Below are 44,712 nucleotides of genomic sequence, written 5' to 3' on the forward strand. Positions count from 1 at the left end.
GAGCCAGTGAACCCGGGTAATCCGGCTGTCGAGAACACGGATGCCAGTGTGGGCACAGCCGCAGGGGGCGCGGAGAAGGCGGACACGCTCGCCCTCCTGGAGCGCGGCCGCACGCTGTCCACGCCCGTGCTCCGCGCCGCCGTGGACCGGCTCGCCGCGCCCATGGACACCGTCGCCGCCTACCACTTCGGCTGGATCGACGCCCACGGCAACCCGGCGGACGGCGACGGCGGCAAGGCCGTCCGCCCCGCCCTCGCCCTGCTCTCCGCCGAGGCCGCCGGCGCCGCCGCCGAGGTCGGCATCCCGGGGGCCGTCGCGGTCGAGCTCGTACACAACTTCTCGCTGCTCCACGACGACCTGATGGACGGCGACGAGCAGCGCCGCCACCGCGACACGGTGTGGAAGGTGCACGGACCGGCCCTCGCGATCCTGGTCGGCGACGCCCTCTTCGCCCTCGCCAACGAGGTGCTGCTGGAGCTCGGCACGGTCGAGGCGGGCCGCGCGGCGCGCCGGCTGACCACCGCCAGCCGCAAGCTGATCGACGGCCAGGCGCAGGACATCTCCTACGAGCACCGCGAGCGCGTCAGCGTCGAGGAGTGCCTGGAGATGGAGGGCAACAAGACCGGCGCCCTCCTCGCCTGCGCGGTCTCCATCGGCGCCGTGCTCGGCGGCGCGGACGACCGTACGGCCGACAAGCTGGAGGAGTACGGCTACCACCTCGGCCTCGCCTTCCAGGCCGTGGACGACCTGCTCGGCATCTGGGGCGACCCCGAGGCCACCGGCAAGCAGACCTGGAGCGACCTGCGCCAGCGCAAGAAGTCCCTGCCCGTCGTCGCGGCCCTCGCGGCCGGCGGCCCCGCGTGCGAGGAGCTCGCGGAGCTGCTCGCCGCCGACGCCAAGAGCAACGACTTCGAGAACTTCTCGGAGGAGGAGTTCGCGGCCCGCGCCGCGCTCATCGAGGCGGCCGGCGGCCGCCAGTGGACCGCCGACGAGGCGCGCCGCCAGCACGCGATCGCGATCCGCGCGCTGGACGACGTGAACATGCCGCAGCGGGTGCGTGACCAGCTCGTAGCCCTCGCCGACTTCGTCGTCGTGCGCAAGAGGTGATCGCCACCCGGGCCCGTATATGAATCGCGAGTCGCCGGCCGGCGCCGCCGTCAACTGACGCGCGGCACCGGCCGACGGCAGACCCCAGGACAGCAGAGGACACTGCAGGTAAAGGGGAAGCCATGACAGCGACGACCGACGGCGGCGCGGGCGCGGGTGCGGGTGCCCGCGACGCCGACTCGGATGACAGCGCGGTACGGACCGCGGACGCGGCCTTGGGTCCGCCCGGCCGGGATACGGCCGGGGCGCCCCCGGCCCCCGGCCTGCTGGCGGGGGCGCGGGAGGCCGCCGCGCGGGCCACGCGGCATCTGCTCGGCCGGCAGGACCCGGCCGGGTGGTGGAAGGGCGACCTGGAGACCAACGTCACCATGGACGCCGAAGACCTGCTGCTGAGGCAGTTCCTCGGGATCAGGGACGAGGCCACCACACGGGCCGCCGCCCTGTTCATCCGCGGCGAGCAGCAGAGCGACGGAACCTGGGCCACCTTCCACGGCGGCCCCTGCGACCTGTCCGCCACCATCGAGGCGTACGTCGCCCTGCGCCTGGCGGGCGACGCCCCCGACGCCCCGCACATGGTCCGCGCCTCCGCCTGGATCAGGGCCCGCGGGGGGATCGCCGCCGCCCGGGTGTTCACCCGGATCTGGCTGGCGCTGTTCGGCTGGTGGAGCTGGGACCACCTGCCCGAACTCCCGCCCGAGCTGGTCTTCCTGCCGCCGTGGGTGCCCCTCAACATCTACGACTTCGGCTGCTGGGCCCGGCAGACCATCGTCCCGCTCACCGTGGTCTCCGCGCTGCGGCCGGTCCGCCCGGCCCCCTTCGCACTGGACGAGCTGCACACCGACGCCCGGCTGCCGAACCCGGTCAAACCCCTTGCTCCCGTGACCAGTTGGGACGGCGCCTTCCAGCGGATGGACAAGGCCCTGCACGTGTACCGGCGCTTCGCCCCGCGCCGGCTGCGCAAGGCCGCGATGGCGACGGCGGGCCGCTGGATCGTCGAGCGGCAGGAGAACGACGGCTGCTGGGGCGGGATCCAGCCGCCCGCGGTGTACTCGATCATCGCCCTGCACCTGCTCGGTTACGACCTGAAGCACCCGGTGATGCGGGCCGGACTGGAATCCCTGGACCGGTTCGCCGTGTGGCGCTCCGACGGCGCCCGCATGGTCGAGGCCTGCCAGTCCCCGGTCTGGGACACCTGCCTGGCCGCCATCGCGCTGGCCGACGCGGGGGTGCGCCCCGATCACCCGGCCCTGGTGAAGGCCGCCGACTGGATGCTCGGCGAGGAGATCGTGCGCAGTGGCGACTGGGCCGTGCGCAGGCCCCAACTGGCCCCGGGAGGCTGGGCGTTCGAGTTCCACAACGACAACTACCCCGATATCGACGACACCGCCGAAGTGGTCCTCGCGCTGCGCCGGATCAAGCACCCCGAGCCGGCTCGCGTCGAGGCCGCCATCGCCCGCGGGGTGTCCTGGAACCTCGGGATGCAGTCGAAGAACGGCGCCTGGGGCGCCTTCGACGCCGACAACACCAGCCCCTTCCCGAACAGGCTGCCCTTCTGCGACTTCGGCGAGGTCATCGACCCTCCCTCCGCCGACGTCACCGCCCACGTCGTGGAGATGCTCGCCGTCGAGGGCCGGGCCGGCGATGCGCGGACCCGCCGCGGCATCGCCTGGCTGCTCGCCGAACAGGAGTCCTGTGGCGGCTGGTTCGGCCGCTGGGGCACCAACTACGTGTACGGGACCGGGTCCGTGGTGCCGGCGCTCACGGCCGCGGGCATCGCTCCGGCGCATCCCGCGATCCGGCGGGCCGTGGGCTGGCTGGAGTCCGTACAGAACGAGGACGGCGGCTGGGGCGAGGACCAGCGGTCGTACAAGGACCCGTCCTGGGCCGGCAGGGGCGCCTCCACCGCCTCGCAGACCGCGTGGGCGCTGATGGCCCTGCTGTCCGCGGGCGAGCGGGACGCCGCGTCCGTCGAGCGGGGGATCGCCTACCTCGTCGACACGCAGCGCGAGGACGGCTCCTGGGACGAGCCGCACTTCACCGGAACCGGCTTCCCCTGGGACTTCTCCATCAACTACCACCTGTACCGGCAGGTGTTCCCGCTCACCGCGCTCGGCCGCTACCTGTACGGGGAACCGTTCGGCCCCGAAGGGTGGCACGGCGCGCACCCGGCCCGCGAGGTCGTCTCCGCCCGGGCCGAGGAGGCCTGATGGGCGCCGCCGGGAGCGGGCCCGCCGCCCCGCTGCTGGTCGCCTGCGCGCTGCGCATCGAGCAGGCGGCCCTGCGCAGCGGCGCCCGCGGCGCACGAGGGGCCGCGCCGCCGGGGTACGCCGTCCTGCGCACCGGAATGGGCCCGCGCGCGGCCGAGCGGGCCGTCGGCCGGGCGCTCGGCGAGCCGGGGCTGCGCGGTGCGGCCGTCCTGGCCACGGGGTTCTGCGCCGGACTGATGCCCGGCATGAGCCCCGGTGACCTGATCGTCGCCGAGGAGACCCGGGACCCGCGCGGCACCGTCGCCTGCGCCGGGACCGCCCTGCTCGCCGAGGCGCTGGCCCGGGCGGCACCCGGCCGGACCGTACACGTCGGCGCACTGACCGGATCCGACCATGTCGTACGGGGCCAGGAGCGCGCGCAGCTACGTGCCACCGGCGCCATCGGGGTCGACATGGAGTCCGCGGCCACCCTCTGGACCGCGACCCGCGGCAGCGCCGCGGCAGGCGCGGGCCGTCCGGTTGCGGCCGTCCGGGTGATCGTGGACGCTCCGGAGCACGAGCTCGTCCGTATCGGCACGGTGCGCGGTGGAATATCGGCCTTCCGCGTACTGCGTGCCGTACTGCCCGCGTTTTATGACTGGCACCGTTCTTTGCTGCTCCCCAGGAGGTGAGCCAGATGGCCATGCCGCTGCGCCAGACCATCAGGGTCGGGACCTATCTTCTCGAACAGAAGCTCCGCAAGCGTGAGAAGTTCCCGCTGATCGTCGAGCTCGAACCGCTCTACGCCTGCAACCTGGCCTGTGAGGGGTGCGGAAAGATCCAGCACCCGGCCGGGGTGCTCAAGCAGCGCATGCCGGTGGCCCAGGCGGTCGGCGCCGTGCTGGAGTCCGGTGCGCCGATGGTGTCCATCGCGGGCGGCGAGCCCTTGATGCATCCGCAGATCCACGAGATCGTGCGCCAGTTGGTGGCCAAACGGAAGTATGTCTTCCTTTGCACCAATGCCATGCTGCTCCGCAAGAAGATCGAGAACTTCACCCCTTCCCCCTATTTCGCTTTCGCCGTGCACATCGACGGTCTGCGCGAACGCCACGACGAGTCGGTGGCCAAGGAGGGCGTGTTCGACGAGGCGGTCGCGGCCATCAAGGAGGCGAAGAAGCGCGGGTTCCGGGTGACCACGAACTCCACCTTCTTCAACACCGACACCCCGCAGACCATCATCGAGGTGCTCAACTACCTCAATGACGACCTCCAGGTGGACGAGATGATGATCTCGCCGGCCTACGCGTACGAAAAGGCACCGGACCAGGAGCACTTCCTCGGCGTCGAACAGACCCGCGAACTCTTCAAGAAGGCTTTCGCGGGCGGCAACCGCCGGCGCTGGCGGCTCAACCACTCCCCGCTCTTCCTGGACTTCCTGGAAGGCAAGGCCGATTTCCCCTGCACCGCCTGGGCCATTCCGAATTACTCCCTCTTCGGCTGGCAGCGCCCCTGCTATCTGATGAGCGACGGGTACGTGCCGACGTACCGGGAACTGATCCACGACACCGACTGGAGCAAGTACGGCCGCGGAAAGGACCCGCGCTGCGCGAACTGCATGGCGCACTGCGGCTACGAGCCGACCGCCGTCCTCGCCACCATGGGCTCCCTCAAGGAGTCCCTGCGCGCGGCCCGGGAGACGATCGGCGGCAACCGGGACACCTCGGCATGAGCACGGGCCACGCGGGGGAGGGCGGCCGGGGCAAGGGCTTCGACCTCGGCGCCCTGCTGGCCGAGCGCGGCGGGGAGCGGTACGAGCTGCACGCCCGCCACCTCAACCACCAGCTGCCCCGGATGCTGCACACCATCGGCTTCGACAAGGTCTACGAGCGGGCCGAAGGCGCCCACTTCTGGGACGCCGAGGGCAACGACTACCTCGACATGCTGGCCGGCTTCGGGGTGATGGGCCTGGGCCGGCACCACCCGGTGGTCCGCCGCGCCCTGCACGACGTCCTGGACGCCCAGCTCGCCGACCTGACCCGCTTCGACTGCCAGCCGCTGCCCGGGCTGCTGGCCGAGAAGCTGCTCTCGTACAGTCCGCACCTGGACCGGGTCTTCTTCGGGAACAGCGGTACCGAGGCGGTGGAGACGGCCCTGAAGTTCGCCCGGTACGCCACCGGGCGGCCCAGGATCCTCTACTGCGACCACGCCTTCCACGGGCTCACCACGGGCTCGCTCTCGGTCAACGGGGAGGGCGGCTTCCGGGACGGCTTCGCGCCGCTGCTGCCCGACACGAAGATCGCGCTCGGCGACCTGGCCGCCCTGGAGCGGGAGCTGAAGCGCGGCGACGTGGCCGCCTTCGTCGTCGAGCCGATCCAGGGCAAGGGCGTGCTCTGCGCCCCGCCCGGCTTCCTGCTCGCCGCGCAGGAACTGCTGCACCGGCGGGGTGCGCTGCTGATCGCGGACGAGGTGCAGACCGGCCTCGGGCGTACCGGCGACTTCTACGCGTACCAGCACGAGCCGGGTGTGGAGCCGGACCTGGTCTGCGTGGCGAAGGCGCTGTCGGGCGGCTACGTGCCGGTCGGGGCGACCCTCGGCAAGGACTGGATCTTCAAGAAGGTCTACTCGTCCATGGACCGGGTGCTCGTGCACTCCGCCAGCTTCGGCTCCAACGCGCAGGCGATGGCGGCCGGTCTGGCGGTGCTCTGCGTCATGGAGGACGAGGAGGTGGTGGCGAACGCCCGCACGATGGGCGACCTGCTGCGCGGGCGGCTCGCGGCGCTGGTGGACGAGTACGAGCTGCTGCACGAGGTGCGGGGACGCGGTCTGATGGTCGGCATCGAGTTCGGGCGCCCGTCCTCGCTGGGGCTGCGCAGCCGGTGGACGATGCTGCAGGCGGCCCGCAAGGGGCTGTTCGCGCAGATGGTTGTCGTGCCGCTGCTCCAGAAGCACCGGATCCTCACGCAGGTCTCCGGTGACCATCTGGAAGTGATCAAGCTCATCCCGCCGCTGATCGTGGACGAGGCGGACGTCGACCGGTTCGTGCGCGCCTTCCGGGACGTCATGGACGAGGCGCACGCCGGTGGCGGGCTGATGTGGGACTTCGGCAAGACGCTGGTGAAGCAGGCGGTCGGCAACCGCTGACCGCCCGCTCCGTCCGCCCGTCCGCCCGTCCGTCCACCTGGCCGACCTCAGTCGAGCAGGCGGTCCCGGAGCCGGTCGAGGGTCTCGGGCGTGAGCCCGAGGCCCTCGGCGAGGTAACGGTCCAGACCGCCCCAGTGGCCGTCGATGGTCTCGAAGGCCGCCGTCAGGTACTCGGCGCGGGCGTCGAAGAGCGGCGCGAGCAGTTCCATCACCTCGGGGGAGCGGGCCTCGGCGGACTGGCTGCCGCGGCGGACCCGGTAGCGGTTGTGGGGGGCGTTCGACTCCAGGTAGTCCGCCACGACCGCCTCGCGCTCGACCCCCAGGGCGAGCAGGGTGACGGCGATCGACAGGCCGGCCCGGTCCTTGCCGGCGGCGCAGTGCATGAGGGCCGGGACGCTGTCCTCGGCGAGGGCGTGGACCACCCGGCCGTGCTCGGCGGTGCGGTTCTTGATCATTCCGCGGTACGAGTTCGCCATCCGCGCGGCGGCCTTGCCGTCGCCCAGGACCGTGCGGAGTTCTTCGAGGCCGCCTTCGCGGACCATCTTCCAGAATTCCGTGCCGTCCGCCGGGTCCGAGAGCGGAATGTTGACATTGCGCACGCCGGGCAGCTCCACGTCCTGCCCCTCCAGCGCGTGGTCGGCGCCGTTGCGGAAGTCGAAGATGGTGTGCAGTCCGAGAGCGGCGAGGAACTCTGCATCGGTTTCGGTGGCATGGGCGAGATGTCCGCTACGGAACAGTCGTCCCGTCTTGACCCTTCGGCCGTCGGCGGTCGGCAGCCCGCCCACGTCACGGAAGTTGCGTACTCCGGCCAGTCCCGGTTCCGTGGACGGGCTCTGGGGTATCTGCTGGGTCACGGCGGCTCCTCTGCCTGGTCGTGGGGATGTCCGAATTACACTACTTGGCGACAACTTGCCATGAGTGGAAGCGAGATCGGGCACGTCCCCGTGAGCCAGATCATACGGTGACCGTGAGTGCCTGATCGTCAAAGGTGAATTGCCCTGCCGGGGCGGCTGTTGCCGCCATTGAATGGACACAGGGTGACCGGAATTCCGTCGGACCAGCACCCTTGAGATTCCGTCAGGAAATTCACGGCTTGTTCGGTGTGCCACCACTCGATTACCTTCGCGATCGATCCGGATGGACCGCCGAATCCTGCCACCGTCCGGAAACCGCACCCGACTATTCACGCGCGCGGCAGGAGCGGGGGAACCAGGTAAGCCGCTGTTCCGGATCTTTATGCCGGGACGGCTCGGGGTGAAGTCGTCCATGTGCTGTTCATGTACGACCGGACATCTCCAGTCCGAACCCGACAGCTCACCTCGCAGGCGACGGAGAGGAATTCGCCATGCCTGCAAAGGGTAAGCACCGCCGTCCCAAGTCCCCCTCGATATCCCGCGGTTTCGCCATGGCCGGTACCGGCGGCGCGGCCCTCGCGCTCCCGCTGTTCGGAGCCGCCGGCGCCCACGCGGCTCCCGCCGCCGCCCCGGCGACGGCCCCCGTCCTGGCCGCTCAGGTCCCCGCGGCGCTGAAGGCCGCTCCCGCCGCCCGGGTGCTGGCGGCCGCGCCGGCCGTGTACACGGTCGTCCCGGGTGACTACCTCTCCAAGATCGCCGAGCAGCGGCACCTCGGCGGCGGCTGGCAGCAGCTCTACGCCGACAACCGCGCGGCCGTCGGCGCCGACCCCTCGCTGATCCACCCCGGGCTGAAGCTGGCGCTCGGCGCCGAGGGCGACGCCGCGCCCGCCGTCGAGTCCGCCCCGGCCCGGACCCAGGCCCCCGCCGAGCAGTCCTCCGCCGATGTCCCTGCCGACTCCTCCGCGGACGAGGGCCCGGCCGACTCCGCGGAGGGAACCTCGGACGAGGGCGCCGCCGGCGAAGGCTCCCCGGACGAGGGCGCCGCCCCCGAGGCCGAGGCCCCGGCCGCACCCGCCGCCCCGGCCGAGCAGCAGCAGGCCGCGCCCTCCTCCGGTTTCGTCGCCCCCGTCGGCGGCGGCGTCTCCACCGCGTACAAGACCGCCGGCGCCATGTGGTCCAGCGGCTACCACACCGGTGTCGACTTCATCGCGAGCAGCGGCACCACCGTCAAGGCGGTCGGCGCGGGCACCGTCGTCTCCGCGGGCTGGGGCGGCGCGTACGGCAACGAGGTCGTCATCCGGCACGCCGACGGCAAGTACTCCCAGTACGGCCACCTCTCCCAGCTGTCGGTCTCGGTCGGCCAGAGCGTCACCGCCGGGCAGCGTATCGGCCTCTCCGGCGCCACCGGCAACGTGACCGGCCCGCACCTCCACTTCGAGATCCGCACCGGTCCGTCCTACGGCTCCGACGTCGACCCGCTGGCCTACCTCCGCTCCAAGGGCGTCAGCATCTGACGACCCCCAACCGGTCCGCTGTCGGACGCCGGACCCGCGTGAGGCCGGGGCCCGAGGGGGGCCGGCCTCACGCGCTGTTATTCCTCACCTGCCGGTGGTATAAATCACGGTCCGTCAACCCCTGCCTACGGTGGCGTAGGTCACGTGACGGGGTGAAGTATGTGGTCCCGTGGCAGCGACGACGACACTCAAGACCATCGGCTCGTACGCGGCGATCGGGGACAGCTTCACCGAGGGCGTGGGGGACCCGGGACCCGGGGAAACGTTTCTCGGCTGGGCGGACCGGCTGGCCGTGCTCCTGGCCGATCAGCGCGAAGAACACGACTTCCGGTACGCGAACCTGGCCGTCCGCGGGCGGCTCCTCGACCAGATCGTGGCGGAGCAGGTCCCGCGGGCCAAGGAGCTCGCGCCCGACCTGGTGACCTTCTGCGCGGGCGGCAACGACATCATCCGTCCCGGCAGCGACCCGGACCACGTGGCCGAGCGGTTCGAGGCGGCCGTCGCCGAGCTCACCGGGGCCGTCGGCCAGGTCATGATCACCACCGGCTTCGACACCCGGGGCGTACCGGTCCTCAAGCACCTGCGCGGCAAGGTCGCGACGTACAGCGCGCACGTGCGCGCGATCGCCGACCGGTACGACTGCCCGGTGCTCGACCTCTGGTCCCTGAAGTCCGTACAGGACCGGCGGGCCTGGGACGACGACCGGCTGCACCTCTCGCCCGAGGGGCACACCCGGGTCGCGCTGCGCGCCGCGCAGGTGCTGGGCATGGGGGTGCCGGCCGATCCGGACCAGCCGTGGCCTCCGCAGCAGCCGCGCGGCTCGGTGGACGTGACCCGGGACAACATCCAGTGGGCCCGCGAGTACCTGGTGCCGTGGATCGGCCGCCGGCTGCGCGGGGAGTCCTCCGGGGACCACGTCGAGGCGAAGCGGCCGGACCTGCTGCCCCTGTAGCCGGACCTGCTGCCGCCACAGAAGGAGTGGAGCGGCGCATGATGTCAGGGGCCGGGTCGGAATCCTTCGGGCCCGGTGCGCGTTGGGATGGTCGTAAGCCGTCCGCCCATCCCGCCCCCACCCTCTCAGGAGGCGCCTTGACCGGCTCCCGTTCCTTGCGTCCACGGCTGCGTGCCATGCGGCCCGAAGCCTTCGGCGCGGACCCGTCCGGTGCGCGGCTTGAGCGGATCCTGCGCTCGCCGAACTTCGCCGACGGAGTCTTCCAGAACCCGGTCGGGGCCAGGACCAGGCCGTCCGGGTCGATGCTGGAATTCGCCAAGATCTACTTCCACAAGGAGCAGCGGGTCCGGCGCAACCCCGGCGCGCCCGTCCCCGTCTATCCGACCACCCTGGCCGAGCTGGCGAAGCCGCCGGCCAGCGGCTTGCGGCTCACCTGGATGGGGCACTCCAGCGTGCTCGCGGAGATCGACGGGCGGCGGGTGCTGTTCGACCCGGTGTGGGGCGAGCGCTGCTCCCCCTTCCCCTTCGCCGGACCCAAGCGGCTGCATCCGGTACCGGTGCCCCTGGCCGCGCTCGGCCCGGTCGACGTCGTGGTGATCTCCCACGACCACTACGACCACCTCGACCTCCCGACCATCAAGGAACTGGCCGGCACGGACACGGTCTTCGCCGTCCCGCTGGGCGTCGGCGCGCACCTGGAGCGCTGGGGAGTCCCGGCCGACCGGCTGCGCGAGCTCGACTGGAACGAGAGCACCAAGATCGCCGGGCTCACTCTGACGGCGACCCCGGCCCGGCACTTCTGCGGCCGCGGGCTGCGCAACCAGCAGTTCACCCTGTGGGCCTCCTGGGTCGTAGCGGGCGACGCGCACCGGATCTACCACAGCGGGGACACCGGCTACTTCCCCGGCTTCGAGGAGATCGGCGCCGAGCACGGCCCCTTCGACGCCACGATGATCCAGATCGGCGCCTACTCCGAGTACTGGCCCGACATCCACATGACCCCCGAAGAGGGGATGCGCGCCCACCTCGACCTCCAGGGCGGTGCGCCGCACGGTGCGATGCTGCCGATCCACTGGGGCACCTTCAACCTGGCCCCGCATCCGTGGGACGAGCCCGGCGAGGGCACGGTGGCCGCGGCCGAGGGCTCCGGGGCGGCCATCGCCCTGCCGGTGCCGGGCCAGCCCTTCGAGCCGGGAGCCTCCGACGCCCCGCGCGAGCCCTGGTGGCGTCCCTTCGTCGCCGCCGCAACGGCCGCACCGGCCGCGGCGCCGTTGGTGGCTCCGGATGCCTCCTCGCCGGTGACCGCCGCTCCGGCTACGCCCCCGTCAGCGGCTACGCCCCCGTCGGGGCCCTCGGTCGGGCGCGAGGAGTCGGAGGCCGTCGGGTCGTAGACCCCCGGACCGAAGGCGGGGCCCCGGGGTCGGCGCGATCCGTGGGGCCGGCGTGGCCGCCGGGGGTACCGGGACCCGCGGGGCACAGGTGTGCGGACCGGACGGCGCGCGCCCCGGGTCACCAGGGCGTACGCGCTCCCGGCGCATTCGGCCGCCCGTACGAGCGCTCCGTCGGGAGCGGGAACCACCCCGGCGAAGTTCCCCAACTGGCCGTCCGGGGCGGCAGCGCGCGGTCTAGCGTGGGTGTCCGGTGATCAACACGGGGCCCGGAACGCTGAGGCGTCCGGCCCCTCTGACCGAGGACGCCGATGTCCGGACTCCGCGCCGCCCGCCACGCCCCGTCGAGACACGCCGTCACCGGTCCCGGCCGGCAAATAAGGCCCCAGCTGGTACGCGCCGCCGTGCTGCCCACGCTCGCCGCCGGGCTGAGCGGCGCCGCCGCGGTCATCTTCACGCTCCAGCTCGGCGGCGGAGCGGGCGTCCGCGACGACCGGCTGTGGCCGGTGCTCACCGGCTGCGCCCTGCTCGTCCTCGGCGCGCTGGCGGCCGCCCTCCTCGGGGCCCAGCGCGCCGCCAAGACCGTCCGCGACCGCTGCGAGGCACTGCGCCGCTCCAGCGTCCGCGGCCGTCAGGAGCTGCGTACTGCCGCCGAGCGGCTGGAACGGGGCGAGACCCCGGGCCGCCCGGTGCGCGGCGGGCCCACCGGGCCGCCGCCCGGCACCGACCCGGCGGGCGTGGACGAGTTCTGGCTGCTCGCCCAGGAGCTGCGCGGTGCCCGCGAGCAGGCCCACGCCGCGCTGGTCCGGCTGGGCGGGCCGGTCACCCCGTCCGACAGTGACCGCAAGGTCGAGGTCTTCGTCAATCTGGCCCGCCGGCTGCAGTCCCTCGTACACCGCGAGATCTCGCTGCTGGACGACCTGGAGGACACGGTCGAGGACCCGGACCTGCTCAGGGAGCTCTTCCACGTCGACCACCTCGCCACCCGCATCCGCCGCCACGCCGAGAACCTCGCCGTGCTCGGCGGCGCCGCCTCCCGGCGCCAGTGGACGCGGCCCATCGACCTGAGCGAGGTACTGCGCTCCTCCGTCGCGGAAGTCGAGCAGTACACCCGGGTCAAGGTGGTGCCCCCGGCCGGCGGTACCGTCCGCGGGCACGCCGTCGCCGACGTGGTGCACCTGCTGGCCGAACTCGTCGAGAACGCCACGGTGTTCTCCGCCCCCGACACCGATGTGGTGGTGCGCGCCGAGCGGGTCACCGCCGGCATCGCGGTCGAGGTGGAGGACCGGGGACTCGGAATGCCGCCCGAGGAACAGCACCGGATGAACGCCCTGCTCGGCGACCCCGACCAGATCAACGTCCGGCACCTGCTGGCGGACGGGCGGATCGGCCTGTTCGTCGTCTCGGCGCTCGCGCGGCGCCACGGGGTCGCCGTCGAGCTGAAGTCCAACATCTACGGCGGCGTGCTCGCCGTGCTGGTCCTGCCCCAGGAGCTGCTGGGCGCGGAGGCGCCGAGCGCCGCCGATGCGCTGGGGGGCACCCGGGCCACCTCGTGGGGGAGCGCCGAGCCGGTCGACGGGGCCGGGGCGGGGATCGCCGCCAGGGCGCCCCTGGAGCCCGTGCGCGTCGGGCTGCCTCGGCCCGAGCCGTCCGGGATGCCGGCGGCCGTGCCGGCCGTGCCGGCCTGGGCGGTCGAGGCGCCGGGCAGGGTGGCCCGCAGTGCACCGGCGCCCGAGGCGGAGCCGTGGGCCGTGCCCCGATCCGTGCCCGAAGCCATGTCCGAAGCCATGTCCGAACCCGTGCCCGAGGCGATGGCCGCGGCGGAGCCCGCCGGAGCCATCGCGGGCGCGTCGCAGGTGCCGGCCGCCCGGGTGGGCGAGGACCTGCCGCAGCTGCCCAAACGGCGGGCCCAGGAGCACCTCGTACCCCAACTGCGGGACACCCCCGCCCCCCGGCGGGCCGAAGACGGCGAGCGACCCGTGCACGACCCCGGCCTGATGGCCGCCTTCCAGCGGGGCTTCGGTCTCGCCCAGTCGGAGCAGCAGACATGAACCGGACCCCGATCAGCACCAAGGAGCACACCCCCATGAGCGGCGAAGTGGCGACCAGGACCGGCCGGCTCTCGGATCTCGACTGGCTGCTCGGCGGCCTCGTGCAGCGGGTGCCGTACACACGCAGCGCGGTGCTGCTGACCGCTGACGGGCTCGTCACCTGCGTGCACGGGATGGACGCGGACAGCGCCGACCACATGGCCGCCCTGGCCTCCGGGCTGTACTCGCTGGCACGCAGTGCCGGCTCCCGCTTCGGGGACGGCGCCGAGGTCCGGCAGGTGGTGGTCGAGCTCGACACGGCGCTGGTCTTCGTGTCGGCGGCCGGATCGGGGACCTGCCTCGCGGTATTCGCCGACCGGGAGGCCGACGCGGGCGTGCTCGGCTACGAGATGGCGATGCTGGTCAAGAGCGTCCGACCGTACCTGGCGGTCCCGCCGCGGCGGCCCGTCGCCGACCCGGAGCGATGAGGGTCCGGGCCGGGGGGGCAGGGGCATCGGGGGCGCCGCGTGACACGCCGTGGCTGGACGATTCGGCGGGCCGCGTGATGCGCCCGTACACCGCGAGCGGCGGGCGGACCCGGCCGGCGGTCGCGCTCGACCTGCTGTCCCTGGTGACGGCGACCGGCGCACGCCCGCGCGCACCGCTCGGCACGGAACACACCCTCGCGCTGCGGCTGTGCGCGGGCGCGGCGGCCGTCTCGGTCGCCGAGGTGGCCGGACAACTACGGCTCCCGGCGGGGGTGGTGAAGGTGCTGCTGTCCGACCTGATGGAACACGGGGCCGTGACGGCGCAGGCGCCGCGGTTCCCCTTCCCCGGGGGCGTCGGCGGCCCGGCCTTCGCGGCCGACGACCAGTCCCTGCTGCTGGCGGTGCTCGATGGCCTGCGCAAACGCCTGTGAAGGCCCAGCCCGCGAGCTCCCCGCGACCCTGAAGATCCTGGTCGCGGGCGGGTTCGGGGCGGGCAAGACCACCTTCGTGGGCTCGGTGAGCGAGATCGAGCCGCTGAGTACGGAGGAGCTGCTGAGCGGGCTCGGCGAGGCCGCCGATCCGCTGGACGGGGTGGAGGCGAAGACGACGACGACCGTCGCGCTGGACTTCGGGCGGATCACCCTGGACGCCCGCCACGTCCTGTACCTCTTCGGCACGCCCGGGCAGCAGCGCTTCTGGTTCCTGTGGGAGGAGCTGTGCGCGGGCGCGCTCGGGGCGGTGGTGCTCGCCGACACGCGCCGCCTCGCCGACTGCTTCCCCGCCGTGGACTTCTTCGAGCGGCGCGGGATCGGCTTCGTCGTCGCCGTCAACGAGTTCGACGGCGGCCACCGCTACGGGGCCGAGGAGGTCCGCGAGGCGGTGGGGCTGGGACCAGAGGTGCCCGTCGTACGGTGCGACGCGCGGCTGACGAGCTCCGGGACGGGGGCGCTCGTCGCCCTCGTCCAGCATCTGCTGTCCACAGCGAAGTAGTTGAAGCGTAGAAACAACGGGATGTGGGGGAAGCCATGACGTACTACGAATCGACCGGCCACCTGCTGCTCACACCGGTGGACCGGGAGGCACCGGCGCGCAGCGTCCGGCTGCGCGAACTGGGCCTGGGGGAGCGGGCGGACGGGGAGCTCGACGCCTTCGCCCGGCGGGTGGCGGACACCCTGGCCGCGCCGTACGCGGGGGTCAACTTCGTGGGCGGGGAACGGCAGTCCTTCTCGGGCATGTACCACTCGCCCGACGCCCCGGCGAGCGGCTACCCGGCGCGGGTGCTGGCGCGGGACCACGGGTACTGCCCGTACGTCGTGGTGCGGCGCCGGGCGCTGGTCCTGGAGGACGTACGGGACTTCGCGCGCTTCGCGGGCAATGCGGTCGTGGACGAGAGCGGGGTGCGCTCGTACGTGGGCGCACCGCTGACGGACCGGCGCGGGATCGTCCTCGGCACGGTGTGCGCCGTGGACACGGTGCCGCGGCGGTGGGGGACGGAGGGCCTGACGACCGTGAAGGCGCTGGCGGCGGACCTGGTGGCCCTGCTCCACGAGCGGGAGGACCGGCGCGGCTGAGGTGCCGGTCCGGGGCGCATGTCCACTCCCGGCTCCAGGCGGCACCCAAGCGCCTGATCGACGCGCATCCCGAGCCGCTGCCCGTCCCGGACCGAGCGGGCGGCGGCACGGGTGCGGATGCCGACCCGCCGGCGCCGACGGGTCGTGGGGCGGGATCCGAAGGAGCCGGGCCGGCTAGCCCAGGAAGGCGGCGATGCGGGTGCGCAGGGACGCGGGGTCCAGGCCGTGGGCGGCCGTGTGTTCCTCGAGCGTGCCGTAGCGGCGCAGTTCGGCGCGGCCGACGCCGAGTCCGAGGACACGGTGCGGGGTGTCGCAGAGGGCGTGCGCCGCCGGGGCCGCGGAGGTGCCGGCGAGGTAGGGCTCGACCAGGACCACGTCGGCGGCGGCGCGGCCGACGGCCGCGCGCAGCGCCGCGTCGTCGAAGGGCCGCACCGTGGGTGCGTACAGGACCGTCGCGTCCAGGCCCTCGGTCGCCGCCAGCACGTTGTCCAGCAGCGGCCCGACGGCCAGGACCACGCCCGCGCGGCCCTCCCGTACGGTCTGGAAGCCCAGGTCGGCCGCCATCGGGCGGGGCACGGCGTTCGACTGCTCGGAGAGCCGGACGTACACCTTCTCGTCGCCCGCCGCGTACGCGTGGCGCAGCAGCGCCTCGGCCTCGTCCGGGTGCCCGGGGACGTGCACGGTCCAGCCGTCGAGAGTGTCCAGCAGGGCCACGTCGCCCGGCGCCATGTGCGTGAACCCGCCGGCCGGCCAGTCGTGGCTGGCGCCCGCGCTGACCAGGACCCCGCCCGTGCCCTGGTGGCCGAAGTCCAGCTTGACCTGTTCGAAGGGCCGCTCCACGAGGAAACTGGCGAAGGTGTGCACGACGGGCCGCAGCCCGGTCAGGGCCAGCCCGCCGCCGACCCCGACCAGGAGCTGCTCCCGGATCCCGACGTTGATCACCCGGTCCGGGTGGCGCTGCAGGGCGGGCCGGAACGCGTCCATGGTGATCTCGGCGAGCACGAGTGCCAGCCGGGGATCCTCGTCGAGCACTCGCGACGTGACCGAGACGAACCGTTCGCGCATGGTGTCCATGACTCCCTCTCTTTCCTACTGCTTCTTCTCGGCGCGGGCGACGACGGCGTGCGGCCGGCCCGGATGCGCCGCGGTGTAGGCGGCGTGCAGCGCCGCGTGGTCGCGCCCGTCCACGGTGACCGCCGACCAGCCGGCCGCCTCGAACCAGGAGGCGATCCCCCCGCGCCACCCGTGCGTGGCCGAGTCGTTGTCGATCACGATCGTGTGCAGCCGCTCCAGCCCGGCCGAGCCGGCGTACGCGATGGCCTCGTGGTTGCTGCCCTCGTCCAGCTCGGCGTCGCCGATCAGCACCCAGAGCGCCGGGTCGTCCAGCCCCTGGGCGCGCAGCCCGAGCGCGCTGCCGACGGCGAGCGGGAGCCCGTGCCCGAGCGAGCCGCTGCCGATCTCCACGCCGGGGATCAGGGTGCGGTCGGGGTGGTGCCCGAGGGGGGAGTCGTACGAGCCGAAGCCGCTCAGCCATGCGACGGGGAAGAAGCCCTTGGCGGCGAGCACGGCGTAGTACGCCATCGGCCCGTGCCCCTTGGAGAGCAGGAACCGGTCCCGCCCCACGTCCCCGGCGGTGGCGGGCCCGACGCGCAGCACCCGGTCGTAGAGCACCCACAGCGCGTCGAGCGTGGAGGTGGCGGCGGGGCCGTGCTTCTCGGCCCCGGTCATGAGCGCGATGAGGCGGCTCAGATCCTCGTGGCGGAACCCGGGGTCCGCGGTTGCCTGTGTCATGCACAGATCGTGCAACCTCAAGTGCGATCGAGGTCAAGCGCCTTCAAAAGGTGCGCGACCACCCCGTGAAGTGCGGTATTGTTCTCCTGCGCGTTCAACCCGGGGAAACCCCAGGTCAACGGGCATCGGGACGTGGCGCAGCTTGGTAGCGCACTTGACTGGGGGTCAAGGGGTCGCAGGTTCAAATCCTGTCGTCCCGACCATGCTTTATGCAGGTCGGAGGCCGTCTTCTCAGAGATGAGAAGGCGGCCTTTTTCGTGTTTCCCGGCGCATCCCCCTCACCACATCCCGCCAGGGGGCCGCTTGAGTGGCCAAAGCGGCGTCGGGTTAGCATATGAGCGCCGCCTAGCTCGAAAGATAAACCTGTGACTGTCAACGAGGACTCGTTCACCAACTGGAAAAACCGCGAGGAGATCGCGGAGTCGATGATCCCGATCATCGGGAAGATGCACCGGGAGCGGGACGTCACCATCCTGCTCCACAGCCGCTCCTTGGTGAACAAGTCGGTGGTCAGCATCCTCAAGACCCACCGATTCGCCCGGCAGATCGACGGCGAGGAGCTCTCGGTCACCGAGACCCTGCCGTTCCTGCAGGCTCTCACCGCGCTCGATCTCGGCCCTTCCCAGATCGACATCGGCATGCTCGCCGCGACGTACAAGAGCGATGACCGCGGTCTCTCCGTGGAGCAGTTCACCGCCCAGGCCGTCTCCGGCGCCACGGGCGAGAACAAGATCGAGCGCGCCGACGGCCGCGACGTCGTCCTCTACGGCTTCGGCCGCATCGGCCGCCTCGTCGCCCGCCTGCTGATCGAGAAGGCCGGCTCCGGCAACGGCCTGCGCCTGCGCGCCATCGTCGTCCGCCAGGGCGGCGACCAGGACATCGTCAAGCGCGCCTCCCTGCTGCGCCGCGACTCCATCCACGGCCAGTTCCAGGGCACCATCACCGTGGACGAGGCGACCAACACCATCGTCGCCAACGGCAACACCATCAAGGTGATCTACGCGAACGACCCGTCCGAGGTCGACTACACGGCGTACGGCATCAAGGACGCCATCCTCATCGACAACACGGGCAAGTGGCGCGACCGCGAGGGCCTCTCCAAGCACCTGCGCCCCGGCATCGACAAGGTCGTCCTGACCGCCCCGGGCAAGGGCGACGTCCCGAACATCGTGCACGGCGTCAACCACGACACGATCAAGCCCGACGAGCAGATCCTGTCCTGCGCCTCCTGCACCACCAACGCGATCGTCCCGCCGCTGAAGGCCATGGACGACGAGTACGGCGTGCTGCGCGGCCACGTGGAGACCGTCCACTCGTTCACCAACGACCAGAACCTGCTGGACAACTACCACAAGGCCGACCGTCGCGGCCGCTCCGCGCCGCTCAACATGGTCATCACCGAGACCGGCGCCGCCTCGGCCGTCGCCAAGGCGCTGCCCGACCTCAAGGCGCCGATCACCGGCAGCTCGATCCGCGTCCCCGTCCCGGACGTCTCGATCGCCATCCTGAGCCTGCGCCTGGGCCGCGAGACCACCCGCGAGGAAGTCCTCGACTACCTGCGCGACGTCTCGCTGCACTCGCCGCTCAAGCGCCAGATCGACTTCACCACCGCCCCCGACGCCGTCTCGATGGACTTCGTCGGCTCGCGCCACTCCTCGATCGTCGACGCGGGCGCGACCAAGGTCGACGGCGACAACGCGATCCTCTACCTCTGGTACGACAACGAGTTCGGCTACTCGTGCCAGGTCATCCGCGTGGTCCAGCACGTCTCCGGGGTGGAGTACCCGACCTACCCGGTGCCGGCGGTCTGATCCCCGTACTCGGCAGGTGAAGGCCGTTCTCCCCTCCGGGGGAGGACGGCCTTTCGCGTGTCGCGGCCCCGCCGCGTCCGCTACGCCGTCTTCGCGTAGCCGCGGGCCTCGGTGATCAGGCCGTCCTGGGGTGACAGGAGGATCGTCCGCCGCACGCGTGGCCCCGGCAATTGCCCGGGGGAATGCGCGGGCCCGGTTCAGGACCCCGGGACCGGGCGGCCCGCGTGCAGTTCGAGCGGGCCCGCGCCGGTGGCGCGGGCGGTGAGGCAGGCCTTGATCTGGCGGCGCAGGGCCCCTTTGGTGAGGCCGGCGAGGTCGGCCGGGGGTACCGCCCGCCACTGCAGGAGCTCCGAGGCGGGCAGGCGGATCCGGGCCAGGGCGCCCGCGTCGAGGGTGCCGCCGTCGTAGAGGAAGCGGATCCGCGCCGGACGGCCGGGCCGGTGGGACCAGTTGACGGCGAGCAGGCGGCCCGGCGCGCGGTCGAGGCCCAGCTCCTCCAGGACCTCCCGGCGGGCGGCGGCGCGCGGGGTCTCGCCGAGGTCGCTGTCGATGCCGCCGCCCGGCAGGTGCCAGCGGGCGGGGTTCCCGTACCCGGGCTGGACCAGCAGGACCGAGCCCGCCGGGTCGGTGAAGACCACGCTCGCGGCGGTGAGGGCCTTGGGGCGGGCCGCCCGGTGGTCCGCGGAGCCGTAGGCGCCCGCGTGCTCCAGGGCCGCGCGCCGCTCCGGGGCCAGGCCGGCGGAGGAGCCCGGCTGGGGGACGCCGTCGACCAGGTGGGCGAGGGAGCCGGAGTGCAGGGCGGCCAGGCCGGCGCGCAGCCGGGGCGCGATCCGGGCGGGCAGGACCTCACAGGCCTGGTCCGGGGTGAGCCAGCGGGCGGCCGCGACCTCGCCGTCCGCGAAGGAGATCGCGGCGGCCTGCTCGGGTGCGAGGGGGCCGACCAGGTGCACGTGGGCGATGAGGGATCGGCCCAGGTCGCCCGGCGGCCGGGAGTCCACGGCGAGCAGCCGGCCGACCGGCACGCTCAGGTCCAGTTCCTCCTTGAGCTCCCGTGCCAGGCCCTCTTCCGGGGTCTCGGTGTCGTCGACCGTGCCGCCCGGCAGCTCCAGGCCGTCCTTGTACGAGGGGGTCAGTACGAGTACCCGCCCGCGGGAGTCCAGGACGATCCCGGTGGCGGCGACGAGCGGGGCCGGCCGGGCGGCGTAGTAGGCGCGCACCTCGTCCGGGGCGGGGCGGTCGGGCACGTGCGGCTCCTGGGAGTAGTGCGGGGCGCGGGGCATCCGTACCCCGCACGCGGCGGGCTTCACGCCCGTACGAGGAGCAGTCCGCCCATCGTGACCATGGTCGCCGCCACGAAGCCGTCGAGCACCCGCCAGGCCGAGGGACGGGAGAGCACTCCGCTGAGCAGGCGGGCGCCGTAGCCCAGGGAGCCGAACCAGGCCAGGCTGGCCAGCCCGGCCCCGATGCCGAAGGCCCAGCGCAGGTCGCCCCGGTCGGCGGCGAGGGAGCCGAGCAGCAGCACGGTGTCCAGGTACACGTGCGGGTTGAGCCAGGTCATGGCCAGGCAGGTGAGCACGGCCCGGCGGGCGGACCCGGCCGGGGTCCCGGCGGCGCCCGCGGTGAGGGCGGCGCCGGGCTCGGGGCGCAGCACCCGGCGGGCGGCCAGGACTCCGTAGCAGATCAGGAACCCGCCGCCGAGGAGGCCGACCAGGGTCAGGGCGGGCGGCCAGGCCGTGACGAAGGCGCCGACCCCGGCCACGCCGAGGGCGATGAGCAGGGCGTCGGAGAGGGCGCAGATGGCGACCACGGCGAGGACCGAGTGGCGGCGGGCGCCTTGGCGCAGCACGAACGCGTTCTGCGCGCCGATGGCGACGATGAGGGAGAGTCCGGTTCCGAAGCCGGCGAGGCCCGCCGTGATGATGCCGTGTGTCATGTCTCGACCGTATGGAGCGGCGCGTCAGCAGTACAGCTAAAGATTTTTACGTAGCATTAGCTCCTGTGATGGATGAGCTGCCACTGGAGCAGGTGCGGACCCTGCTGGCCGTGGTCGACGAGGGCACCTTCGACGCGGCCGCCGCCGCCCTGCACGTGACGCCGTCCGCGGTCAGCCAGCGGGTCAAGGCCCTGGAGCAGCGGACCGGGCGGGTGCTGCTGATGCGCACGAAGCCGGTCCGGGCGACCGAGTCCGGGGAGGTCGTCATCAGGTTCGCGCGGCAGCTGGCCCGGCTGGAGCGCGACGCGCGGGACGAGCTGGGGATGGCGGCGGGCCTGGGGCCGGTGCGGCTGCCGATGGCGGTGAACGCGGACTCCCTGGCCACGTGGTTCCTGCCCGCGCTGACCCGGGTGCCCCAGGACCCGCCGATCTGCTTCGAACTGCACCGCGAGGACGAGGGGCATACGACGGCCCTGCTGCGCGAGGGCCAGGTGATGGCCGCGGTGACCTCCCAGCCCGAGCCGGTGGCCGGGTGCACGGTACGGCCGCTGGGCCGGGCGCGGTACCTGCCGGTGGCGAACCCGGACTTCGCGGCCCGGCACTTGGCGGGGCCGGTGGAGCGTGACCTGCGGGAGGCGCCGGCGATCGTCTTCGACCGGCGGGACCTCCTCCAGGACGTGTTCGTACGGTCGCTGACGGGGGATCCGGACGCCACGGCGTCGGCGGTGCGCCACCAGGTGCCCACGTCGGAGGGGTTCTGCGATGCGGTGGTCGCGGGACTGGGCTGGGGCCTGGTGCCGGAATCGCAGGCGGGGCCGCTGGTGCGCTCGGGGGCGCTGGCGGTCATCGTGCCGGGGCGGCCGCTGGACGTACCGCTGTACTGGCAGCAGTGGAAGCTGGACTCGCCGGCGCTGTCGGCGGTGGCGGCGGTGATCGCGGAAGCGGCGGCCGGTGCGCTCCGCCGGCCGTAGCTCCCAGGTCACAGCACTAGGCTGCGGCCATGGAGTCCTACACGATCGGCCAGGCGGCGCGGCTGCTCGGCGTCAGCGTCGACACGGCCCGGAGGTGGGCCGATGCCGAACGGTTCCCGACCCGCCGTGAGGGCACGCGCCGGATGGTGGACGGGCCGGACCTGGCCGCCTTCTGTGTGGCGGCCGCGCAGGAGGGCGGCGACGGCGACGAGGCCCCGTACACCTCGGCGCGCAACGCCTTCCCCGGGATCGTGACCGCCGTGAAGCTCGCAACGGTGGACGCCCAGGTCGAGATCCAGGCCGGGCCGCACCGCATCGTGTCGCTGCTGACCCGCGAGGCCGTGGAGGAGCTCGGCCTGGAGGTGGGGGCGCGGGCGACGGCCCGGGTGAAGTCGACCAACGTCTTCATCGACCGGGCCTGAGCCGAGTGCCGAGGCGGCGTGCTCGCGCGGCGGTGGCAGACTGGCCGCTGATCCGCCGAAGGGGAGTACGCCGTTGTCCATGTTCAGCAACCTGCGCCGGGCCGTTCGCCGCGGCTACCGACGGGCCGTCGACCTCAGCCACCCGGCGCGCTCCCCGCTCGGCAGCGCCGTGGTCAACTGCGTGGTCTACCGGGACGGCGTACGCCAGGACGGCTGCTCGGAGGCCGAGGAGGCGTTGCGCCGGGTCCGCAAAACGGGCGACGGGTTCGTCTGGATCGGCCTGCACGAGCCCTCGCAGGCGGAGCTCGCCACACTCGCCGAGCTGTTCGGCCTGCACCGCCTCGCCGTCGAGGACGCCGTGCACGCCCACCAGCGGCCCAAGATCGAGCGCTACGACGACACCCTGTTCTCCGTCTTCAAGACCGTGCGCTACGTCGAGCACGAGGAGCTGACCGCGACCAGCGAGGTGGTGGAGACCGGCGAGCTGATGGCCTTCGCCGGCGACGACTTCGTCATCACCATCCGGCACGGCGGCCGCGGCACGCTCGGCCCGGTCCGCGAGGCCCTGGAAGCCGATCCGGAGCAGTTGGCGAAGGGGCCGGCCGCTGTGCTGCACGCCATCGCGGACCATGTCGTCGACGACTACGTGGCCGTCACGGACGCGGTGCAGAACGACATAGACGCCGTGGAGACCATGGTGTTCAGCGAACACGGCGGCCGCGGCGACGCCGGCCGGATCTACCAGCTCAAGCGTGAACTGCTGGAGCTGCGACGGGCGGTTGCCCCGCTCGGCCGTCCGCTCCAGCAGCTGGCCACGCAGCCGATACCGGTCATCCCGCCGGAGATCCGCGCGTACTTCCGCGACGTGGCCGACCATCTCACGCGTGCCACCGAGCAGATCAGCGCCTACGACGGCCTGCTCGACTCCATCCTCCAGGCGCACCTCGCGCAGGTGACCGTCGCGCAGAACGAGGACATGCGCAAGATCACCGCCTGGGCGGCCATCGTCGCCGTGCCCACGATGGTCTGCGGGGTCTACGGCATGAACTTCGACAACATGCCGGAACTGCACTGGACGTACGGATACCCGCTCGTCCTCGGGGTCATGGCGATCGCCTGTTTCGTCATCCACCGGGGCTTCCGCCGCAACGGCTGGCTCTGACGAAGGAGTTGACGCATCGGGGCGCCGGAATCACAGCGGCCTCCCGGGTCTTGAGATGGCGCGAGGGCTGGTAGTAAAGTTTCCTAACGAAGCACCCCCAGCCTCAACTCCCCCATGGAGGCCTTGTGTTCACCCCCCATCGCAAGCGTCTGGCGGTCAGCGCCGTGCTCGGCGCCGCGCTCCTCGCCGTGCCGGTCGCCGCCCACGCCACCGCGGCACCCGAGGTCGCGCCCGCGGCCGCCGCGCAGGCACCGGCGGCAGCCGCCGTAGGCCTGGATGATCCGGCGAAGAAGGACATCGCCATGCAGATCGTCTCCAGCGCGGAGAACTCCTCGCTCGACTGGAAGGCCCAGTACAAGTACATAGAGGACATAGACGACGGGCGCGGCTACACCGCCGGCATCATCGGCTTCTGTTCCGGCACCGGGGACATGCTCGACCTCGTCGAGTACTACACGCAGGTCAAGCCCGGCAACATCCTGGCCAAGTACCTGCCCGCCCTGCGCAAGGTCGACGGCTCGGACTCGCACTCCGGTCTCGGCTCGGCCTTCACCAAGGACTGGGCGAAGGCCGCCCAGGACGCGGACTTCCGCAAGGCCCAGGACCACGAGCGCGACCGGGTCTACTTCAACCCCGCCGTCCAGCAGGGCAAGTCCGACGGGATCGGCGTGCTCGGCCAGTTCGCTTACTACGACGCCATCGTCATGCACGGCGACGGCACCGACTCCACCAGCTTCCGCGGCATCCGCAAGCGGGCGCTGTCCAAGGCCAAGCCCCCGTCCCAGGGCGGCAACGAGACCACCTGGCTGAACGCCTTCCTCGACGCCCGTGTCTGGGCGATGAAGCAGGAGGAGGCGCACAGCGACACGAGCCGTGTGGACACGGCGCAGCGGGTGTGGCTCAAGAAGGGCAACCTCAACCTCAACACCCCGCTGGACTGGAAGGTCTACGGGGACCCCTTCCACATCGGCTGACGGTTCTCCCGCGGCCCGGGGCGCCCCCCATCCCGTCCCGGGCCGCGGGTCCCGCGGTGTCGCAGTGCGGTAACGATGTGGGAACCGATCGACCGGCTCCGACGGTTACGGGAACGCGTGTTCCGGTGACGCTGCGGAGTCGCGCCGCCCCACGGGCGCTTTCGTGCCCCTCGTAAGACTTCCGCCACCCCATTTTGGTCACGCTTGGTGAGCTTTCGGGCCCGGTGGGTTCCAATGGGTGTGCGATGTACGCGTTTTGGGTGCCGCAAGCAACGAAGATCGCGACTCCAGGGGTCCTGTGAACTGGCTTGACCGCGTCATAAGCGGGGCATAAGTTCTGCCCCGGCTTGCTCCAGCAGGACGGGCCGAAGAACCGTCCTCTGGGGGGACAAGAATGAACTACTACACCGACGTTCTGAAGAAGTACGCCGACTTCTCGGGTCGTGCGCGCCGCCAGGAGTACTGGATGTACACCCTGTTCACGGTGGGCATCGTCATCGTCCTCGCGATCATCGACTTCTCGCTCGAGACCTACCCGCTGTTCGTCGGCCTCTACTTCCTGGCCACGTTCCTCCCGAGCCTCGCGGTCACCGTCCGCCGGCTCCACGACATCGGCAAGTCCGGCTGGTGGTACTTCATCACCCTGGTCCCGTTCATCGGCGGCATCTGGATGCTGGTCCTGACGGCGACCGAGGGTCAGGCGCAGCCGAACGAGTACGGCCCGAGCCCGAAGGCCGTCCACGCCTGATCGGGCCCGCACGCCTGAGTGGTCCCCGTGCCTGAGCGCCGCCGCTGGCTGGAAACAGCCGGTGGCGGCGCTCTCGCCGTTTTCGGACACCGGAGGTGACGCGCGTCTCGCCGGGCTTGCGGCAGGGGGCTGTCCAGAGCGGCCCGATCACGAGATATCTTGATGTCGAGCAATGTTGCAGACGAGAGACGCAGACTGTGGAGCGGAGCATCCGGTGACTGACTCGACCATCATCTACACGCACACTGACGAGGCCCCGGCCCTCGCGACGTATTCGTTCCTGCCTGTGATCCAGGCGTACGCGTCGACGGCCGGTGTGAATGTCGAGACCCGTGACATCTCCCTGGCCGGTCGGATCATCGCCAGCTTCCCCGAGCACCTCGAGGAGAGCCAGCGGATCGCCGACGCCCTCGCCGAGCTCGGCGAGCTGGCGAAGACCCCGGAAGCCAACATCATCAAGCTTCCGAACATCTCGGCCTCGATCCCGCAGCTCAAGGCCGCGGTCGCCGAGCTCCAGGCCCAGGGCTACGCCCTCCCGGACTACCCGGACGACCCGAAGACCGACGAGGAGCGCGAGGCCCGCGCCCGCTACGACAAGGTCAAGGGCAGCGCCGTCAACCCGGTCCTGCGCGAGGGCAACTCCGACCGCCGCGCCCCCGCCTCGGTCAAGAACTACGCCAAGGCGCACCCGCACCGCATGGGCGCCTGGACCTCCGAGTCGAAGACGAACGTCGCCACCATGGGCGCGAACGACTTCGCCTCCACCGAGAAGTCCGCCGTGATCGCCGAGGCCGGCACGCTGCGCATCGAGCACGTCGCCGCCGACGGCGCCACCACCGTCCTGCGCGAGTCCGTACCGGTCCTCGCCGGTGAGGTCGTGGACGCGTCCGTGCTGCACGTCGACGCGCTGCGCACCTTCCTGAACGAGCAGATCGAGCGGGCCAAGGCCGAGGGCGTGCTGTTCTCCGTGCACCTCAAGGCCACGATGATGAAGGTCTCCGACCCGATCATCTTCGGCCACGTGGTCCGCGCCTTCTTCCCGAAGACCTTCGCCCGCTACGGCGAGACCCTGGCCGCCGCCGGCCTGTCCCCGAACGACGGCCTGGGCGCGATCCTGAAGGGCCTGGGCGCGCTGCCCGACGCCGACGCGATCAAGGCCTCCTTCGACGCCGAGCTCGCCGAGGGCCCGGCCCTCGCGATGGTCGACTCGGACAAGGGCATCACCAACCTGCACGTCCCGTCCGACGTCATCGTCGACGCCTCGATGCCGGCCATGATCCGCACCTCCGGCCACATGTGGGGCCCGGACGGCGCCGAGGCCGACACCCTCGCCGTCCTCCCGGACAGCAGCTACGCCGGTGTCTACCAGGTCGTCATCGACGACTGCCGCGCGCACGGCGCCTTCGACCCGGCCACCATGGGCTCGGTGCCGAACGTCGGCCTCATGGCCCAGAAGGCCGAGGAGTACGGCAGCCACGACAAGACCTTCGAGATCGCCGCCGCGGGCACAGTCCGCGTCGTCGACGCCGAGGGCAACACGGTCCTGGAGCAGGAGGTCGCCGCCGGCGACATCTTCCGCGCCTGCCAGACCAAGGACCTGCCGATCCAGGACTGGGTCAAGCTCGCCGTCACCCGCGCCCGCGCCACCGGCGTCCCGGCCGTCTTCTGGCTCGACGAGCACCGCGCCCACGACGCGCAGCTGATCGCCAAGGTCAACAAGTACCTCGCCGACCACGACACCGACGGTCTGACCATCAAGGTCCTCTCCCCGGTCGAGGCCACCGCCTTCTCCCTGGAGCGCATCCGCCGCGGCGAGGACACCATCTCGGTGACCGGCAACGTGCTGCGCGACTACCTGACCGACCTCTTCCCCATCCTGGAGCTGGGCACCAGCGCCAAGATGCTGTCGGTCGTCCCGCTGATGAACGGCGGCGGCCTCTTCGAGACCGGCGCCGGCGGCTCCGCCCCGAAGCACGTGCAGCAGCTCGTCAAGGAGAACTACCTGCGCTGGGACTCGCTCGGCGAGTTCCTCGCGCTGGCCGTCTCCTTCGAGCACCTCGCCACCACCACGGGCAACGCCCGCGCCCAGGTCCTCGCGGACACCCTGGACCGCGCGACCGGCACCTTCCTCAACGAGGACAAGTCGCCGAGCCGCAAGCTCGGCGGCATCGACAACCGCGGCAGCCACTTCTACCTGGCTCTGTACTGGGCGCAGGAGCTGTCCCGCCAGACCGACGACCCGAAGCTGGCGGCCGCCTTCGACCCGCTGGCGAAGACGCTGGCCGAGTCCGAGCGGGCCATCATCGACGAGCTGATCGCGGTGCAGGGCTCGCCGGTCGAGATCGGCGGCTACTACCAGCCCGACGCCGCCAAGGCGTCGGCGGTCATGCGGCCGTCCGCCACCCTCAACAAGGCGCTCGCGATCCTCGGCTGAGGTCCGCGGCTCCTGTGAGCCGTTGCGCCATGCGCGTTCCGCCCCGGTCGGCAGCAGCCGACCGGGGCGGACCCGTATCCGGAGCCGTACGTGAACGCGAACGCGGACGCAGACGCGGACGCGACGGCGGAAACCCGGTTGTGCTCCGGCCCCGGCGGGGGCTAGGAAGGCGGGATGATCCAGGGAGAGCTGATCGGGCTGCGCGCCCGGCACGCCGATGACGTACCCGTGCTCCACGCGGCGCTGTACGAGGACGTGGCGACCCGCTCGCGGGCCGACTCCCGGCCCTGGCGGCCGGTCGGCGCGAGCGGCGGTCACTCCCCGTTCGAGCCGTCCCCGCCGAGCGACACCGTCGCCGTCTTCTCCGTGGTGGACCTGGCCTCGGGCGAGCTCGCGGGCGAGGCCGTGCTCTGGTCCATCGACGCGCACAACCGCTCCGCCCACCTCGGCATATCGCTGCTCCCCGGCAGCCGGGGCCGCGGCCTCGGGGCGGAGGCCGTCCGGCTGCTGTGCCGCTACGGGTTCTCCGTGCGCGGGCTGCACCGCCTCCAGGTCGACACGCTCGCCGACAACGCCGCCATGATCCGCGCCGCGACGGGCGCCGGGTTCACCCTGGACGGGACCCTGCGCGGGGCGGCGTGGGTGTGCGGGGAGTTCCTGGACGAGCTGGTGCTGGGGCTGCTCGCGGAGGACTGGCGGGACGCGTAGCCGTCAGAGCCGGTGCACCCGCCCCTGCCCGACGGCCAGCGGCTGCCGCCCGGCGGCCAGGATCCGCAGCCCGGGCGCCTCGGCCAGGAGGGTGCGGAGCCAGTCCAGCGCACCGGCCGTCAGGTGGTCGCAGTCGTCCAGTACGAGCAGCATGTCGCGCTCCGCGAGCCACGAGGCGGCGTTCGCCGTCCCGCAGGGCAGGAACGGCATGCCCGGTACGCAGCCCAGGGCGGCCACCAGCTCCCGTACGCCGCCCTGTCGTTGGACGGTGACCACGGCCGCCCCGTCGTAGAAGTTGGACCACAGCCGTTGCGCGACGTCCCGTACGAGCAGGCTCCGCGGCTCGCGCAACGGGCCGGTCACCGTCAGCACCCGGCTCCGGCGGACGGCGCTGAGCAGTAAGGACAGCTCGGTGAACGTGGTGGGCAGGACGTCGGCCGTGCCCGTTCTCGCGGCCCGTGCGCTCATGACGGTGGGCCGGGATTCCCTCATCGGCACGATGCCCCCCATTGCATGCGTGACCAGTTGCGGCCAGAGGGTTGGTTCGAGCCGCATGCCGACGATTATCCGCCACTTCCGGCGCAAGACCAGGGGAATGTCGTACTCCGCCGCATGGCCCGTGGCACCCGGTGATCACCGCGGTGGGGCGGCCCAGGACGGCCTGTGCGGTGGCCCGGGCAGACCGGGCCGCCGTCGCGGGTCCGCAGGCGCCGCCCCAGCCGGGACGGCGCGCTCGTCATCGGGGAGCCGAAGGTGATCCGGCGCATCTCCAGGTGGTCCACCGGATCCGGGACCCGGTTCAGGAACTGGTGGACCACCTGGAGCAGTACGACCCGATGAACCAGTTCGAGCAGCACGTCCGGTGCACGGGCATCGACCGGAAGCCGGTCATGTCCTACCAGCGCCTACTACCCGACGGCGATCCTCGTGCCCGACGCGATCGGGATCCTGGAGAACGTCGAGATCGCCACCGCGCGCTCCTGACGCCTGTGGCCCCGGCCCGCCCCGGCCCCGTCCACGTGCTGTCGGCGCGTGCGGCCGGACCGGCGCAGGTGGAGCGGACGCAGCCGGCGGACAGGATGTGGTCGGCGTAGTTCCGGTGGTCCCCGTGACGTACGTGCCACGGCCCGGCCACCGGCGAACAGTTGTCCGTGGGCCGGTAATCCGCTCTACTGCTGGGCAGCCGCACACGCGGGCATATTCCGGGGAGGGAAACCACGATGCATGCAGCGGACCGGCCATCGCACCGGCGGCGCTCGCGCTTCCGGGGCCGCAGACCGCTGCTGACCCTCCTCATCACCGCCTTCCTCCTCGTCGGCGTCTGCGCCGCCACCGGAATCGCCTGGGACCCCTTCACGGCCGCCGACCGGCACGACCGCTCCGGCCCCGGCATCGGCGAGCCCTGGTCCGCGGGGCCCGGCGGCGGCCCGACTCCCGACGGTTCGGCAACTGCCGCGCCCAGCCCCAGCCAGGGCGCCACGGAGGCCAGCCGGGCAGCACCCGAGAGCGAGCTGGACACCGGCGCCGCGCGCCCCACCGGTGCGCTGCCCTTCGACATGCCCCAGCCGGCCGCCCTGCGCGCGGGCGGCGCCGGCAAGAAGCTGGTGTTCGCCCACTACTTCACCCCGTACCCGCTCTCCCTCGACAACGCGAGCGCGGACGGCGACTACTACACCCGCAACTACCTCGACCCCCGGGGAGAGAGCGGGAAGCACCAGCGCTACGGCGGCCTGTTGCGCGACCGGCCACTGCCCGTACCGCCCAAGAGCGGCGGCTGGGAGCTGGCCAACCTCCAGCAGGAGGTGCGCACCGCCCGCGCCGCGGGCATCGACGGGTTCACCCTCGACATGCTCTCCCTCTCCGGGCAGAACCGGGACCGCTCCCACCTCCTGATGGAGGCGGCCCGTTCGGTGGACCCGGCCTTCAAGGTCATGCTGATGCCGGACATGACCTCGCTGAAGACCGACGACCCGGGGGTGCTCGCCGACGCCGTCGCGGAGCTCGGCAAGGCCCCGGCCGCGCACCGGCTCGCCGACGGCCGGCTCGTCGTCTCCCCCTTCAAGGCCGAGGAGAAGAACGCGGCCTGGTGGAGCCAGGTCATGGACATCCTGCAGTCGCGGCACGGCATCCGCACCGCGCTCGTCCCGCTCTTCCTGCGGTTCGACGCCAACAACGCGGCCTTCGCCCCGATCAGTTACGGGTTCTCCGAGTGGGGCAGCCGCAGCTACGTCGGCCAGGAGGGCGCCAAGGCCGACGTGCAGCGGTCGCACGGCATGGGCAAGATCTGGATGCAGCCCGTGTCGGTCCAGGACGCCCGGCCCAACCAGGGCATCTACGACGAGGCGGGCAACACCGCCACCTTGCGCACCACATGGACGCGCGCCATCGACGACGGCGCCGACTGGGTGCAGCTGACCACCTGGAACGACTACTCCGAGGGCAGCCAGTTCGCGCCCTCCCTGCACAACGGCTACGCCTACCTGGACCTGACCTCGTACTACCTGACCAAGTTCAAGACGGGCGCCTGGCCGAAGATCGTCCGCGACACGCTCTACCTCACCGCCCGCACCCAGTTCGCCGCCGCCGATCCGACCGGATCCCAGTCCCTGGTGATGACGCTGCGCAAGGGCAGCGCCCAGGCCCGGGACACGGTGGAGGTGCTCAGCTTCCTCACCGGGTCCGCGAGCGTCCGCACCGCCGTCGGATCGGCCAAGGGGACGTACCAGGCCCCGGCCGGCGTCCACTCCGAGCTGCTCCCGCTGGGCGCGGGCGCCAGCTCGGCGACCGTACTGCGCGACGGGAACCCGGGGGCGGGCGTGCGGCTGCCGTATTCGGTGGACCGCACGGTGGACGTCCAGGACCTCCAGTACTACGCGGCGACCAGCGGCCGGGAGTAGGCTGGACCGGGCGCGCCGCGGACCCGCGCGGACCCGGCACTAGGCAGACGGGTCCGGGGCGGCGACGGTCGCGAACTCCGGCTGGTCCAGCAGGCGCAGCCAGCTGCCGTCGGCCTGGCGCCGCACGACCTGGGCGCGGGCGCCAGCGCCGTCGTTCGGCGGGGTGGAGGTGAGGGCGATGCCGTCGCTGAGCAGGGTCGGGAGCGGGGCCTCCTGCTCGAAGCGCGGGCGGTGGGAGAGCACCCCCTCCCACAGCACCCGGATCGCCTCCCGGCCCACCGTCAGCTCGCCCGGCGGGTAGGCCATCACCGCGTCCTCCTCGTACAGGGCGGCGACCCCGGCCGCGTCGCCCGCGTTGGACCGCTCGACGAACAGGCGGGTGATGTCCTCGGGGTGCATGGCCTTCTCGTACGTCGCGTACTCCGACATGGATCCTCCCGGTGTTTCCCGCCGGCGTCTCCGGCTTCTTCCGTGCTCCAAGCCTCGCGGCCGGGCGATCAGAAGTCCAACAGCTGGTTCTGATCACAGCTAGAATCCCTAGTCATGGATCTGAGGCAGCTCGAATACTTCGTCGCGGTCGCCGAGGAGCGCAACTTCACCCGCGCCGCCGAGCGCGTGCACATCAGCCAGTCCGGGGTCAGCGCCCAGATCCGCCGGCTCGAACGAGAGCTCGGCGCCGAGCTGTTCGACCGCTCGGGGCGCGCCGCCACCCTCACCACCGCCGGGAAGGCCGCCCTCGAACACGCCCGGGCCGCGCTCGCCGCCGCCGGGGCGGTCGGGCAGGCGGTGGGGGAGGTGACCGACCTGATCCGCGGCCGCCTCACGGTCGGGATGGTCATCGGCTGCACCGTCACCCCGCTCTTCGACGCCCTCGCCGCCTTCCACGGGGCGCACCCCGGCGTGGAGATCTCGCTGCTCGAGGACAATTCCGACCGGCTCGTCCACGCGGTACGGGCCGGCGCCGTCGACCTGGCCCTGATCGGCAGCGCGGCCACCACCCCCGAGGGCTTGGAGGCGCTGACCGTCATCAGCGAGCGCCTGGTCGCGGCCGTGCCGCCCGGGCATGCCCTGGCCCGGCGCCAGCGGGTCGGCCTCCGCGACCTGGTCGAGCACCCCGTCGTGTCCATGCCGCCGGGCACGGGCCTGCGTACCGTCTTGGAGCAGGCCTGCGCCGCACAGGGCATCCAGCCCGCCATCGCCCTGGAGGCCAGCGCCGCCGACGCCATCGCCGACCTGGCCGCGCGCGGGCTCGGGGTCGCCGTGCTCAGCGCCTCCATGGCCGCGCACTACGCGGACCGGCTCGTCGCCCGTACCCTCGACGACGTCGAGATCCCCGCCCTGCTCTCCCTGGTCTGGGCGGACACCCGCGGCCCCGCCGTCCGGGAGCTGCTCGCGCACTGCCGGCGTGCCTTCGCGCCGGGTTACGGGGGATGATCACAGTGACAACCGCGCCGCACCCCCGGAGGTCCACTTGAGCGAGTCCCTACGTACTGCTGCTGCCCGCTACCCGGCCGAATTCCCCGGCGGGCGGGCCCTGTTCCGGCTCGATCCCGACATCGCCCACCTCAACCACGGCTCCTTCGGTGCCGTACCGCTGCCCGTGCAGGAGATACAGGCCGAGTTGTGCGCGCAGGCGCACGCCGACCCCGACAGCTTCTTCATCGGAGTCCCGGAACGGCTCGCGCAAGCCCGGGGGCAGATCGCCGTGCGGCTGGGCGCCGACCCGGACGGGCTCGCGTTCATCGCCAACGCCACCGAAGGCGCCAACCTCGCCCTCGACGCCATCCCCCTCGCCGACGGCGACGAGATCCTGGTCACCGACCACGGCTACGGCACCGTCGTCGCGGCCGCCGCCCGCCGCGCGCCCGTCACCACCGTCGCCCTGGACCCGCTCCTGCCCGACGAGGACGCCGTACGGGAAACCGTGCTGGCCGGACTCACCCCGAGGACGCGGGTCGCCGTACTCGACCACATCAGCTCGCCCACCGCCCGGGTCATCGCCTCGCCGCGGCTCCTCGCCGACCTCGCCGACCGGGGCATCACCACCGTCGTCGACGGCGCCCACGCCCCCGGCATGATCGCCGACCCGCTCGCCGGCGGCGCCGACTTCTGGTTCGGAAACCTCCACAAATGGGGCTACGCCCCGCCCGGCAGCGCCCTCCTGGCCGTCGCCCCGGAGCAGCGCGGCCGCATCCGGCCGCTCGTACCCTCCTGGGAGGACGAGCACGGCTTCCCGCGGTCCGTCGAGAACCGCGCCACCACCGACTACACCGGCTGGCTCGCCGCCCCCGCGGGCCTGGACCTGCTCGACCGGCTCGGCGCCGCCGAGGTCCGGGCCCACAACAGCGCGCTGGCCGCCTACGGCGCGGACCTGCTCGCCGAGATCCCCGGGCTGACCCCGCTCCCGTACACCGACGGGCTCGCCATGCGCACTCTGCGGCTGCCGCCCGGCGTCGCCGAGACCCACGCGGCCGCCCGCGTCCTGCGCGAGGAGCTCGCGGCGCGGCTGCGGATCCGGGTGCTGATCTGGCCGTGGCCGGGCGGCGGCGGGATCCGGATCTGCGCGCAGGTCTACAACCGCGCCGAGGAGTACGAGCGCCTCGCCGCGGCCTTCGGGGAGTACGTCAGCCGCGCCTGAGCAGGTACGTGTCCATGATCCAGCCCTTGCGGGCGCGGGCCTCGGTGCGCAGTTCCTCGATGCGGCCGGCGACCTCCGCCAGCTTGCCCGAGACCAGGATCTCGTCCGGGGTGCCGACGTAGGCCCCCCAGTAGATGTAGAGGTCCTGGTCGAGGTGGGCGGTGAAGGCGTGCCGCGCGTCCAGCATCACCACCACGTCGTCCACGTCCTGCGGCCAGCCCGCCGCGAGCCGCCGCCCGGTGGTGATCTGGACCGGGCGCCCGACCCGGTTCAGGTTCGTGCGGTGCCGGGCCAGCAGCGAGGAAATGCTGCTGATGCCGGGCACCACCTCGTGCTCGAAGGCGACGCGGCCGTGCTCCAGCACCTCGTCGAGGATCGCGAGCGTGGAGTCGTAGAGGGACGGGTCGCCCCAGACCAGGAACGCCCCGGTCTCGCCCTCGGCCAGGTCCTCGGCGATGAACCGCTCGAAGATCTCGGCCCGCGCGCTGCGCCAGCCGTCCACGGTCGGGGCGTAGTCGTCCGGGGTCCGGTCCCGGTCCGGGTCACGGCCCTCCACCAGCCGGTGGCCGGGGCGGGCGTGCGCGTCGAGCATCGCGCGCCGCAGCCCGGTCAGATCCGCCTTCTCCTCACCCTTCTCCAGAATGAGGAATGCGTCCGCCGCGCCGATCGCCTTGACCGCCTGGAGGGTCAGGTGGTCCGGGTCGCCCGCGCCTATGCCGATCACTGAGAACTTCTTCACGGCGCTATTGTGCCCGTCATGCGCGTCGCCCTGTTCGTCACCTGCGTCAACGACGCGCTGTACCCGCGGACCGGCGTCGCCGTCGTACGTCTGCTGGAGCGCCTCGGGGTGGAGGTGGACTTCCCGGCGGCCCAGGGCTGCTGCGGACAGCCGCACTACAACACGGGCTACCGGCACGAGGCGGAGCCCCTGCTGCGGCGCACCGCCGAGGCCTTCGCCGGGTACGCGCACGTGGTCACCCCGTCCGGCTCCTGCGCGGCGATGCTCCGCGAGCACTACCCGCGGATGGGGCGCAGGGCGGAGGCCGAGGGGCGGGGCGGCGCACTGACCGCCCTGGCCGAGGACCTCGCCCCGCGGGTGTACGAGCTGACCGAGTTCCTGGTCGACGTGCTCGGCGTGGTCGACGTCGGCGCGCACTTCCCGCACCGCGTCACCTACCACCCCTCCTGCCACGGCCTGCGCGGCCTCGGGCTCGGGGACCGGCCGCGGCGGCTGCTGGCCGCGGTGGGCGGCCTGGAACTGGTCGAACTGCCCGGGGCCGAGGAATGCTGCGGCTTCGGCGGGACCTTCGCCGTCAAGAACCCGGACGTGTCGGCCGCGATGGGCACCGACAAGATCGACAACGCGGCGGGCACCGGCGCCTCCGTGCTGTGCGGGGCCGACAACTCCTGCCTCGTCCACCTGGACGGCATCCTGCGCCGGACGGGACCGACGGGAGCCCCGCTGCGGGCGCTGCACCTCGCCGAGATCCTGGCGTCGACCGAGGAGGAACCGCTGCGATGACGGACAGGGGAGCCACAGGAACCGCGGGAACCCATCTGGGCATGCCGGCCTTCCCCGCGGCGGCGCGGGAGGCCGTACGGAACGACGTACTGCGCGCCAACCTCCGCCGCGCCACGCACACCATCCGGGACAAGCGGGCCCGCGCCGTCGCGGAGCTGGCGGACTGGGACCGGCTGCGCGCCGCCGGCAAGGCGGTCAAGGACCATGCGCTGCGTCACCTCGACCGGTACCTGGTGCAGTTGGAGGAGTCCGTCACCGCGGCGGGCGGTACCGTCCACTGGGCCGTCGACGCCGACGAGGCCAACCGCATCGTGACCGGGCTGGTCCTGGCCACCGGTGAGCGGGAGGTGGTCAAGGTCAAGTCCATGGCCACTCAGGAGATCGGGCTCAACGAGGCCCTCGAAGCCGCCGGGATCGCCGCCTACGAGACCGATCTCGCTGAGCTGATCGTGCAGTTGGGCCACGACCGGCCCTCGCACATCCTGGTCCCGGCCATCCACCGCAACCGCGGCGAGATCCGCGACATCTTCCGCGCGGAGATGGGTGGTTGGGGACGGCCCGCGCCGCAGGAGCTCGGCGACGACCCGCGCGAACTGGCCGAGGCGGCCCGCCTCCACCTGCGCGAGAAGTTCCTGCGCGCCAAAGTCGCCGTGTCCGGCGCCAACTTCATGGTCGCCGAGACCGGCACCCTGGTCGTCTTCGAGTCCGAGGGCAACGGGCGGATGTGCCTGACCCTGCCCGAGACGCTCATCTCGGTGGTGGGCATCGAAAAGGTGGTGCCCACCTTCCGCGACCTGGAGATCTTCCTCCAGACCCTGCCGCGCTCCTCCACGGCCGAGCGGATGAACCCGTACACGACCATGTGGACGGGCACCACCGACGGCGACGGCCCCACCGCCTTCCACCTCGTCCTCCTCGACAACGGCCGCACCGACACCCTCGCCGACGAGGTCGGCCGCCAGGCCCTGCGCTGCATCCGCTGCTCCGCCTGCCTGAACGTCTGCCCCGTCTACGAACGCGCCGGCGGCCACGCCTACGGCTCCGTCTACCCCGGCCCCATCGGCGCCATCCTCAGCCCCCAACTGCGCGGCACCGCGAGCGGGATCGACGCCTCGCTGCCCTACGCCTCCACCCTGTGCGGGGCCTGCTACGAGGTCTGCCCGGTCGCCATCGACATCCCCGAGGTACTCGTGCACCTGCGCGAACGGGTGGCCCAGGGCGGCCCGGCGACCCGCGAAGGCGTCCGGGTCCGCATCCGCCCCGCGCGCGGGCACGCCGCCGAGCGCTACGCCATGCGCGCGGCCCGCCTCGTGCTGGACCACCCGGGCGCGCTGCGCGCGGGGGAGCGGCTGCTGACCCGGGCCCGGCGGTTTCGCCCGCGCCGGCTGCCGGGGCCGGGGCGGGCGTGGACCGATAGCCGCGAGCTGCCGGACATCCCGGCGGAATCCTTCCGCGACTGGTGGGCGCGAGAGCGGGGCACGGGCCGATGAGCAGCAAGGACCGCATCCTGGGCCGCATCCGCCGGGCGGTGGCGGAGCCGACCGGCCCCGACCCGGAGATCCCCCGGGACTACCTCCGGGTCCACGGCCTGCGCACCCCGGCCGAGACCGCCGACCTCCTCGCCGCGAACCTGTCCGAATACCGGGCGAGGGTCCACCGCGCCCGCGAGGACGGCCTCGCGCTCCTGCTCGCACGGCTCCTGGCCGAGCGGGGCGCGCGGACGGTGCTCGTCCCGCCCGGGCTGCCCCCGCACTGGCTGAGCGCGGCCGACCCGGTCCGGGTCCACGACCGCGCGGGCGCCACCCCGTACGAACTGGACGCCGTGGACAGTGTGGTGACCGGCTGCGCCCTGGCCATCGCCGAGACCGGCACCATCGTCCTCGACGGCGGTCCGGCGCAGGGCCGCCGCCGCATCACCCTTGTCCCCGACCACCACATCTGCGTGGTCCGCGTCCCGGACCAGGTGGTGGACTCCGTACCGCAGGCCCTGCCGCTGCTCGACCCGACGCGCCCGCTGACCTGGATCTCCGGCCCCTCCGCCACCAGCGACATCGAACTCGACCGGGTGGAGGGCGTCCACGGCCCCCGCACCCTGGAGGTCGTACTCCTCGGCGCACAATAGGGTCATGCCCTCCCACATCGCCCTCACCGCCCTGGTCGTCAACGACTACGACGAGGCTATCGACTTCTACACCCGCGCCCTCGGCTTCGACCTCGCCGAGGACACCGCCCGCCCGGACGGCTCCCGCTGGGTCGTCGTCCGCCCGCCGGGCGCGAAGGAGAGCGCGCTGCTGCTGGCCCGCGCCAAGGACGACGCCCAGCGCTCCCGGGTCGGCGACCAGACCGGCGGCCGGGTCGGCTTCTTCCTCTACACCGCCGACTTCGCGGCCGACCACGCCCGCATGACCGCCGAGGGCGTCCGCTTCCTGGAGGAGCCGCGCCACGAGACGTACGGCTCGGTCGCGGTCTTCGAGGACCTGTACGGCAACCGCTGGGACCTCCTCCAGCCCGCCGCCTCCTAGAGGGCCAACCTGGGGGCCTCCGCCGCCGCCTCGACCGCCGCGCCCTCGTCCACCCGCTGGGCCAGCTCTCCGGCCCAGCGGATCAGCCCCGGTACGTCGATCCCGTACGCCGACGCGAGGCCCGCGGCCACCGTGTCCGCCCCGGCCAGCGCACCGGCCCCGCGCCGCAACAGCCGCGCCCCGCCGACCGCGTTCCCGCGCGCGGCGTGCGTCAGCCCGACCGCGAGCTGCGCGAGGCCGCGCCACAGCGGGGCCGCCTCCTCGGGCCCGGACTTCCAGGCGTCCTCGAACACCTCGTGCGCGTGGAACGGCATCCCGGCGTCCAGCAGCCGCTGCGCCTGCGCCACGCTCTCGCCGGGCGACCGCACCACCCCCTCGGGCTGCCGCTCCACCCCGGGAGCCCCGTACGGCAGCGGCCGCCCCAGCCCGTCCCTGGGCCGCGCACTGCGCGCCCGCCCCTCACCGTCCCGATCCCGTGCGTTCACCCCCTCATCCTGCCCCGCCCCGATTACCGGTGCATGCACACCCCTCTGCGTGGGGTAATGTTCTGCATGTGCCGCCGGGACGGGGGAAACCCCAGATCAGAAGCACATCGGGACGTGGCGCAGCTTGGTAGCGCACTTGACTGGGGGTCAAGGGGTCGCAGGTTCAAATCCTGTCGTCCCGACCAGCGTTTACGCAGGTCGGAGGCCGTTCTCTCACTAATGAGAGGACGGCCTTTCGTGCGTCCGGAGCCATGGTGGTCGCAGTGTGGTCGCACGTCCAGTCTGTGGTCGGGCGGCCGTAGCGCTGAAGGCCGGCGGCGCGGGGGAGCGGAGTCGGCGGACAGCCTCGCGGAGCCGGTGGATGTGGTCGCGTGGTGGTCGCAGCCACGCCGCACGGCCCGTTGGGTGGCTGGCCTTCTCGGCTCCGGTGAGCGTGTGGTCGATGATGTCGACGGCTTCTCGGGCTGCCTGCTGGGTGAGGTGGCTGTAGATGTTGGCGGTGGTCGACAGGGTGGAGTGCCGCAGCGTCTTGGAGACCACGGTCAGCGGCACGCCCGCGGTGATGGTGATGGTCGCGGCCAGATGACGCAGGTCGTGGACCGTGATCCTGGGGACGCCGGCTTCGGCGGAGAGTCGGCGGAGCCGGTCCAGAACCTGGTGTGGTCCGAGCGGTCGGCCGTCGGGTCGGCAGAAGACGAGTCCGGCGAACGGGTCGTCGGGATCTCCGCGTGTTCGGGGCGTTGTTTGTGCACGGTGCCGGAGGGCGGTGGCGACGCGGGGTGAGATGGCGACCCAGCCGCGGCTCGACCGGGTCTTCGGCGTCGTGATGACCAGCCGGTTGTTGTCGATCGCGGAGAGGGTGCAGCGCACGTAGAGCACACCTTCCGTCAGGTGGACGTCGTCCCAGTGGAGGCCAAGCGCTTCGCCCTTGCGCATGCCGGTGCCGATGAGTACCTCGAACAGGTCGGCCATCTCGGGATCTGCCTGACGGCAGTACGCGAGGAAGCGGGCGGCCTCCTTTGCCGTCCAGATGCGTCGTTCCGGCGCCGGCGGTCGCGGTAGGACGGCGGGACTGGCCGGGTTGTGGGGGAGGCGGTGTTGGCGGACCGCGTCGCCGAGAGCGCTGGAGAGGGTGGCCAGGCATCGGTAGAGGGTGGTCTTGCCGCGGCCGGCGGCGAGCTGGTCGAGCTTGAGGGTGCCGAACGCGGGGACGAGGTCGTTGTGAACGTAGTCGCGGTACCGGGCCATCGTTGTCGGCTTCAGCACGAGGGCCTTTGCCGCCGGCCATGAGTCGAGGTAGTCGGCGACGGTCTGGTTGGGGTCCGCGTCGAACCCGCCGGCCTCGCCTTCGAGGAACTGGTGGAGCGCGGTCTCAGCGGCGTCGTGGTCGACGAAGCCGCCCCGGCGGATGGTCGTCCGCCGACGGGCTGGGCTGGGGACGTCGACAGCGAAGGTCCAGGTGCCGTGCTCACTGTTGGTGAGCACGTGAGGGCAGTGTGCGCCGAGCTGGTGGCGGTGGGGGTCCCTGCAGCCGCAGCGGCGATAGACACGTTCGCGGCCGACGGTGGAAGGCATAGGTGGTCCGGATCTTGGTTTCCTTAGGGCGGTGGGGAAGGGACGGTGGCCTGCCGTTTCGCCGACCAGGCTGGCGCCGCCGACCGTCAACCCTGCTCGATGTGCAGATGAATCGGACCTCGGAGGACCGGGCTGGGCCGGTACGGCGGTGGGTCGGCGACCAGTCTGGGCCGGTCCAGGCGGCGTACCAGCTCGGTCAGCGCGATCTGGGTCTCCAGCCGGGCCATCGGGCCGCCGAAGCACAGGTGGATGCCGCTGCCGAACCCGAGGTGCTGGTTGTCCTGCCGGTCGGGGTCGAAGCGGTCGGGTTCGTGGAATCGGTCGGGATCGCGGCTGCCCGAGGCGAGCATGAGCATGATCTGCGAGCCCTCGGGGATGACGGTGTCGGCGATGGTGATGTCGCTGTAGGCCGCCCGCCAGGGAATGATGTGCACGGGGGGCTCGTAGCGCAGCAGTTCCTCGACCAGCGGCGCGATCAGGTCCGGTTCGTCGCGCAGCCGCTGCAGGATCTCCGGGTGGCGCAGCAGGGTCAGCATGCCGTTGGCGATGAGGTTGACGGTGGTCTCGTGGCCGGCGATGAGCAACAGGTGGGCGGTGCTGACGATTTCCTCGTCGGTCATCCGCCCGTCGGGCCCGTCATCGGTGGCCAGCCGTGACAGCAGGTCGTCGCCGGGCCGGTCGTGGCGTGGTTCCAGCAGTCCGCCGAGGTACTGCTCCATGTCCTTGTTGGCCTGCAGGCCGTTGTCCAGTTTCTCCTGCGGGTCGGTTTTGGGGTTGTAGTCGAGCGAGTCGATGATGGCGTTCACCCACTGGTGGAACCGTGGTTCGTCCTCGTGTGGCACGCCGAGCAGGTGGCAGATCACGCTGACGGGGAACGGGTAGGCGAAGTCGTCGACGACGTCGATCTGCTGTTTGCCCGCGAAGTCGTCGATCAGGCCGCTGACGATGGCGGTCAGGTCGGGTCGCATGCCGTCCACCAGCCCCGGGGTGTGCGGGGGGCCGAAGTGGCGCATGGCCAGGCGCCGCATGCGGTCGTGCTCGGGCGGGTCGGTGTTGATGAACGTCGGCGTGGTGCGTCCCTTGGCCGCGGCCATCGGCCGCACCAGGTTGCGGACGTCGGAACTCAGGTGCGGGTCGTGCAGTATGCCCATGATCTCGCGGTAGGTGCTGATGACGTAGCTGCCGTCTTCCTGCAGGGCCACCGGGGTCTTGCGCAGTTCGGCGTACAGCGGGTACGGGTCGGCCCGGGTGGAATAGTCGAGGATCCGGTGCAGGATGTCGGGCGTCTCGGTCGTGGTCATGTCGTTCTACCTCCGACGGTTGTGCCGCACGGCTGTGACGCGCCGTTCTGCCGGGTCATGGCCGGTGACGACCACCGTGGCGCCCGCAGCGAGCAGGGTGGGGCCGGGGAAGTCGACGGGCACCGGTTTCGCGTCGGCGGGCTGGTCCGGCGTGGGGCAGGGCGGCGGGAAGGGCGCGGCCGTCTCGATCAGCTGCCGGTAGTGGTCCAGCCACTTCGCGTTGTTGAAGCTGACTGCGGCGGTGACGCGGCCTTGGTAGCCGTATGCGGCGACGAAACGGTGGTCGGACACTGATCCCTGGGTGATGACGACCTCGTCGGCGAAGGTCGGCACACCGACGGACTTGATGTTGACGCCGAACTGGATCGACCAGAATGCCGGGATGGACAGGTGGGGCCAGCGGTCCGCCTGGGCGCTGACCATGTTGTGCGCCGCGACTTCGGCTTGCTCCACGGCGTTGGCCCAGTGCTCCAGTGAGAGGAGCCGGTACTCGTAGATCGGGTTCGGGCAGCGTGCCACGTCTCCGGCGACGAAGATGTTGTCGGTGACCAGGCCGTTGATGTCGAGGGCGCGGCAACCGGCGTCGCAGGCGATTCCCCATATGCCTGCCGCCAGTCCTGAGTCCTTCAGCCACTCGGTGTTGCGGATGCCGCCGAGCGCCACCACCGCCACGTCGGCGTCGATCGTGCTGCCGTCGGCGAAGTGAGCGCGGCGGAAGTGCCCCTGTGCGTCGCCCTCCAGTTGGGTGACCTTGGCACCGCAGCGCAGGTCGACACCGTGAGCGCGCTGCATGCCCGCCGCGACCTCACCGATCATGGCGCCGAGCGCCCCGACCAGCGGGGACGGCCCGAGCTCGGCGACGGTCACCGGGATGTCCCGCTCGCGGCAGATGGAGGCGATCTCGGAGCCGGTGAAGCCCGCACCGATGACCAGTACGCGGGACGGACCGGCGGCGATGGCCCGTTGCAGGCTCTCGGCGTGCTCGCGCGTGCGGACGACGAACACGCCGTCCAGGGCCGCCTCGGTCTCGACGAACCAGGGCCGGGCTCGTACCCCGGTGGAGATCAGCACTCGGTCGAAGGGAATCTCGCGGCCGTCGGCGAGATGCACGCGGTTGGCCGCCATGTCCAGCCCGCTGGCGGGCACGCCCAGAAGCCACTCCGCGTCGATTTCACGACGGCGTGGCAGCGTGGTGCCTCCGGCCGGCACCCACCCGGTCAGCACCTGCTTGGACAGCGGGGGCCGGTCATAGGGCTCGCCCAGCTCGTCACCGATCATCGTCAACGACCCGGTGAACCCTTCATTGCGCAGAGCCTCCGCGGCCCGCAGTCCCGCAAGTGACGCCCCCACGATCACGATGCGGCCGTCACGCTTGAACCCCTGCAGGGTGTCGGCGCCGGTCATGAGCGCGACGCCTCCGTCGGTGCGTCCCGCTCCTCCAACTGGTCGACCAGAATGGCCTGGAGCGGGCAGGCTGCCGCGGCGCGCATCACCTGCTCGCGCTGGGCGTCGTCGGGGGTCGGGTCATACATCAGCGCTTCCTCGCCATGCATCCGAAAAGCGTCCGGGGCCAGGAACGCGCACTGCGCATACCCTTGGCATCGGGAAAGATCTACGACAACTCTCATCTCGGCCCTCCATTTCAGGGCCTGCAGAGCTGCGGGCCCTGAGGCGGCGCCACGGCGGCGGGCATACCGCCAGGCAGCCTTCGGTACAGGGAATTCGGCCGCTGCCCAGCCTTCGAATGCGGGGATGACACGCCCGCTCGGCAAAGCTCTCCATAGGTACGAGTGATCGTTACGAATAGCGCAAGCAGGTCTGAAACATCGCCCGGAGAGCTTGCCCTTCCACCGAACAGCCTATCGCGCGCGCACAGGAATCGCCCGCCCGGACACGGATGGGCGGGCGTCGGCCCCGCGAAGAAGGCCATCCCGGGTGTCGTGGCAGCGTCAGCACACCGTTGGCGATCAGAAGCCACCGGCCGGCCTGCGTCGTGACCGTTCGTCTCTCGACCATATCGGCACGCTGAGGTCTGCCCGCTCACCCGGCAATCGCACCGCGTTCCGGCTGAACGGCAGGAACCGAAGTGTCTCCCTGGGCTGTCCACCGGGCGCAGTCCCGCACCAGGTCCGGCCGCCCGTGCGCCAAGCGAAAGCCCAGGGCGTGCGGGGCCCGCCCAATCCGTCCGAACCTCCCGAGTGGCGCCTCGGGGTGACGACTGGTTGGGGACCAGTTGGGGACCAGCGCCGGCGCCCGCAGGTGCACGGCACGTGCATCCATGCACGTTCCCCGCCCTCAAATAGCGCTGGATGTCCTGATTATTGCCCTGGCGCAGCCATCTGGGGGTCAAGGGGTCGCAGGTTCAAATCCTGTCGTCCCGACTCGAAAGAGTCGCAGGTCAGGGGCCGTTTTGGAGCAATCCAAAACGGCCCTTTGATCGTTTTTGGGGGACCAGTTGGGGACCAGGGCGGCCACTGCGGGTCAGACGGCGGTAACGGCCGTGACTGGCAGCGAACGAGGTGCACGGAGCGCCATGAGGTGCGCAGACCGCGCGGCACCAGCTGCGGTGATCTGGCCGGCGTCGGGGCGCAGGTAGCGCTGAGTGGTGGTCAGCGAGCCGTGTCCGGCGATCTTGCGTAGGACGTGGAGCGGCACGCCGGCGTCGGCGAATCAGGTCAGTCCGGTGTGGCGCAGGTCGTGCCGTCGGAGGTGTTCGAAGCCGAGCTCCGTGACGACGTCGTCCCAATGAGTGGCGTCGCGCAGGACCGCAGTGGAGATGCGACCGCCGCGCGGTCCGAAGAAGATCCGGGCATCGGGGTCATTGCCGACGGCCAGCAGCCGCTGGGCAACCATCGGCCGTACTTCCTCGATGAGGGGTACCTTGCGGGCCCGCTTGCCCTTGGTGCCCTTGTCGACCAGCCCGCCCGGGGCAGGGATGGTCTGTCGGCGTACGGTCCAGATCCAGCTGTCGGTGTCGATGTCCTTGACGCGGACTCCGGAAACCTCGCCGATGCGGGCTGCCGTGGAGGCCGTGAATGTGACGACGTCACCCCAACCCGTGTATTCACCATGCGAGCGGGCCACCAGGGCTTTGGCGAGGGCCTGGAGAGTCTCCCAGTCGGGCAGGGCGAGCGCACGCGGGTCGTTGAGTTCGTCCTCGACCAACTGGTACTGCCGTTGCCAGCCGCTGACCCGGGCAGGGTTGACCTTGATGAGCCCGTCTCGGACAGCCTGCTCCATCACGCGAACGAGGACGGCGATGGTGTTCTTGACGGTGGAACGGCTCTGCTCGTCAGCGATCCACCGGTAGACGGTGCGGTCCACTGCACCGTTGGTGATCATCCGTACCGGGAGATGCTCGGGCACCTCCTTGTCGATCCTGATCAGGGACTTCTTGAACTCGACCGCCCGGTCGGCAGGACCGGCTGGGACCGGTCCAGGGCCTGGATCTGGGACTTCTCGTCCACCGAGAACACCACCGCACCCTCGGGCCAGGGGCGTTTCAAAGTCGCGGTGCTTATGTAGACCGGCTGGTCAGGGGATGTTCAGCAGGTCCAGTGGTCGGTTGAAGGGGTCGTAGGAGACGT

43 protein-coding genes, 2 tRNA genes and 1 riboswitch are annotated in these 44,712 nt (G+C 72.0%); of the genes, 31 read left to right on the top strand and 14 right to left on the bottom strand.

All coding sequences use genetic code 11. The features are described 5' to 3' along the window. Positions 1 to 6 precede the first annotated feature (6 nt). The 5 genes from ACFWB8_RS11395 (at position 7) to ACFWB8_RS11415 (ending at position 6,434) form a co-directional block, all read left to right on the top strand. Entirely contained in the window at positions 7 to 1,107 is a 1,101-nt protein-coding gene (locus tag ACFWB8_RS11395; protein WP_385224652.1) for a polyprenyl synthetase family protein, read from the top strand. Positions 1,108 to 1,229: 122 nt separating this feature from the next. Then, the gene (gene shc / locus ACFWB8_RS11400; RefSeq protein WP_385224654.1) at positions 1,230 to 3,314 is read left to right on the top strand and encodes a squalene--hopene cyclase; all 2,085 of its coding nucleotides are present in this window, start codon (positions 1,230 to 1,232) and stop codon (positions 3,312 to 3,314) included. After that, positions 3,314 to 3,985 (top strand): 1-hydroxy-2-methyl-2-butenyl 4-diphosphate reductase, encoded by a 672-nt coding sequence (locus ACFWB8_RS11405; RefSeq protein ID WP_385224656.1) that lies wholly within the window; start codon positions 3,314 to 3,316, stop codon positions 3,983 to 3,985. The genes shc and ACFWB8_RS11405 overlap by 1 nt, the downstream gene beginning before the upstream one ends. A gap of 5 nt (positions 3,986 to 3,990) precedes the next feature. Further along, complete coding sequence (gene hpnH, locus ACFWB8_RS11410) at positions 3,991 to 5,022, top strand: adenosyl-hopene transferase HpnH (protein ID WP_385224658.1); 1,032 nt, start codon at positions 3,991 to 3,993, stop codon at positions 5,020 to 5,022. Beyond that, complete coding sequence (locus tag ACFWB8_RS11415; protein WP_385224660.1) at positions 5,019 to 6,434, top strand: aspartate aminotransferase family protein; 1,416 nt, start codon at positions 5,019 to 5,021, stop codon at positions 6,432 to 6,434. The genes hpnH and ACFWB8_RS11415 overlap by 4 nt, the downstream gene beginning before the upstream one ends. Positions 6,435 to 6,481: 47 nt before the next feature. Here ACFWB8_RS11415 and ACFWB8_RS11420 read toward each other — a convergent pair whose 3' ends face one another. Continuing rightward, complete coding sequence (locus ACFWB8_RS11420; protein ID WP_385224662.1) at positions 6,482 to 7,288, bottom strand: tyrosine-protein phosphatase; 807 nt, start codon at positions 7,286 to 7,288, stop codon at positions 6,482 to 6,484. A 279-nt stretch (positions 7,289 to 7,567) separates the two neighbouring features. Continuing rightward, positions 7,568 to 7,775, top strand: a riboswitch (cyclic di-AMP (ydaO/yuaA leader). A 4-nt stretch (positions 7,776 to 7,779) separates the two neighbouring features. Between ACFWB8_RS11420 and ACFWB8_RS11425 the strand changes: the two genes are divergently transcribed. The 8 genes from ACFWB8_RS11425 (at position 7,780) to ACFWB8_RS11460 (ending at position 15,231) form a co-directional block, all read left to right on the top strand. Beyond that, positions 7,780 to 8,802 (top strand): LysM peptidoglycan-binding domain-containing M23 family metallopeptidase, encoded by a 1,023-nt coding sequence (locus ACFWB8_RS11425; RefSeq protein WP_385224664.1) that lies wholly within the window; start codon positions 7,780 to 7,782, stop codon positions 8,800 to 8,802. 169 nt (positions 8,803 to 8,971) lie between these two features. After that, positions 8,972 to 9,754 (top strand): SGNH/GDSL hydrolase family protein, encoded by a 783-nt coding sequence (locus tag ACFWB8_RS11430; protein ID WP_385224666.1) that lies wholly within the window; start codon positions 8,972 to 8,974, stop codon positions 9,752 to 9,754. A gap of 137 nt (positions 9,755 to 9,891) precedes the next feature. Beyond that, entirely contained in the window at positions 9,892 to 11,145 is a 1,254-nt protein-coding gene (locus ACFWB8_RS11435) for an MBL fold metallo-hydrolase (RefSeq protein WP_385224668.1), read from the top strand. A gap of 401 nt (positions 11,146 to 11,546) precedes the next feature. Next, positions 11,547 to 13,193: a sensor histidine kinase gene (locus tag ACFWB8_RS11440; protein ID WP_385224670.1), complete on the top strand. Its 1,647-nt coding sequence runs from the start codon at positions 11,547 to 11,549 to the stop codon at positions 13,191 to 13,193. Between the two features lie 35 nt (positions 13,194 to 13,228). After that, positions 13,229 to 13,660, top strand: a complete 432-nt coding sequence (locus tag ACFWB8_RS11445) for a roadblock/LC7 domain-containing protein (protein ID WP_385224737.1) — start codon at positions 13,229 to 13,231, stop codon at positions 13,658 to 13,660. Between the two features lie 77 nt (positions 13,661 to 13,737). Further along, complete coding sequence (locus ACFWB8_RS11450) at positions 13,738 to 14,091, top strand: DUF742 domain-containing protein (protein WP_385224739.1); 354 nt, start codon at positions 13,738 to 13,740, stop codon at positions 14,089 to 14,091. Beyond that, positions 14,069 to 14,650: an ATP/GTP-binding protein gene (locus ACFWB8_RS11455; protein WP_385224672.1), complete on the top strand. Its 582-nt coding sequence runs from the start codon at positions 14,069 to 14,071 to the stop codon at positions 14,648 to 14,650. The genes ACFWB8_RS11450 and ACFWB8_RS11455 overlap by 23 nt, the downstream gene beginning before the upstream one ends. 35 nt (positions 14,651 to 14,685) lie before the next feature. After that, a complete protein-coding gene (locus tag ACFWB8_RS11460; RefSeq protein WP_385224674.1) occupies positions 14,686 to 15,231 on the top strand; it encodes a GAF domain-containing protein in 546 nt (181 codons plus the stop codon). A gap of 174 nt (positions 15,232 to 15,405) precedes the next feature. Here ACFWB8_RS11460 and ACFWB8_RS11465 read toward each other — a convergent pair whose 3' ends face one another. Together ACFWB8_RS11465 and ACFWB8_RS11470 are read right to left on the bottom strand one after the other, a co-directional pair. Continuing rightward, positions 15,406 to 16,305, bottom strand: coding sequence for a transketolase family protein (locus tag ACFWB8_RS11465; RefSeq protein ID WP_385224676.1), 900 nt, complete (start codon positions 16,303 to 16,305; stop codon positions 15,406 to 15,408). Positions 16,306 to 16,320: 15 nt separating this feature from the next. Next, positions 16,321 to 17,022 carry a transketolase gene (locus ACFWB8_RS11470; RefSeq protein WP_385224678.1) on the bottom strand — a complete coding sequence of 234 codons (702 nt, stop codon included), beginning with the start codon at positions 17,020 to 17,022 and terminating at the stop codon, positions 16,321 to 16,323. A 126-nt stretch (positions 17,023 to 17,148) separates the two neighbouring features. On the opposite strand from ACFWB8_RS11470, the gene ACFWB8_RS11475 reads away from it, so the two are divergent. Together ACFWB8_RS11475 and ACFWB8_RS11480 are read left to right on the top strand one after the other, a co-directional pair. Continuing rightward, positions 17,149 to 17,225, top strand: a tRNA-Pro gene (locus tag ACFWB8_RS11475). A 162-nt stretch (positions 17,226 to 17,387) separates the two neighbouring features. Further along, positions 17,388 to 18,833, top strand: a complete 1,446-nt coding sequence (locus ACFWB8_RS11480; RefSeq protein ID WP_385224680.1) for a glyceraldehyde-3-phosphate dehydrogenase — start codon at positions 17,388 to 17,390, stop codon at positions 18,831 to 18,833. Positions 18,834 to 19,030: 197 nt separating this feature from the next. On the opposite strand, the gene ACFWB8_RS11485 is transcribed toward ACFWB8_RS11480, so the two are convergent. Together ACFWB8_RS11485 and ACFWB8_RS11490 are read right to left on the bottom strand one after the other, a co-directional pair. Then, the gene (locus tag ACFWB8_RS11485; RefSeq protein ID WP_385224682.1) at positions 19,031 to 20,140 is read right to left on the bottom strand and encodes an NUDIX domain-containing protein; all 1,110 of its coding nucleotides are present in this window, start codon (positions 20,138 to 20,140) and stop codon (positions 19,031 to 19,033) included. Continuing rightward, positions 20,137 to 20,766, bottom strand: a complete 630-nt coding sequence (locus tag ACFWB8_RS11490) for a LysE/ArgO family amino acid transporter (protein ID WP_385224684.1) — start codon at positions 20,764 to 20,766, stop codon at positions 20,137 to 20,139. The genes ACFWB8_RS11485 and ACFWB8_RS11490 overlap by 4 nt, the downstream gene beginning before the upstream one ends. A gap of 68 nt (positions 20,767 to 20,834) precedes the next feature. On the opposite strand from ACFWB8_RS11490, the gene ACFWB8_RS11495 reads away from it, so the two are divergent. From ACFWB8_RS11495 to ACFWB8_RS11525, 7 genes are all read left to right on the top strand, one after another. Next, on the top strand, positions 20,835 to 21,737 hold the full coding sequence (locus ACFWB8_RS11495) for a LysR family transcriptional regulator ArgP (RefSeq protein ID WP_385224686.1): 903 nt from the start codon (positions 20,835 to 20,837) through the stop codon (positions 21,735 to 21,737). A gap of 29 nt (positions 21,738 to 21,766) precedes the next feature. After that, positions 21,767 to 22,159, top strand: coding sequence for a molybdopterin-binding protein (locus ACFWB8_RS11500; protein ID WP_385224688.1), 393 nt, complete (start codon positions 21,767 to 21,769; stop codon positions 22,157 to 22,159). Between the two features lie 79 nt (positions 22,160 to 22,238). Further along, positions 22,239 to 23,321, top strand: coding sequence for a magnesium/cobalt transporter CorA (gene corA / locus ACFWB8_RS11505; protein ID WP_385224690.1), 1,083 nt, complete (start codon positions 22,239 to 22,241; stop codon positions 23,319 to 23,321). A 125-nt stretch (positions 23,322 to 23,446) separates the two neighbouring features. After that, entirely contained in the window at positions 23,447 to 24,295 is an 849-nt protein-coding gene (locus ACFWB8_RS11510; RefSeq protein WP_385224692.1) for a chitosanase, read from the top strand. A gap of 394 nt (positions 24,296 to 24,689) precedes the next feature. Further along, on the top strand, positions 24,690 to 25,043 hold the full coding sequence (locus ACFWB8_RS11515) for a DUF805 domain-containing protein (protein ID WP_385224694.1): 354 nt from the start codon (positions 24,690 to 24,692) through the stop codon (positions 25,041 to 25,043). Positions 25,044 to 25,257: 214 nt separating this feature from the next. Then, positions 25,258 to 27,477 (top strand): NADP-dependent isocitrate dehydrogenase, encoded by a 2,220-nt coding sequence (locus tag ACFWB8_RS11520; protein WP_385224696.1) that lies wholly within the window; start codon positions 25,258 to 25,260, stop codon positions 27,475 to 27,477. 174 nt (positions 27,478 to 27,651) lie between these two features. Next, the gene (locus ACFWB8_RS11525; RefSeq protein ID WP_385224698.1) at positions 27,652 to 28,185 is read left to right on the top strand and encodes a GNAT family N-acetyltransferase; all 534 of its coding nucleotides are present in this window, start codon (positions 27,652 to 27,654) and stop codon (positions 28,183 to 28,185) included. Positions 28,186 to 28,188: 3 nt separating this feature from the next. Here the strand turns inward: ACFWB8_RS11525 and ACFWB8_RS11530 are convergent, their stop codons facing one another. Then, positions 28,189 to 28,740: a hypothetical protein gene (locus ACFWB8_RS11530; RefSeq protein ID WP_385224700.1), complete on the bottom strand. Its 552-nt coding sequence runs from the start codon at positions 28,738 to 28,740 to the stop codon at positions 28,189 to 28,191. Between the two features lie 372 nt (positions 28,741 to 29,112). Here ACFWB8_RS11530 and ACFWB8_RS11535 point away from each other — a divergent pair, with 372 nt between their 5' ends. Both ACFWB8_RS11535 and ACFWB8_RS11540 read left to right on the top strand, forming a co-directional pair. Beyond that, a complete protein-coding gene (locus ACFWB8_RS11535) occupies positions 29,113 to 29,169 on the top strand; it encodes a hypothetical protein (protein WP_385224741.1) in 57 nt (18 codons plus the stop codon). A gap of 236 nt (positions 29,170 to 29,405) precedes the next feature. Beyond that, positions 29,406 to 31,082, top strand: a complete 1,677-nt coding sequence (locus tag ACFWB8_RS11540; protein ID WP_385224702.1) for a glycoside hydrolase family 71 protein — start codon at positions 29,406 to 29,408, stop codon at positions 31,080 to 31,082. Between the two features lie 39 nt (positions 31,083 to 31,121). On the opposite strand, the gene ACFWB8_RS11545 is transcribed toward ACFWB8_RS11540, so the two are convergent. Then, the gene (locus ACFWB8_RS11545; protein ID WP_385224704.1) at positions 31,122 to 31,511 is read right to left on the bottom strand and encodes a YybH family protein; all 390 of its coding nucleotides are present in this window, start codon (positions 31,509 to 31,511) and stop codon (positions 31,122 to 31,124) included. Positions 31,512 to 31,625: 114 nt separating this feature from the next. Between ACFWB8_RS11545 and ACFWB8_RS11550 the strand changes: the two genes are divergently transcribed. Further along, positions 31,626 to 32,516 (top strand): LysR family transcriptional regulator, encoded by an 891-nt coding sequence (locus ACFWB8_RS11550; RefSeq protein WP_385224706.1) that lies wholly within the window; start codon positions 31,626 to 31,628, stop codon positions 32,514 to 32,516. A 37-nt stretch (positions 32,517 to 32,553) separates the two neighbouring features. Further along, positions 32,554 to 33,720 carry an aminotransferase class V-fold PLP-dependent enzyme gene (locus ACFWB8_RS11555; RefSeq protein ID WP_385224708.1) on the top strand — a complete coding sequence of 389 codons (1,167 nt, stop codon included), beginning with the start codon at positions 32,554 to 32,556 and terminating at the stop codon, positions 33,718 to 33,720. Here ACFWB8_RS11555 and cobF read toward each other — a convergent pair. Further along, positions 33,707 to 34,459: a precorrin-6A synthase (deacetylating) gene (gene cobF, locus ACFWB8_RS11560; protein ID WP_385224710.1), complete on the bottom strand. Its 753-nt coding sequence runs from the start codon at positions 34,457 to 34,459 to the stop codon at positions 33,707 to 33,709. The genes ACFWB8_RS11555 and cobF overlap by 14 nt on opposite strands. Positions 34,460 to 34,477: 18 nt before the next feature. Between cobF and ACFWB8_RS11565 the strand changes: the two genes are divergently transcribed. From ACFWB8_RS11565 to ACFWB8_RS11580, 4 genes are read left to right on the top strand one after another with little or no spacing between them, the layout of a single operon-like run. After that, positions 34,478 to 35,242: a (Fe-S)-binding protein gene (locus ACFWB8_RS11565; protein WP_385224712.1), complete on the top strand. Its 765-nt coding sequence runs from the start codon at positions 34,478 to 34,480 to the stop codon at positions 35,240 to 35,242. Further along, complete coding sequence (locus tag ACFWB8_RS11570; protein ID WP_385224714.1) at positions 35,239 to 36,732, top strand: lactate utilization protein B; 1,494 nt, start codon at positions 35,239 to 35,241, stop codon at positions 36,730 to 36,732. Before ACFWB8_RS11565 ends, ACFWB8_RS11570 begins: the two co-directional genes overlap by 4 nt. Beyond that, a complete protein-coding gene (locus ACFWB8_RS11575) occupies positions 36,729 to 37,364 on the top strand; it encodes a lactate utilization protein C (protein WP_385224716.1) in 636 nt (211 codons plus the stop codon). The genes ACFWB8_RS11570 and ACFWB8_RS11575 overlap by 4 nt, the downstream gene beginning before the upstream one ends. A 4-nt stretch (positions 37,365 to 37,368) precedes the next feature. Beyond that, a complete protein-coding gene (locus tag ACFWB8_RS11580; RefSeq protein ID WP_385224718.1) occupies positions 37,369 to 37,764 on the top strand; it encodes a VOC family protein in 396 nt (131 codons plus the stop codon). Here the strand turns inward: ACFWB8_RS11580 and ACFWB8_RS11585 are convergent. Then, positions 37,761 to 38,249, bottom strand: coding sequence for a DUF309 domain-containing protein (locus tag ACFWB8_RS11585; protein WP_385224720.1), 489 nt, complete (start codon positions 38,247 to 38,249; stop codon positions 37,761 to 37,763). The genes ACFWB8_RS11580 and ACFWB8_RS11585 overlap by 4 nt on opposite strands. 108 nt (positions 38,250 to 38,357) lie before the next feature. Between ACFWB8_RS11585 and ACFWB8_RS11590 the strand changes: the two genes are divergently transcribed. After that, a tRNA-Pro gene (locus ACFWB8_RS11590) sits at positions 38,358 to 38,434 on the top strand. Positions 38,435 to 38,465: 31 nt separating this feature from the next. Here ACFWB8_RS11590 and xerC (ACFWB8_RS11595) read toward each other — a convergent pair. From xerC (ACFWB8_RS11595) to xerC (ACFWB8_RS11615), 5 genes are all read right to left on the bottom strand, one after another. Beyond that, positions 38,466 to 39,734: a tyrosine recombinase XerC gene (xerC, locus tag ACFWB8_RS11595; RefSeq protein WP_385224722.1), complete on the bottom strand. Its 1,269-nt coding sequence runs from the start codon at positions 39,732 to 39,734 to the stop codon at positions 38,466 to 38,468. A gap of 176 nt (positions 39,735 to 39,910) precedes the next feature. After that, positions 39,911 to 41,125, bottom strand: a complete 1,215-nt coding sequence (locus ACFWB8_RS11600) for a cytochrome P450 (RefSeq protein WP_385224724.1) — start codon at positions 41,123 to 41,125, stop codon at positions 39,911 to 39,913. 6 nt (positions 41,126 to 41,131) lie between these two features. Then, positions 41,132 to 42,529: an NAD(P)/FAD-dependent oxidoreductase gene (locus ACFWB8_RS11605; RefSeq protein ID WP_385224726.1), complete on the bottom strand. Its 1,398-nt coding sequence runs from the start codon at positions 42,527 to 42,529 to the stop codon at positions 41,132 to 41,134. After that, positions 42,526 to 42,753 (bottom strand): ferredoxin, encoded by a 228-nt coding sequence (locus ACFWB8_RS11610; protein WP_385224728.1) that lies wholly within the window; start codon positions 42,751 to 42,753, stop codon positions 42,526 to 42,528. The genes ACFWB8_RS11605 and ACFWB8_RS11610 overlap by 4 nt, the downstream gene beginning before the upstream one ends. 1,042 nt (positions 42,754 to 43,795) lie before the next feature. Continuing rightward, positions 43,796 to 44,491 (bottom strand): tyrosine recombinase XerC, encoded by a 696-nt coding sequence (gene xerC, locus ACFWB8_RS11615; protein ID WP_385224730.1) that lies wholly within the window; start codon positions 44,489 to 44,491, stop codon positions 43,796 to 43,798. Between the last annotated feature and the right edge of the window lie 221 nt (positions 44,492 to 44,712).

The organism is Streptomyces sp. NPDC060031 (assembly GCF_042736805.1).
In the GTDB taxonomy this organism is placed as follows: domain Bacteria; phylum Actinomycetota; class Actinomycetes; order Streptomycetales; family Streptomycetaceae; genus Streptomyces.

Coding starts and splice junctions, on each gene's coding strand:
- shc (WP_385224654.1), top strand. CDS start 1,230: ATGACAGCGACGACCGACGGCGGCGCGGGCGCGGGTGCGGGTGCCCGC.
- ACFWB8_RS11405 (WP_385224656.1), top strand. CDS start 3,314: ATGGGCGCCGCCGGGAGCGGGCCCGCCGCCCCGCTGCTGGTCGCCTGC.
- hpnH (WP_385224658.1), top strand. CDS start 3,991: ATGGCCATGCCGCTGCGCCAGACCATCAGGGTCGGGACCTATCTTCTC.
- ACFWB8_RS11415 (WP_385224660.1), top strand. CDS start 5,019: ATGAGCACGGGCCACGCGGGGGAGGGCGGCCGGGGCAAGGGCTTCGAC.
- ACFWB8_RS11425 (WP_385224664.1), top strand. CDS start 7,780: ATGCCTGCAAAGGGTAAGCACCGCCGTCCCAAGTCCCCCTCGATATCC.
- ACFWB8_RS11445 (WP_385224737.1), top strand. CDS start 13,229: ATGAGCGGCGAAGTGGCGACCAGGACCGGCCGGCTCTCGGATCTCGAC.
- ACFWB8_RS11450 (WP_385224739.1), top strand. CDS start 13,738: ATGCGCCCGTACACCGCGAGCGGCGGGCGGACCCGGCCGGCGGTCGCG.
- ACFWB8_RS11455 (WP_385224672.1), top strand. CDS start 14,069: ATGGCCTGCGCAAACGCCTGTGAAGGCCCAGCCCGCGAGCTCCCCGCG.
- ACFWB8_RS11460 (WP_385224674.1), top strand. CDS start 14,686: ATGACGTACTACGAATCGACCGGCCACCTGCTGCTCACACCGGTGGAC.
- ACFWB8_RS11465 (WP_385224676.1), bottom strand. CDS start 16,305: ATGGACACCATGCGCGAACGGTTCGTCTCGGTCACGTCGCGAGTGCTC.
- ACFWB8_RS11470 (WP_385224678.1), bottom strand. CDS start 17,022: ATGACACAGGCAACCGCGGACCCCGGGTTCCGCCACGAGGATCTGAGC.
- ACFWB8_RS11490 (WP_385224684.1), bottom strand. CDS start 20,766: ATGACACACGGCATCATCACGGCGGGCCTCGCCGGCTTCGGAACCGGA.
- ACFWB8_RS11495 (WP_385224686.1), top strand. CDS start 20,835: ATGGATGAGCTGCCACTGGAGCAGGTGCGGACCCTGCTGGCCGTGGTC.
- ACFWB8_RS11500 (WP_385224688.1), top strand. CDS start 21,767: ATGGAGTCCTACACGATCGGCCAGGCGGCGCGGCTGCTCGGCGTCAGC.
- corA (WP_385224690.1), top strand. CDS start 22,239: ATGTTCAGCAACCTGCGCCGGGCCGTTCGCCGCGGCTACCGACGGGCC.
- ACFWB8_RS11515 (WP_385224694.1), top strand. CDS start 24,690: ATGAACTACTACACCGACGTTCTGAAGAAGTACGCCGACTTCTCGGGT.
- ACFWB8_RS11525 (WP_385224698.1), top strand. CDS start 27,652: ATGATCCAGGGAGAGCTGATCGGGCTGCGCGCCCGGCACGCCGATGAC.
- ACFWB8_RS11530 (WP_385224700.1), bottom strand. CDS start 28,740: ATGCGGCTCGAACCAACCCTCTGGCCGCAACTGGTCACGCATGCAATG.
- ACFWB8_RS11540 (WP_385224702.1), top strand. CDS start 29,406: ATGCATGCAGCGGACCGGCCATCGCACCGGCGGCGCTCGCGCTTCCGG.
- ACFWB8_RS11545 (WP_385224704.1), bottom strand. CDS start 31,511: ATGTCGGAGTACGCGACGTACGAGAAGGCCATGCACCCCGAGGACATC.
- ACFWB8_RS11550 (WP_385224706.1), top strand. CDS start 31,626: ATGGATCTGAGGCAGCTCGAATACTTCGTCGCGGTCGCCGAGGAGCGC.
- ACFWB8_RS11565 (WP_385224712.1), top strand. CDS start 34,478: ATGCGCGTCGCCCTGTTCGTCACCTGCGTCAACGACGCGCTGTACCCG.
- ACFWB8_RS11570 (WP_385224714.1), top strand. CDS start 35,239: ATGACGGACAGGGGAGCCACAGGAACCGCGGGAACCCATCTGGGCATG.
- ACFWB8_RS11575 (WP_385224716.1), top strand. CDS start 36,729: ATGAGCAGCAAGGACCGCATCCTGGGCCGCATCCGCCGGGCGGTGGCG.
- ACFWB8_RS11580 (WP_385224718.1), top strand. CDS start 37,369: ATGCCCTCCCACATCGCCCTCACCGCCCTGGTCGTCAACGACTACGAC.
- ACFWB8_RS11600 (WP_385224724.1), bottom strand. CDS start 41,125: ATGACCACGACCGAGACGCCCGACATCCTGCACCGGATCCTCGACTAT.
- ACFWB8_RS11605 (WP_385224726.1), bottom strand. CDS start 42,529: ATGACCGGCGCCGACACCCTGCAGGGGTTCAAGCGTGACGGCCGCATC.
- ACFWB8_RS11610 (WP_385224728.1), bottom strand. CDS start 42,753: ATGAGAGTTGTCGTAGATCTTTCCCGATGCCAAGGGTATGCGCAGTGC.